The sequence below is a fragment of the Helicobacter apodemus genome, from assembly GCF_000765745.2.
Classification (GTDB): domain Bacteria; phylum Campylobacterota; class Campylobacteria; order Campylobacterales; family Helicobacteraceae; genus Helicobacter_D; species Helicobacter_D apodemus.
In genome coordinates this window covers 1-42312 of the sequence record NZ_JRPC02000022.1, presented here as the reverse complement: position 1 = coordinate 42312, position 42312 = coordinate 1, and the positions used below count along the sequence as shown (strand labels likewise).

50 protein-coding genes, 2 tRNA genes and 1 pseudogene are annotated in these 42312 nt (G+C 32.9%); 39 read left to right on the top strand and 14 right to left on the bottom strand.

The annotated features are described in order from the left end of the window. The 3 genes from LS72_RS10900 to LS72_RS08335 all read left to right on the top strand — a co-directional run. Positions 1-307, top strand: a 307-nt coding sequence (locus LS72_RS10900) for a hypothetical protein (RefSeq protein ID WP_194145582.1), incomplete at its 5' end; no start/stop codon positions are given. A gap of 35 nt (positions 308-342) precedes the next feature. Further along, positions 343-777, top strand: coding sequence for a DUF2972 domain-containing protein (locus LS72_RS08340; protein WP_194145581.1), 435 nt, complete (start codon positions 343-345; stop codon positions 775-777). Continuing rightward, a complete protein-coding gene (locus LS72_RS08335; protein WP_138155259.1) occupies positions 761-1204 on the top strand; it encodes a DUF2972 domain-containing protein in 444 nt (147 codons plus the stop codon). The genes LS72_RS08340 and LS72_RS08335 overlap by 17 nt, the downstream gene beginning before the upstream one ends. Before the next feature lie 16 nt (positions 1205-1220). On the opposite strand, the gene dxr is transcribed toward LS72_RS08335, so the two are convergent. Both dxr and LS72_RS08325 read right to left on the bottom strand, forming a co-directional pair. Then, positions 1221-2348, bottom strand: a complete 1128-nt coding sequence (gene dxr / locus LS72_RS08330; protein ID WP_034554798.1) for a 1-deoxy-D-xylulose-5-phosphate reductoisomerase — start codon at positions 2346-2348, stop codon at positions 1221-1223. Continuing rightward, the gene (locus LS72_RS08325) at positions 2348-3130 is read right to left on the bottom strand and encodes a phosphatidate cytidylyltransferase (protein WP_034554799.1); all 783 of its coding nucleotides are present in this window, start codon (positions 3128-3130) and stop codon (positions 2348-2350) included. Before LS72_RS08325 ends, dxr begins: the two co-directional genes overlap by 1 nt. Positions 3131-3296: 166 nt before the next feature. On the opposite strand from LS72_RS08325, the gene nhaA reads away from it, so the two are divergent. Together nhaA and LS72_RS08315 are read left to right on the top strand one after the other, a co-directional pair. Further along, positions 3297-4757: a Na+/H+ antiporter NhaA gene (gene nhaA, locus LS72_RS08320; RefSeq protein WP_052087357.1), complete on the top strand. Its 1461-nt coding sequence runs from the start codon at positions 3297-3299 to the stop codon at positions 4755-4757. Positions 4758-4785: 28 nt separating this feature from the next. Then, the gene (locus tag LS72_RS08315; protein WP_238700778.1) at positions 4786-5655 is read left to right on the top strand and encodes a DMT family transporter; all 870 of its coding nucleotides are present in this window, start codon (positions 4786-4788) and stop codon (positions 5653-5655) included. Here LS72_RS08315 and LS72_RS08310 read toward each other — a convergent pair. Next, on the bottom strand, positions 5639-6115 hold the full coding sequence (locus LS72_RS08310) for a DUF411 domain-containing protein (RefSeq protein WP_034554801.1): 477 nt from the start codon (positions 6113-6115) through the stop codon (positions 5639-5641). The genes LS72_RS08315 and LS72_RS08310 overlap by 17 nt on opposite strands. 144 nt (positions 6116-6259) lie before the next feature. On the opposite strand from LS72_RS08310, the gene yedE reads away from it, so the two are divergent. Together yedE and yedF are read left to right on the top strand one after the other, a co-directional pair. Next, positions 6260-7462: a selenium metabolism membrane protein YedE/FdhT gene (gene yedE / locus LS72_RS08305; RefSeq protein WP_034554802.1), complete on the top strand. Its 1203-nt coding sequence runs from the start codon at positions 6260-6262 to the stop codon at positions 7460-7462. Further along, a complete protein-coding gene (gene yedF, locus LS72_RS08300; protein WP_202978623.1) occupies positions 7462-7704 on the top strand; it encodes a sulfurtransferase-like selenium metabolism protein YedF in 243 nt (80 codons plus the stop codon). The genes yedE and yedF overlap by 1 nt, the downstream gene beginning before the upstream one ends. A gap of 221 nt (positions 7705-7925) precedes the next feature. Here yedF and LS72_RS08295 read toward each other — a convergent pair. The 3 genes from LS72_RS08295 to rpsT all read right to left on the bottom strand — a co-directional run bounded on the left by LS72_RS08295 (position 7926) and on the right by rpsT (position 9419). Further along, positions 7926-8016 (bottom strand) — tRNA-Ser (locus tag LS72_RS08295). A gap of 46 nt (positions 8017-8062) precedes the next feature. Continuing rightward, the gene (gene prfA / locus LS72_RS08290) at positions 8063-9133 is read right to left on the bottom strand and encodes a peptide chain release factor 1 (protein WP_194145585.1); all 1071 of its coding nucleotides are present in this window, start codon (positions 9131-9133) and stop codon (positions 8063-8065) included. A 10-nt stretch (positions 9134-9143) separates the two neighbouring features. Further along, on the bottom strand, positions 9144-9419 hold the full coding sequence (gene rpsT / locus LS72_RS08285) for a 30S ribosomal protein S20 (RefSeq protein WP_034554953.1): 276 nt from the start codon (positions 9417-9419) through the stop codon (positions 9144-9146). Between the two features lie 97 nt (positions 9420-9516). On the opposite strand from rpsT, the gene glmM reads away from it, so the two are divergent. The 5 genes from glmM (at position 9517) to LS72_RS08260 (ending at position 15084) form a co-directional block, all read left to right on the top strand. Beyond that, complete coding sequence (gene glmM / locus LS72_RS08280) at positions 9517-10857, top strand: phosphoglucosamine mutase (protein WP_034554954.1); 1341 nt, start codon at positions 9517-9519, stop codon at positions 10855-10857. Further along, positions 10854-11312 (top strand): signal peptidase II, encoded by a 459-nt coding sequence (gene lspA, locus LS72_RS08275; RefSeq protein WP_034554956.1) that lies wholly within the window; start codon positions 10854-10856, stop codon positions 11310-11312. Before glmM ends, lspA begins: the two co-directional genes overlap by 4 nt. Before the next feature lie 40 nt (positions 11313-11352). Continuing rightward, positions 11353-11428, top strand: a tRNA-Val gene (locus LS72_RS08270). A gap of 110 nt (positions 11429-11538) precedes the next feature. After that, positions 11539-14097, top strand: a complete 2559-nt coding sequence (gene alaS / locus LS72_RS08265; RefSeq protein ID WP_138155257.1) for an alanine--tRNA ligase — start codon at positions 11539-11541, stop codon at positions 14095-14097. 708 nt (positions 14098-14805) lie between these two features. Next, positions 14806-15084: a type II toxin-antitoxin system HicB family antitoxin gene (locus LS72_RS08260; RefSeq protein ID WP_238700776.1), complete on the top strand. Its 279-nt coding sequence runs from the start codon at positions 14806-14808 to the stop codon at positions 15082-15084. A gap of 474 nt (positions 15085-15558) precedes the next feature. On the opposite strand, the gene lepA is transcribed toward LS72_RS08260, so the two are convergent. The 3 genes and pseudogenes from lepA to LS72_RS08245 all read right to left on the bottom strand — a co-directional run bounded on the left by lepA (position 15559) and on the right by LS72_RS08245 (position 18945). Next, positions 15559-17361, bottom strand: a complete 1803-nt coding sequence (lepA, locus tag LS72_RS08255) for a translation elongation factor 4 (protein WP_034554625.1) — start codon at positions 17359-17361, stop codon at positions 15559-15561. Between the two features lie 384 nt (positions 17362-17745). Next, a pseudogene (locus tag LS72_RS11415) lies at positions 17746-17948 on the bottom strand (YbfB/YjiJ family MFS transporter); the annotation flags it as partial. Positions 17949-18237: 289 nt separating this feature from the next. After that, complete coding sequence (locus LS72_RS08245; RefSeq protein WP_194145580.1) at positions 18238-18945, bottom strand: carbonic anhydrase; 708 nt, start codon at positions 18943-18945, stop codon at positions 18238-18240. Positions 18946-19095: 150 nt separating this feature from the next. Between LS72_RS08245 and sppA the strand changes: the two genes are divergently transcribed. After that, positions 19096-19971 (top strand): signal peptide peptidase SppA, encoded by an 876-nt coding sequence (sppA, locus tag LS72_RS08240; protein WP_034554627.1) that lies wholly within the window; start codon positions 19096-19098, stop codon positions 19969-19971. A 13-nt stretch (positions 19972-19984) separates the two neighbouring features. Here sppA and mog read toward each other — a convergent pair whose 3' ends face one another. The 5 genes from mog to LS72_RS08215 are packed head-to-tail and all read right to left on the bottom strand — an operon-like array spanning position 19985 to position 22073. Then, positions 19985-20515 (bottom strand): molybdopterin adenylyltransferase, encoded by a 531-nt coding sequence (gene mog / locus LS72_RS08235; RefSeq protein ID WP_108910725.1) that lies wholly within the window; start codon positions 20513-20515, stop codon positions 19985-19987. Beyond that, on the bottom strand, positions 20512-21000 hold the full coding sequence (mobB, locus tag LS72_RS08230) for a molybdopterin-guanine dinucleotide biosynthesis protein B (protein ID WP_034553849.1): 489 nt from the start codon (positions 20998-21000) through the stop codon (positions 20512-20514). Before mobB ends, mog begins: the two co-directional genes overlap by 4 nt. Then, positions 20997-21452, bottom strand: coding sequence for a molybdenum cofactor biosynthesis protein MoaE (locus LS72_RS08225; RefSeq protein WP_034553848.1), 456 nt, complete (start codon positions 21450-21452; stop codon positions 20997-20999). Before LS72_RS08225 ends, mobB begins: the two co-directional genes overlap by 4 nt. Continuing rightward, on the bottom strand, positions 21452-21673 hold the full coding sequence (locus LS72_RS08220) for a MoaD/ThiS family protein (protein WP_034553847.1): 222 nt from the start codon (positions 21671-21673) through the stop codon (positions 21452-21454). The genes LS72_RS08225 and LS72_RS08220 overlap by 1 nt, the downstream gene beginning before the upstream one ends. A gap of 22 nt (positions 21674-21695) precedes the next feature. Next, positions 21696-22073, bottom strand: coding sequence for a hypothetical protein (locus tag LS72_RS08215; protein WP_034553846.1), 378 nt, complete (start codon positions 22071-22073; stop codon positions 21696-21698). 86 nt (positions 22074-22159) lie between these two features. Between LS72_RS08215 and LS72_RS08210 the strand changes: the two genes are divergently transcribed. The 26 genes from LS72_RS08210 to folE all read left to right on the top strand — a co-directional run bounded on the left by LS72_RS08210 (position 22160) and on the right by folE (position 42183). After that, positions 22160-22534 carry a RidA family protein gene (locus LS72_RS08210; protein ID WP_034553845.1) on the top strand — a complete coding sequence of 125 codons (375 nt, stop codon included), beginning with the start codon at positions 22160-22162 and terminating at the stop codon, positions 22532-22534. Positions 22535-22711: 177 nt separating this feature from the next. Beyond that, complete coding sequence (gene rplU, locus LS72_RS08205) at positions 22712-23026, top strand: 50S ribosomal protein L21 (RefSeq protein ID WP_194145583.1); 315 nt, start codon at positions 22712-22714, stop codon at positions 23024-23026. Between the two features lie 22 nt (positions 23027-23048). Continuing rightward, entirely contained in the window at positions 23049-23306 is a 258-nt protein-coding gene (rpmA, locus tag LS72_RS08200; RefSeq protein ID WP_034553840.1) for a 50S ribosomal protein L27, read from the top strand. A gap of 56 nt (positions 23307-23362) precedes the next feature. Continuing rightward, the gene (obgE, locus tag LS72_RS08195) at positions 23363-24430 is read left to right on the top strand and encodes a GTPase ObgE (RefSeq protein WP_034553837.1); all 1068 of its coding nucleotides are present in this window, start codon (positions 23363-23365) and stop codon (positions 24428-24430) included. Further along, positions 24430-25215: a glutamate 5-kinase gene (gene proB / locus LS72_RS08190; RefSeq protein ID WP_034553834.1), complete on the top strand. Its 786-nt coding sequence runs from the start codon at positions 24430-24432 to the stop codon at positions 25213-25215. Before obgE ends, proB begins: the two co-directional genes overlap by 1 nt. Before the next feature lie 22 nt (positions 25216-25237). After that, entirely contained in the window at positions 25238-26134 is an 897-nt protein-coding gene (locus LS72_RS08185; RefSeq protein WP_034553832.1) for a methionyl-tRNA formyltransferase, read from the top strand. Then, positions 26134-26766 carry a biotin--[acetyl-CoA-carboxylase] ligase gene (locus tag LS72_RS08180; RefSeq protein WP_034553829.1) on the top strand — a complete coding sequence of 211 codons (633 nt, stop codon included), beginning with the start codon at positions 26134-26136 and terminating at the stop codon, positions 26764-26766. Before LS72_RS08185 ends, LS72_RS08180 begins: the two co-directional genes overlap by 1 nt. 11 nt (positions 26767-26777) lie before the next feature. Further along, on the top strand, positions 26778-27566 hold the full coding sequence (locus LS72_RS08175) for a ParA family protein (RefSeq protein WP_034553827.1): 789 nt from the start codon (positions 26778-26780) through the stop codon (positions 27564-27566). Next, complete coding sequence (locus LS72_RS08170; RefSeq protein ID WP_034553825.1) at positions 27566-28465, top strand: ParB/RepB/Spo0J family partition protein; 900 nt, start codon at positions 27566-27568, stop codon at positions 28463-28465. Before LS72_RS08175 ends, LS72_RS08170 begins: the two co-directional genes overlap by 1 nt. A 64-nt stretch (positions 28466-28529) precedes the next feature. Beyond that, positions 28530-28955, top strand: a complete 426-nt coding sequence (locus tag LS72_RS08165; RefSeq protein ID WP_034553823.1) for a F0F1 ATP synthase subunit B family protein — start codon at positions 28530-28532, stop codon at positions 28953-28955. Between the two features lie 10 nt (positions 28956-28965). After that, the gene (locus tag LS72_RS08160) at positions 28966-29475 is read left to right on the top strand and encodes a F0F1 ATP synthase subunit B (RefSeq protein ID WP_034553822.1); all 510 of its coding nucleotides are present in this window, start codon (positions 28966-28968) and stop codon (positions 29473-29475) included. Between the two features lies 1 nt (position 29476). Then, complete coding sequence (locus LS72_RS08155) at positions 29477-30013, top strand: F0F1 ATP synthase subunit delta (protein ID WP_034553820.1); 537 nt, start codon at positions 29477-29479, stop codon at positions 30011-30013. 21 nt (positions 30014-30034) lie between these two features. Continuing rightward, positions 30035-31549, top strand: coding sequence for a F0F1 ATP synthase subunit alpha (gene atpA, locus LS72_RS08150; protein ID WP_034553819.1), 1515 nt, complete (start codon positions 30035-30037; stop codon positions 31547-31549). A 22-nt stretch (positions 31550-31571) separates the two neighbouring features. Next, positions 31572-32459: an ATP synthase F1 subunit gamma gene (atpG, locus tag LS72_RS08145; protein WP_034553817.1), complete on the top strand. Its 888-nt coding sequence runs from the start codon at positions 31572-31574 to the stop codon at positions 32457-32459. 24 nt (positions 32460-32483) lie between these two features. Further along, positions 32484-33887: a F0F1 ATP synthase subunit beta gene (gene atpD / locus LS72_RS08140; RefSeq protein WP_034553853.1), complete on the top strand. Its 1404-nt coding sequence runs from the start codon at positions 32484-32486 to the stop codon at positions 33885-33887. 12 nt (positions 33888-33899) lie between these two features. Continuing rightward, positions 33900-34292, top strand: a complete 393-nt coding sequence (gene atpC, locus LS72_RS08135) for an ATP synthase F1 subunit epsilon (RefSeq protein WP_034553816.1) — start codon at positions 33900-33902, stop codon at positions 34290-34292. Continuing rightward, positions 34289-34852, top strand: coding sequence for a MotA/TolQ/ExbB proton channel family protein (locus tag LS72_RS08130; RefSeq protein WP_138155256.1), 564 nt, complete (start codon positions 34289-34291; stop codon positions 34850-34852). Before atpC ends, LS72_RS08130 begins: the two co-directional genes overlap by 4 nt. 13 nt (positions 34853-34865) lie before the next feature. Beyond that, entirely contained in the window at positions 34866-35264 is a 399-nt protein-coding gene (locus tag LS72_RS08125; RefSeq protein WP_138155255.1) for a biopolymer transporter ExbD, read from the top strand. Beyond that, a complete protein-coding gene (locus tag LS72_RS08120) occupies positions 35257-36000 on the top strand; it encodes a TonB C-terminal domain-containing protein (protein ID WP_034554616.1) in 744 nt (247 codons plus the stop codon). Before LS72_RS08125 ends, LS72_RS08120 begins: the two co-directional genes overlap by 8 nt. A gap of 3 nt (positions 36001-36003) precedes the next feature. Beyond that, the gene (gene tolB, locus LS72_RS08115; RefSeq protein WP_034554617.1) at positions 36004-37284 is read left to right on the top strand and encodes a Tol-Pal system protein TolB; all 1281 of its coding nucleotides are present in this window, start codon (positions 36004-36006) and stop codon (positions 37282-37284) included. A 76-nt stretch (positions 37285-37360) separates the two neighbouring features. Next, positions 37361-37885 carry an OmpA family protein gene (locus LS72_RS08110; RefSeq protein ID WP_034554618.1) on the top strand — a complete coding sequence of 175 codons (525 nt, stop codon included), beginning with the start codon at positions 37361-37363 and terminating at the stop codon, positions 37883-37885. 11 nt (positions 37886-37896) lie between these two features. Continuing rightward, the gene (locus LS72_RS08105; RefSeq protein ID WP_052087340.1) at positions 37897-39027 is read left to right on the top strand and encodes a tetratricopeptide repeat protein; all 1131 of its coding nucleotides are present in this window, start codon (positions 37897-37899) and stop codon (positions 39025-39027) included. A gap of 9 nt (positions 39028-39036) precedes the next feature. After that, positions 39037-39549, top strand: a complete 513-nt coding sequence (locus LS72_RS08100) for an FKBP-type peptidyl-prolyl cis-trans isomerase (RefSeq protein WP_034554619.1) — start codon at positions 39037-39039, stop codon at positions 39547-39549. A gap of 25 nt (positions 39550-39574) precedes the next feature. Continuing rightward, a complete protein-coding gene (gene truD, locus LS72_RS08095; RefSeq protein ID WP_034554620.1) occupies positions 39575-40702 on the top strand; it encodes a tRNA pseudouridine(13) synthase TruD in 1128 nt (375 codons plus the stop codon). An 8-nt stretch (positions 40703-40710) separates the two neighbouring features. Next, positions 40711-41634 carry a zinc metalloprotease HtpX gene (gene htpX, locus LS72_RS08090; protein ID WP_034554621.1) on the top strand — a complete coding sequence of 308 codons (924 nt, stop codon included), beginning with the start codon at positions 40711-40713 and terminating at the stop codon, positions 41632-41634. A 9-nt stretch (positions 41635-41643) separates the two neighbouring features. Beyond that, on the top strand, positions 41644-42183 hold the full coding sequence (folE, locus tag LS72_RS08085; RefSeq protein ID WP_034554622.1) for a GTP cyclohydrolase I FolE: 540 nt from the start codon (positions 41644-41646) through the stop codon (positions 42181-42183). Positions 42184-42312: the final 129 nt, after the last annotated feature.

The following is a 42312-nucleotide window of genomic DNA, read 5'->3' as shown; positions in this document are numbered from 1 at the left end:
AAATGTAGAATCTAAGAATGAAGAATCCTTACAACCTTATGCTAATTTAAGTTATGAGAGTATTCCTGCTTCCCTTGCTTGGGATTTGAATTTGCCATTGCCTCTATATTATAAGTTTGTGTGGTTGGTTACTTGGGGTAGTGGTTGGAGTTCTATGAGGTCTTATTTGAGCAATTATGGAGTGCAGTTTAGTCATCTTATGGCTTGTGCTGATAAGAATAGTTATCGCTCAATGTTTGATAGAATTTTACAAAATAGCGGAATCTTATGTTTAATAAATCGCTTCCATTTTAGTAATGAGAGATAAAATTTATTTATCTTGTTTGCAACAATATCCCATTATTGGTTGTTTTTAGAGACCCTATAAGTATGGCAAAAACCTATGCAAACCATTTAGGTTATTGCAGAAGTAGAATGGCTAATTTTACTCTTGCTTGTGATTGTGATGATGTTTTGGATTATTTTGATTATAGCGGTGGGTCATCTCCTAGTTTGGAATGTTGTTGTAATATTGCGACTTGGGGTAAAATGGAATGGGAAATTTTAAATGAGATTCCAAATGCAAAGATTATTGGTTTAGATACGCAAGAGATAATGCCTAATGTAGCCTTTGATACAATGAATAGAGTTACTAAAGAGTTAGGAATCTTTAAAGAGACAGAAAAGATACGATTTGCCGATAGAATAAATAGGGGAGATTTATATGGAGTGCTTCCATTTACCCTCTATGCAAACACTCAAGATATAGGCAAGGTAACATATAAAGGAAAATTATGATTTATCAAGCCTTAAATTAGATGAGAGCATTAAAATTTTTATTACTACTTACCAAATACATAATAATATCAATTGTGTAGATATTACAAATGAAATGTTAAATTATAAAACAAAATATCAATATTTAGCTATTTTTGTAGAAGAGTCGCAGATTAAAAATTTGCGAGATAATCAAGGGCTTTATAATGCCACAAGGGAGTATTTAAATAAATTTGTTGTTGCAATGGAAAAAAGGATTGAAATTGAAAAAACTAAGCAATTTAATGAAAATGATATTTTAAAATATCTAAGGGAGCATAAAGAAATGAGGATGAGGCTCAAAAAGGTATTTGATAAAAATTTAACTTTTGTTAAAGAATATTATCCTGATATTCTAAAGTCTTGGAAATATTATCAAGAGTTTCTTAGGATTTGTGAGGAGGGATAAGAGTATTATAAATGTGCTAATTGATAAGCTTTTCAGTAAAATCCCTAATTTCTTTGTCAAATTCTAAGAGTTCTTGAGGAGTAGAGTATCTAACTTTTAAAAAATTTTTTAAAGATGTTTTAACCATAGCTTCTATTCCCCCAAAAGTGATTTTATTATTTAAAAAGGCTTCCACTGCTATTTCATTAGCCGCATTGAAAATCACCCCTAATTTTGGGTTTTCTAATAATAAATCCTTAAAGCCCCATAAGGGATAGCGGTTAGTATCAATGGGTTGCAAACAATAAGGTGTTGAATGGATTTTTAAAGGCGTAATGAGGGGTTTAGTAGAAAAATTGTTTAAAAATTCCTCCCCTAATTTAAGCCCAAAACATAGAGCGTAGGCAATAGGTAATTGCATATTACAATTTGCAAAATGTGCAACAATGCTTCCATCCCAAAACTCCACAAGTGCGTGAATATGAGAGTTTTTTTCGATAAAGGCGTCAATATTTTTACTTTTAAAGAGCCAAAAAGCCTCTAAGACTTCAAAAAGTTTATTTGCCATTGTGCTAGAATCAATAGTGATTTTTTTACCCATCTGCCAATTAGGGTGTTGTAGGGCTAATTGTGCATCTTGCTTTTTAAGTAGATGTAAGGGAGTATCTCTTAATGCCCCGCCACTTGCAGTAATATAGAGATTCTTAAAAGGACGCATTGTAGGATTGAAATTCATAAGGTAATTTAAAGCAAAATGTTCGCTATCAATAGGAATAATCTTAGAAGTATCGATAAATTCTCCCCCTACAACTAAACTTTCCTTGTTCGCTAAAGCCACGATTTTGTTAGATTTAATCGCATACAAAGTAGGGGATAATCCTAAAAATCCTACGAGTGCGTTGATAACAAGATTGCTTTTTGAATCCTTAATAGCCTCTAAAATTCCCCCCTCACCGCAATAAATCTTGCCTTTAAAAGATGATGTTATTTTTGCAGTATCTGCTTCTGAAGCAATAATAATATTTTTTGGATTAAATTCTAAAATTTGTTGATTAAGTAGAGCAATATTATACCCAACGCCTAAAGTTTCTACTTCTAAATGAAACTTTCTTGCTATCTCTAAAGTATTGATACCAATAGAGCCACTAGAGCCTAAAAGTATCATTAAGACAAATTCCCTTTAGAGATTTCTAGCATTACATATAAAATAATGCCCCCAAAGAAGTATCCATCTAATCTATCAAGCATTCCGCCATGTCCAGGGAGTAAATTGCCACTATCTTTAACCCCTGCTTGACGTTTTAAAAAGCTCTCATAAAGATCACCAAACACACTTGAAATACTAGTTATTAAGCTTAAAAGTAACGAAGTAGAGAAATTACAAATTCCAAGCCCTACAAAGGTAGAAATTACCACAGAGATACTAATACCTATCAAAACGCCTTCTTTAGTTTTATTAGGTGAGATATGGCAGAGGCGACTATTACTAAAAAACGTTCCTCCAAATAATTTTCCCCCAAAATATGCAAAACTATCTGTTAAACCTACAATAAATAAAAGCCAAATTATGGCGTTAATGGAATAATCTAAATATAGAAGATATAAAAACGTAAAAGGAATGGTGGGATAAATAAAAGGCATCGCATAAGCAATATTACCCTTTTGTGTATAGGCTTTATAAGAAGCAAGGATTATTAAAATTACAAAGATAATATGCAAAGTTTCTAGCCAATAAAGGCTAATCCAAAATAGGACAAGCAATCCTGTAAAAAGAGGATTTGGTTTAGCTTTTGTATAAAGCTGATAAGATTCATAAAAGCTTATAATACAAGCAATCCCTAAGATGCTCCATAATAAAAAAGGACTATGAAAAAGCACGATTAAAATTATGGCAATTAGCATAACAATAGCTGTATATAAACGTTTTGATTCGATGTTTTTAAGCATTGTTCCTCCTTGAGAAATTCCATAATTATAACAAATCCTTTTTTAAACGCATTTTATTGAAGAAAGCTTTGTTGGTGTGGGAAGTTTTAATAATATTTAAAAAAGTGTTTTTATCGATAAAATTTTTGTTAAAATAGCTCAAGATTTTGTTTTTAAAGGATAAGGAATGTTTTTTCTACCAAAGAAAGTTATGAGCCCTTTTAAAAATACTATTCGTGCCACAAGCTATGTAAAAGATAGATTGCAAGAGGGATTACACACTTTTATCCATCACGAATCTTTTGGGGGAGTTTTATTATTTTTCTGTGTGGTTTTAGCAGTGCTTATTGCAAATTCTCAATATAGTAATTGGTATTTTGAGTTTTTAGAAATAGAATTTGGTGTGTTTATTCAAGGATGGTCTTTTGGCATTAGTGTCTTGCATTTTACAAATGATGTCCTTATGGCTTTATTTTTCTTAATGGTTGGTTTAGAGATGAAGCGGGAAGTGCTTTATGGGGAATTGGTAGGATTTAAAAAGATAAATTTTTCACTCTTAGGGGCTTTAGGGGGGATGATTATTCCTATTATCATTTATATGTATTTTAACTATGATACGGATTCTATCTATGGCTTTGGTGTAGCGATGAGCACAGATACTGCCTTTGCTTTAGGACTTTTATTGTTATTTGGTAAAAGAATCCCTTCTACATTAAAGATTTTTCTTGTAACCTTAGCAGTCTTTGATGATTTGGGTGCTATTTTAGTGATTGCTATCCTCTATACAAATACCTTAGATTTATTTTGGCTATATGCCGCTATTGTTATTACTTGCATTTTAATCGCTATTAACTACTATGATGTGAAATATACTTCTGCTTATATATTCCTTGGTGCTTTATTATGGATTACGATTTATAATAGTGGAATACACGCTACTATTGCTGGAGTGATTTTAGCTTTTAGTATCCCCGGTCGCTCTAACATTCGTAGAAAATATTTCGTGCAGATTTTAGATATTTTAGAGGAATGGAATAAATTTGCAAACTCTAATAAGAGAAGCTCATTTCCTATCCAAGAATCCCAACAAGGCTTTTTAAAGACTATTGTTAATAACCTTACTTCTGTCTTTCTCCCTAACAAAGAAAAAAGAATTGATATGAAAGAAGCCAATAAACGTGTGCAAATTCTTGATAAGCTTGCAAAATATTCTCATTACGCACAAAACCCGCTAGTAAAAATAGAAACTTTCTTACAGCCTATTTGTGCTTATTTCATCGTTCCTTTATTTGCGTTTTTGAATGCAGGAGTGAAGTTAGATTCTGGTGTTAATTTTAATACTGATGGGCTATTTATGGGGACCTTACTAGGGCTTATAGTCGGCAAACCTTTAGGGGTTTTGATTTTTGCTTGTTTAGGGGAGAGGTTACATATTGCTATAAAGCCTACCGGGCTTCATTATGGACATATTTCAGCCATAGGCATTATTGCTGGTATTGGATTTACGATTTCTATGTTTGTCGCTAATCTTGCCTATACCACTAGTGAGCAAATTGTATTAGCAAAAATCTCTATTTTGATTGCCTCTTTGATTGCTATTATTTTAGGGGCGATAGCCCTATTTTTTGCGACAAAATCTAAAGTCTAAAATGTCAAAAGCTTCCTTTTATTTCCTTATGGTGATGGCTATGATATTTTGGGGAAGCTCTTGGCCTAGTAGTAAGATTATGGTTGAATATACGAGTGCCGAAGTGGTTACCTTTTGGAGGTTTTTCTTTGCATTTCTTGCTTCTATACCTCTTATTCTTATATTAAAGATTCCTTTACGCTTTAATTTTCAAATTTTTAAACTCCTTTTTCTAGCAGCTTTATTAAATAGTGTGTATTCAATTTTATTTTTTGTGGGATTAGATTATGGAAGTGCAGGAAAAGGAGGTGTAATTGTTACGACCCTTACGCCTATATTTGCTTATATGCTAGCTTATATATTTTATAGGGCAAATTCACAAAAGATAATTAAAACTAATGAAATTTTAGGTTTAGGATTTGGGATTATTGCAGGAATTTGCCTTTTAGATTTGCAAAATTTCAAAGAATTATGTTTAAATGGATTTTTTATATTATGTGCGATAGATTGGGCGGTTTTAACATTAGTTTGCCAAAGGATTAAAATCCACCCTTTAGCGATTAATTTTTATATGACTTTTTTGAGCATTCTGCTTTGGTCTCCATTATTTTTATGGAATGGGGGAATGATGAATGTTTTTAGTTTTGATGCTAGGTTTTGGTTAATGATGTTTATCGTATCAACCCTCTCAACTGCTATTGGGACAAGTATTTATTATATTGGTATTTCCTATATTGGTGCTACCAAAGCTGCTTCCTTTACTCTGCTTGTCCCAGCAATAGCTTTAATAACTAGCTATTGGCTTTTAGGAGAGATTCCTGCTCTATCAACGCTACTTGGAGGGAGTTTCGCAATTTTTGCTACTTATTTAATTAATTTTTATAAACCCTCCCATTTTAGATTTAAAAGAGAGTTTTAGGGTTCTTTTGTATGAGATTATGTCCCCTATAAATTCCATAAATCTTAAAATCTCCATTTTTATATATTACAATTACAGGATAATCCTCTACCATATCACCCATTTCCATTCCTGGACTTCCTATTGGCATACCCGGCACAGAGATACCTATTACATCTTTAGGTTTATTCTCTAATAGCCATCTTACAGCATCCTCTGGGACGTGCCCTTCAATAACATAACCCTCAATGATACCCGTATGGCAACTTTGGAGTTTTGGCTGAATTTGATATTTTTGTTTAATCTCTCCAATATTCTCTACATAAGTGCTATGAATCTGATAGCCCTTTTTTTCCATATATTCCTCCCATGCTTTACAACAACCACAAAAAGGAGTATTATAAAGTTCAATATTATTAGCACCAAAAAGACTTAGAGGGAGTAATCCTAATCCTAAAATTTTGATAATTTTATTTTTCATCACTATCCTTAAATTTAGTAATATATTCAAATTATAACATTATTTTATAAAATAATGTTATAATACATTAAGGCTCTAGGGTAGAGCATACAGATATTTCTTCTTTTCTTCATCTGTTATTTTGATTTATTTTTGAGGGTTAAAATGTTTCAGACTTTTAAACAAAATTATTTAATAAAATTTTGGTCTCCTATGCCCGCTATTATTGCATTAGGTGTAATGGCAGCTTATTATTTTGGTTTAACAGGGACTTATTGGGCAGTAACGGGAGAATTTACGCGTTGGGGTGGGCATATCCTAAATCTTGTCGGGATTGATACTAGCACTTGGGGGTATTTTAAGATTATTGGCTTAAAAGGCACGCCTTTAGATAGGATTGATGGAGTGATGATTATTGGAATGTTCGCAGGAGCTCTTGGGGCATCTTTAATGGCTAATAATATGAAATTGCGTTTTCCACAAAGTAAAATAAGAATATTTCAAGCCCTAATTGGCGGAATCATAGCAGGATTTGGGGCTAGATTGGGTATGGGTTGCAATTTAGCAAGTTTTTTTACAGGAATTCCACAATTTAGTTTGCACGCGTGGTTTTTTACGATAATGAGTCTTATAGGCGTATGGGTAGGTACAAAGATTATTGTTTTACCTATTTTTCGTTCCCCTATAAAATTACAAAAAGTAACTTCACAAAAAGAGTTTCACCAATCCCCTATTAGAGAAAAACTATTTTTTCTACTAGGTGTTCTAGTCTTTTTAGGAATCTTTATTTGGATTGCGTATTTAATGGCTATTCCTACCTTAGGTATTGCTATGCTTTTTGGCGTAGGGTTTGGGACTATTATTTCCCGCGCGCAAATATGTTTTACTTCCGCCTTTAGGGATTTATTTATCACAGGGAGAGGTTATATGGCAAAGGCGGTTATTATAGGTATGATGGTTTCTACCATTGGTGTTTTTAGCTATGTAATGTTAGGGTTACCTCCTAAGATTATGTGGGCTGCTCCTAATGCGATTATTGGAGGATTCTTATTTGGGGTTGGGATTGTTATTGCCGGAGGTTGTGAATGTGGTTGGATGTATCGAGCAGTTGAAGGGCAGGTTCATTATTGGATTGTAGGGATAGGTAATGTTATCGGTTCTACACTTCTTGCTGCAACTTGGGATTATTATGCCACTCCTTTAGCAACAAGTTTTCCACGCATTAATCTTTTAGAGGTTTTTGGAGATTATGGCGGTTTGATGGTAAATTATGCAGGATTATTACTTTTTTTAGCCCTTATACTGCTTATTGAACGAAATTACTTCAAAAAAACTAGGCGATTTGAAGTCATAAAGGAGAGGAGATGATGGAGCCAAATTATCGATTAGATTTGCAAGGAGAGCCTTGCCCTTATCCTGTAATGAGGACATTAGAGGTATTACCAATGCTAAAAAATGGCGAAATTTTAGAAGTGCTAAGTGATTGCCCACAAAGTATTAATAACATCCCCCTTGATGCGAAAAATCACGGCTATGTAGTATTAAAAGTCGAGCAGCTTGGTGCAACCATTCGTTATTTTATACAAAAGCCTTCTGAAGTTATGCTGTAATAGCTAGCATTAAATAGAGCTTTATTTGCCCCCCCCCCCCCTAATATTTATTAGTGGATTTTAAGCATATTTTGTATTAAGTTTGTTATAAGTTGTTTTAAAAATTCTCCTGTAGTATAAAATCTAAATTTTATTTAGATAAGAAATTTCATTCATTGCTTAAAAGAGTATATAAGGTTGGTTAATCAAGATGTATAGGGATGTTGTGAAAAGCATAAGAGTGGCGGACAGAGAGAGATTCGAACTCTCGGTAATCTTGCGACTACGCATCCTTAGCAGGGATGTGGTTTAAGCCAACTCACCCATCTGTCCTAAAAAAGAGCAATTATAACGATAATAATGTAAAATAATACTTAAGTTAGTCGTTGATTTGTAAAGCTTGTGCTTGAAAATAGGCAAGAATTGGGTCAATAATTGAATCGAGACTCCCATTTAACATAATTTCTTCTAGGGTATAGAGTGTTAGTCCTATTCTATGATCGCTTAGGCGGTTTTGTGGGTAGTTATAGGTGCGGATTCTCTCACTTCTATCTCCGCTTCCTACTTGCAGTTTCCTTGCGTGTGCGTTTTGTTCCATTTGGTTTTGTAGCTCTGCTTCATAAATCCTAGCTTTGAGGATTTTTAACGCTTTGTCTTTGTTTTTGTGTTGGGATTTCTCATCTTGCATAGAAACGCTAATACCTGTTGGGATATGGGTTATACGCACTGCGGAATCGGTGGTATTAACACTTTGTCCCCCATGTCCTCCTGCTCTAAAGACTTCAACTTTTAAATCATTAGGATTGATAGTAACTTCTACATCATCGACTTCTGGCATAATCGCTACGGTGATGGCTGAAGTATGAATCCTGCCTTGTGATTCTGTCTCGGGGACTCTTTGGACTCTGTGTGTACCACCCTCGAATTTAAATTTAGAGTAAGCACCCTTTCCTTTAATGAGGGCGATAATTTCTTTATAGCCCCCAACATTATTTTCGCTAGAGCTTACAATCTCGACTTTCCACCCCTTTAAATCCGCATAACGCACATAGGTTTTAAATAAATCCCCAACAAAAATGCCCGCTTCATCACCTCCTGTCCCTGCTCGAAGCTCAAGATAGATATTTTTATCATCATTAGGGTCTTTAGGGAGAAGTAGGATTTTAATTTCTTGCTCTAAGGTTTGGTTTTGTGCTTGTGCTTCTTTGATTTCTTCTTTAGCTAATTCGCTTAATTCTTTATCTTCTAAAAGGATTTTATTATCTTTTATGGTTTGGGTATTTTTTAAATATTGTTTTGCTTTTTGGACCAATTCTTCTAGGTTACTTTGTTCTTTGCTTAATTCAGTGATTTTTTGGATATTGTTAAGAATTTCTGGCTGTAGTAATAGGCTGTTAATTTCATTGTAACGGTCAATAAAGGGTTGTAATTTTTTGGCTAACATTAGCAGTTACCTAGAATTAGGCGTTTGCTAAAGCGGATTTTTTTACTAAGGAATTAAGGCGACTAACTTTTCTTGCAGCAGTATTTTTGGTTAAGATTCCTTTGCTAACATAGCTATGAAATGATTGATTGATTTGTTTCAAGAGTTCTTGAGCTTTAGAAATATCTTTTGCTTCTAGTGTTTCGTGTAAGTTTCTTGTCATATTTTTGATTCTTGTTTTATAGTATCGGTTTCTTTCGGTTCTTTTTTTGGTCTGTCGGATACGCTTTTGTGCTGATTTGTGATTTGCCATAAGATGTTAATCCTTTTGTTAAAAATTTAAGCTAGAATTCTATTTGAAAATTTATTAAAAGCAAATAAAATAAAAGTATTGTTAAAGAGGTGTAGTAATGGATCTTTTTGGGACAGATGGTGTAAGGGGTGTGGCTGGGGCTAAATTAAATGTTTTTTGTGCGTTGAAATTAGGCATTGCCGCTGGAATTTATTATAGAAAGCATTCTAAGACTAATAAAATCTTGGTAGGAAAGGATACTAGACGCAGTGGCTATATGCTCGAGAATGCCCTTGTTAGTGGGCTTACTTCGGTGGGGTATGAAGTGATACAAATAGGTCCTATGCCAACCCCTGCTATTGCGTATTTAACGGAAGATATGCGTTGTGATGGTGGGATTATGGTAAGTGCTAGTCATAATCTTTATGCGGATAATGGGATTAAGTTTTTTGGTAAAAGTGGCTATAAGCTTGATGAAAAAGATGAAAAAAATATTGAAAAGATTTATGCTGATGAGGACTTGCTTGAAAGCTCTCAAAAGAGGGGTAAAGAGATAGGTTCTTCTAAGAGGATTGATGATGTGGTAGGACGTTATATCGTGCATATTAAAAACTCTTTTCCTAAGGATTTATCTTTGCACGGTGTTCGAATCGTTATTGATTGTGCTAATGGGGCTGCTTATAAGGTAGCTCCAACAATTTTTAATGAGCTAGGTGCAGAAGTATTTGTGATTAATGATACGCCTAATGGTTTTAATATTAATGAGAGCTGTGGGGCTACGCAACCTTTGAGTTTGCAAGAGGAGGTGCGGAAAGTTAGGGCTGATATTGGATTTGCACTTGATGGTGATGCTGATAGGCTTGTAGTCGTGGATGAAAAGGGTAATGTCGTAAATGGGGATAAACTTATTGGTGTTCTAGCCCTTGCAGTTAAAGAAAATCAAACCCTAAAGCATAATACTATTGTCGCGACTATTATGAGTAATTACGCATTAGAGGAGTTTTTAGGAGAGCATAATATTAAACTCATACGTTCTAATGTTGGTGATAAATATGTGCTTGAGAGTATGTTAGAGCATCATTTAAACTTCGGTGCAGAGCAGAGTGGGCATATTATTTTTAGTGATTTTGCAAAAACGGGGGATGGGCTAGTGAGTGCTTTGCAAACAATGGCGTATATTTTAAGATTTAATAAACCTGCATCCGAGATTTTGGATTGTTTTGAGCTTTATCCCCAAATTCTAAAAAACTTGCCCATTGACTCTAAACCAAACTTAGAGGGTTTAGAGGGGTATGGAACTTTTTTGAAAGGGATTGCTTCTAAAAAGATTCGGCATTTAATCCGTTATAGCGGGACAGAGAATAAACTTAGGATTTTGTTAGAGGGCAAGGATTTAAAACTTTTGGAAAATACTATGCAAGAGTGTGAAGCATATTTTAAGGGAAAAATTTATTCGTGAGAAAGTCTTATTTGTTCTTCGTTATTGCTTTGATCGTTATTTTTGTCTTGGATCAATGTATTAAATGGTTTTTTGTGTTAAGTGGTTTTGGTTATGAGGGGAGTATTATTTCTTTAGTGCTTGTTTATAATAAAGGCGTTGCCTTTTCTATGTTTGCATTTTTGCAAGGGTGGTTAAAATATCTACAAATACTTTTGCTTTTAGGAATCTTTTTTTATTTATATAACAATAAAGAGTTTTTGAGGGAATATAGTATCCCTTTGGGTGTGATATTTGGTGCAGGAATTTCTAATGTTTTTGATAGATTTATCCATTTAGGGGTGGTGGATTATATCTTTTGGCATTATCTTTTTGAGTTTGCAATTTTTAACTTTGCAGATGTAATGATTAATTGTGGGGTAGCTTGGATATTCTTGCAAAGTTTTTTAAGAAAACCTAAAAGAGGAAATTGCTAGAATTAGCCCCTCTTTTATTTTGCTTCAGTTGTCTTTGTAGGGTCGCGTAGCTCAGTTGGTAGAGCACTACCTTGACATGGTAGTGGTCGCTGGTTCAAGTCCAGTCGTGGCCACCACTAAATAATCTTCATTTTTATATTCTTTGGATTCTAGTTTTTGGTTAATAAAGCCATTTTTTAATAGAAAGTTAGTAAAATCTTTGCATTTTGATTTAGAGGTTTTTTGTATGAAAAAAGATGTTCGTGCCTTGTATTTAGAATTTTTTAAAAATAAGGGGCATAAGGTTTATCAATCTATGCCTTTAGTGCCTGATGATGCAAGTTTGCTCTTTACAAATGCTGGAATGGTGCAGTTTAAAGATGTTTTTACCGGAAAAGTCCCAATCCCTATGCCCAATATCGCTACAAGCTCACAATTATGTATCCGTGCTGGTGGGAAACATAATGATTTAGAAAATGTGGGTTATACTTCAAGGCATCATACGCTTTTTGAAATGCTTGGAAATTTTAGCTTTGGTGGGTATTTCAAAAAAGAAGCAATTGCCTATGCGTGGGAGTTTGTTACAGAGGTTTTGGGGTTTGATAAAGAGGTCTTGTATGTAACGATTCATAAAAGTGATGATGAAGCCTATGAGCTGTGGTGTTCGCATATTAGCCCTCATCGTATTAAGAGAATGGGGGATAAGGATAATTTTTGGCAAATGGGAGATACTGGTCCTTGTGGTCCTTGTAGCGAAATTTTTGTTGATCAAGGCGAGGAGTATTTTAAGGGAGAAGAGGATTATTTTGGAGGGGATGGGGATAGATTTTTAGAGATTTGGAATCTTGTTTTTATGCAGTACGAGAGAGATAAAGAGGGGAATTTAAAACCTCTTCCTAAGCCAAGTATTGATACAGGAATGGGTTTAGAGCGGGTTATGGCACTTTTGGAGGGCAAAAGGAGTAATTTTGATTCTTCGCTTTTTATGCCTTTAATTGCTAAAGTAGAGGAAATTGCTAAGAAAAAATATATTTATAAGAGTGGGGCAAGTTTTAGGGTGATTGCTGACCATTCAAGGGCGATAGCCTTTCTTTTAGCACAAGGGGTGAATTTCGATAAAGAGGGTAGGGGTTATGTTTTGCGTAGAATCTTGCGTAGAGCGGTTAGGCACGGGTATTTATTAGGCATTAAGGAAGCTTTTTTGTATAAAGTCTTAGAGGTCGTTTGTGTGTGTATGGGGGAGCATTATGCTTATCTAAAAGAGAAGCAAGAGGTATTGCAATCTCAATGTAAAGCTGAGGAGGAGAGGTTTTTTGAAACGCTTGAAAATGGGATGAGTCTTTTTGGCAAAGAATTAAAGAAAATCAAAAATGAAAAAACTCATCAACTCTTTAGTGGAGAAGTTGCCTTTAGGCTTTATGATACCTATGGGTTTCCTTTGGATTTAACACAGGATATGTTAAGGGAGGAGGGATTAGGTGTAGATATGGATGGCTTTGAAGCTTGCATGCAAAAGCAAAAGGAGCAAGCAAAGGCTCATTGGAAGGGAAGTGGGGATAGTTTAAAAGAGGGTGATTTTAAGAAACTTTTAGAATCCTTTGGGAAAAATACTTTTATAGGCTATGAAACTTCAAAATCTGAAGGGAAGATTCTTGCCTTGCTTGATGAGGAATTTAAAGAAGTTAGGTGTTTAGAAAATAGAGGCTATGTAATGTTTGATAAAACTCCACTTTATCCAGAGAGTGGGGGAGCAATTGGAGATAGGGGGGAGATTTTTAAGTTTGATAATAAGCTCGTAGCAAAGGTGCTAGATACAAAAAAATATTTTGGTTTAAATATCTCACAAATAGAAGTTTTAGAGACTCTAAGGGTTGGGGATAGGGTAATAATAAAAGTAAATGATTCAAGGGTAGAGATTGTGAAGCATCATAGTGCAACCCATTTATTACATAAGGCTTTGAGGGATGTTTTAGGGACACATATCGCACAAGCAGGGAGTTTGGTAGAACCTAATCGCTTACGTTTTGATTTCTCTCATCCTAAACCTTTAAACTCTAAAGAATTAGAACAAATTGAATTGATGGTAAATCAAAAAATCTTAGAATCTAATCCGCAAGTTATTGAGGAAATGACTCTTGATGAGGCTAAGAATAAGGGAGCTATGGCGTTATTTGGTGAGAAATATGGGGAGAGAGTTAGGGTGATTACTTTTGGAGATTCTATTGAACTTTGTGGGGGGATTCATGTAGAAAATACTGCAAATATAGGGAGTTTTTATATCACAAAAGAGAGTGGAGTAAGTAGTGGAGTAAGACGGATTGAAGCGGTATGTGGAAGGGCTGCTTATGATTATGGAAAAAGTGCCTTAGAGCAGGTATGCCAAGCAAAAGAAGCTTTAAAAACACAAGATTTGTTAATGGGGATTGAAAAGCTAAAAGAGCAGATAAAATTATTAAAAAACACGCAACAAAAATCTCAGAGTTTGCACTCTTTTAAGGTAGAGAATCTAAAAGGGGTATCTCTTATCATCGCTAGGGTGGATTTAGAGGACATTAAAGTCGCTATTGATGAGGCTAAGAACAAATATGATAAGGTGGTGATTTTGCTTATTAATAAGCAGGGTAAAATTGCTGCAGGTGTTAAAAATGCTCCCATTAAGGCTGGGGAGTGGGTTAAAAAGGTTGCCAATGTAATGGGCGGTAATGGTGGAGGTAGGGATGATTTTGCTACCGCTGGAGGAAAAAATTTAGAAAAAATTGAAGAATCCTTGATAGAGGCAAGGGATTTTGTGCAAGGGATTTTGTAGGCGGAGTTATTTGTAAGAAAGTCTTTTGTGGCGAGTTTTTATTGATGGCTTTGCATTAAAGTCTATAAAATTTTTATGCAAAGAGGCGATTTAGGGGATCGCATTTAGATATAAAGATGTTATGGGCAATTATAAGCTGTCTTTAGGAAAATACATAAACCATCCAAAAGAAGTCATAGCATAATAAAAGATTTTTTAAGGTTAATTCATTAAATTTTGTAAGTAGCAGGTATATTCTACCTACTTGATAGGTTAAATTTAGTGCAATGTTTATAGGTTAAATATGGTTAGGTCTTTTTATTGGCTTTGTGGACTGAAGCTTAAAGAAGTTCAATTAAGAATCTTTAAAGTTTTTCTACTTAATGTGTGTATCTTAATAATACCTGATGTAGAATAGTTAATGGCAGAGGTAAAAGAATAACAACAAACACACAGAGTAGAGGCAAATGCAACTAGCTCTTAAAGAAGCAGAAGTTAAGATAAAAAGCTAGGAGGAAAAGCTAAGAAGTACACCGCACAAGGGGAGTTAGCTTAAGAATTAGCACAAGAGAGGAAGCAACTACAAGAGGGAGAAATAGACTTTAGTAAATACAAAGGTAGGGGATAGCACACAAACAAACCAAGTTAATAAAGTGATACAAAAGGAATGGATTTAAGGTGGGTTAAGCTTATTTATATCAAAACGCTCTTAGTCTTAAAAGAGGAATAATGCAAAAAGATTTAGAATATTATTTAAACTTGCCCTATGAGATTATTTTAAGAAAATTAAAGCCTCAAGAAAGAGGCGGTTATTTTGCTTATTATAGAGACTATCCTTATATTATGGGGGATGGAGAGAATGAAATAGAAGCCTTAAGGGATGTTAAAGACGCCTTTAAGGGAGCAATTGCAGTAATGCTAGAAAAAAAGGATTATATCAAAGAGCCAGAGGATAAAAGGGTGAGGATTAATATAGCTCCCTCCCCAAAGTCTCTTAAAAGAGATTGACAAAGCCGCACAAAACCGATCCGAGTTTTTAAGTAATTGTGTCTTAAAAGCCCTCTTTCTAAGATAATCTCTTTAATCCTTTAATCCAAAACTAAAATGGCTTAATATTATAAAAACCATTAAAGGATGAATATGGCAGGTTATGAAAGTTTTGAATTGATTACAAAAGGAAATGCAGAGATATATCGGAGATTATGAAAAATTATCGTATCGTTCAAGGGCTTATACTTAATTCTAATTCTGTTCTCATACAAGGCTTATGAATAATGCTAGTAATGCTTTTAGTTCCTTTTTGGGAAGTTTAACTTAGGGATTCTTGCCTCTCCTAATGTGTTAGCAGGGATTAGGGCAGGAATATTTGCATTCCAAGTCAAGTTATACATAAATGTTTGAATCTAAAGAATAGCTTAAAGAAGTAGTGATTGGCTAAAAGATTTCTTGCTACCTTTAAGGAATTATTAAAGTTTGCTAGGATTAATCAATTTTAAGCACTGCTAGAAATGCCTCTTGTGGAAGGGCTACCTTTCCAATAGCTTTCATTCTTTTTTTGCCTTCTTTTTGCTTTTCTAATAATTTTCTTTTTCTTGTAATATCCCCCCCATAACATTTTGCTGTTACATTTTTCCCTACAGATTTAATCGTCTCTCTTGCGATAATTTTATTCCCTATACTTGCTTGAATGGCTACTTCAAAAAGCTGTCTAGGGATAATTTCTTTCATTGCTTCTATAAGCTCCTTGCCCTTTTCATAAGCTTTGCTTTTGGGGACAATAATACTTAAAGCGTCAATAATTTCATTGGCTACCCTAATATCAAGTTTGACTAAATTACCCTCTTGGTAATGGATAGGTTCATAATCAAAGCTTGCATAACCTTTCGTGCAAGATTTGAGCTTATCATAAAAATCCATAACAATTTCATTGGTAGGAATCCAATATTCTAATAATACCCTTGTTTCTTGCAGGTATTCCATTTTTTTTTGAATGCCCCTTCTTTTGTTGAGTAAGGTTATGATATTTCCTAAAAATTCGCTAGGAACTATGATGGTAGATTTTACATAGGGTTCTTTTATTTTAGCGATTTTTTGTTCAGGGGGTAATTGGCTGGGGTTTTGGATTTTAAGAATAGTGCCATCAGTTTGGATAATTTCATACACTACAGTGGGTGCAGTGGCGATTAAATCTAATCCAAATTCTCTCTCTAGTCTTTCTTTAACAACTTCCATATGTAAAAGCCCTAAGAATCCTATGCGGAATCCAAATCCTAAGGCTACAGAGGTTTCAGGTTCATAAGTGAGGCTTGAATCATTAAGTTTGAGTTTATCAAGTGCATCACGCAAATCTTCAAATTTATTGGTATCAATAGGATAAATTCCAGCAAAAACAAAAGGTTTTGCGGGTTCAAAACCTGCAATGGCTTCTTTAGTTTTGTTCTTAAAGTCTGTGATGGTATCTCCAACAGCAATGTCTGTTACATTTTTTAATCCTAAAACTACAATGCCAATCTCTCCAGTTTTTATTTCTTTGGTTTTTTGTCCTTTTATGGGGTGGGGATAGAGTAAATCTAAGACTTCGTGGTTTTTTTTGCTTCCCATAATATAAATATTCTGCCCCTTTTTAATGCTACCATCTATTACGCGTATAAGGGCTAAAGCCCCCAAGTAATTATCAAACCACGAATCATAAATGAGGGCTTTAGTGGGGGCATTGGTATCCCCTTGAGGTGGTGGAATAAGCTTGATAATAGCCGCTAATAAGTCTTTAATGCCAATATTTGCTTTAGCACTAACCTCTAAAGCATTAGAACAATCTAACCCAATAGTTTGTTCAATTTCTGACTTTACGCGTTCTGGTGCTGCTGCTGGGAGGTCGATTTTATTTAAAACAGGGATAATTTCAAGATTATTATCTAAGGCTATATAGACATTAGCGATAGTTTGGGCTTCTACACCTTGACTAGCATCAACGACTAATAAAGCCCCCTCACAAGAAGCAAGTGAACGTGAAACTTCATAGCTAAAATCCACATGTCCTGGGGTGTCAATAAGGTTTAGGATATAAGATTGTCCTTCATAGTTATAGATTAACCTTACACTTTGTGCTTTTATGGTGATTCCTCTTTCTTTTTCAATATCCATAGTATCCATTATTTGGGAACTCATTTCGCGCTCTGTTATTGCTCCACAAGCTTGTATAAGACAATCTGCCAAGGTAGATTTTCCGTGGTCAATATGAGCAATAATTGAAAAATTTCGTATGTGGTTTAAAGGAATATCCATACCAAACCTTGAAATAGAGATAGGGTATTTTATCAAAATATTGACAAAATTAACAAACCCTATGGCTATGGATTAGGTATGCTTATTGTTGATAATAAATTATAGAAAAATTGTTAAAGAAATTGGAGAGAACAAGAACATACATACTACAATATAAAGAAATTAAAATCAAGGATAGCCCTTTGTTAATATTAGAATTACAAAAGAAAAAGGCGAATCCACACCAAACAAAAGCAAGAATGAATAGAAAGTGTTAGCGTATGAGGTAAATACCTTATGGCGTTAAGAATATATGAAGTAATGAGAAGCCATAATTTATAAGGGATTTTAAATTTATTATCTTTATGTATTGTTTGTTTAGGCTTTTTGAGTGTTCTAAGCAAAAAAACTTAAAGACATTATTAAAAAACTTAGCTTTGTAATATTTTCAAGGTTCATAAATTTCCTTAAAAAAATAATAAAAAACCACCAAAATATATCCCAATAAAATTGCAATACTCAATTGAATGCTTTGATTTATTTAATTTGTTTGAGAGTATCATAATAGGGATTAAAACAACATAGCCAAATCTTGCTAAGCCATAAATGTTGTAGCCAAATTATTTAAGACATTTATAATAAACATCACAAGCTGATTTAATTGGACTTGTTAAATTACCTATTCCATTTCTTTAATAATAAGTGGCGAGATTTGTTTTTCAAGATTAAGTTTTTAAATTCTTTTTCAATTTTTTAATAGCTATGCTGTTAAGAAATATAGGTTGATATTGTTCTTTAGTCTTCTTTTGAGTAATTACTTGCCATAAGTAGTAAATTAGATCTAGAGAATACAAAAATTTTGGCTCTTTACCTGAATGGATTATAAATTAGTTGAGATTACTTTGTGAAAGTAATCTCTCTATTATTAGAATCTTGTAAAGTTCGTGCATTGTTATTATGAAAAAGCTCCCTTAATTTTTTGATTTGTTCTGCAGAGGCTGTTGCTGGATTATCAAGAATAATCCATTGCACATTTTCAGTGCAAGGAGGGGTTGTTAAACTTCCTTTGAGAGAATAGAAACGATATTTTGTAGGTAAAAGCATTTTTGCATTTAATTTTTCCAAAGGCATTTGATTATTAATCTCTGTAGAATAGTTTGCTAACATACTTTTAATGATGGGATTTTGCTTACCTTTTTTGAAAAATACCCCAATAACCAATAAATCTCCATTTTCATTTTGATGAACTAAATGCCCTTCTAAAGGATAAATCACTCCATCTAAATGATGCTCTGATGGCGTATGAAAATGTGCTTGTAATAAATTATATTTTGTATCATTGAAAGTAATGTAGCTCATATTATCAAAATTTAATTGCAAAGTGTGTCCATTATTGACAACATTTTTAGAATCAGATTCATATCTCAATATTAAGCTATTAATTTTATCAATGGCTCTCAAAGAAGATATATTAATGGGGGATTGTTCTTTTCCTAAAAAGCAAGTTTCCCATTCTGGATGTAAAGAATGCCAACGACTAGGACCTTTATTTGTATAATTCCATTCCGCAGTATATTCTGCAGCATAAAGAGAAGCTGAAAGCATTAATATTGAAGCAAATTTTTTGTAATTAATCATATATATCCTTTAAATAAAATTATTGTTTAATAGCATAGGAATTATAGCATTCAGTTTTATTAAACCAATATAAACCTAGTATAATTCTATATATCAAAATTATTTTAAAGGATATTTGTGAAGTTTTTTAGAGTTTTGCTTATGCCGCTTGATTTTATTATGAAGTATTTTAAGGCTTTAGTGTTTTTATTGATTGTGTTTTTAATATTCTCTGCAGGTGGTGAAGGGGAGAATAACAATGCTAATGTAGCAAGGATTGACTTGATAGGTCCCATTATGCAAAGTGAGAGTTTTTTAGAAAATTTCTATGAATTAGAGCAAAATCCAAATATTAAAGGTATTTTGCTTGTTATTAATTCTCCAGGTGGTGCAATAGCCCCTAGTATAGAGATTTCTGAAGCGATTAAGAGGGTGAGTAAAATTAAGCCTATTGTTGCTTACGCACAAGGTTCTATGGCAAGTGGCAGTTATTTAGCAGGAATGTGGGCAAATTCTATCATTGCTAATAAAGGTGCTTTATTGGGATCTATTGGAGTAATTTTAAATGGTGTAGATATTAGCGAGTTAGCACAGAAATTAGGTGTAAAATCTCAAAGTTTAAAAGCAGGAGATTATAAAGAGGCTGGAACTTTTATGCGTCCTTGGAATGCTTTAGAAAAAGAGATGTTAGAGGGATTAATTCAAGAGCAGTATAAAATGTTTGTTAATGATGTGGTGCAAGCTAGAGGATTAGATATAAACAATCAAGGATATTTTGCACAAGGTAGAATCTTAAGTGCTGCTAATGCTTTAGAGTTTGGGTTAATTGATGAGATAGGAAGTATTTATGAAGCACAAAATAAGCTTTATACTCTTGCAGGGATTAAAGAGGTGCATTGGTTGCAAAAGGATAAATTTGATTTATATTTACAAAAATTGCTTGGGGATAATATCGCTTTGGGTATTGAAAAAGCCACTTATAGAATCTTTAATCTTATTTCTAGGTTGTATTAAAGCCTTTTTGCTCTTAGCTTTTGGGGCGGAAAGCTTTGATAATAGATTCATTAGTTTGTAGATAACTTGCACCTATTAAATCTAAACAATAAGGGATTGCAGGAAATACAGCATTTAAGCATTCCCTAATAGATTTTGGTTTTCCCGGTAGGTTAAGGATAAGGGTTTTATTCCTAATTCCCGCAGTTTGTCTTGAAAGAATTGCGGTTGGAACATATTGCAAGCTACTCTGTCGCATAAGCTCGCCAAAGCCCGGAAGCATTTTTTGGCATACGGCTTCTGTAGCCTCTGGTGTTACATCCCTTTTTGCCGGTCCTGTTCCACCTGTAGTAATGATTAAATCGCATACTTCCTTATCCGCAAACTCTATAAGGTATTTTTCAATTTCTTTTTGTTCATCGGCTATGACTTTATAAATGCTACTCCAAGGTGAGATGAGGTATTCTTGTAAGGTTGCAATAATAGCATTTCCTGAAATATCCTCATAGATTCCCGCACTAGCTCTATCAGATAGTGTTAAAATTCCAATTTTTGCTTCTTTCATAGTGTATCCTTTATGTGTGTGTTAATCCAATGGAGTATTTCTTGGGTATTATTTAAGTTTAAAATATCAATGTTTTTAGGAATTTTGGAATAATCTTTTATGCTATTGTCGATAGCTAAAGCATTGCTAAAAGCAAAGAAACGTTCATCTAAATTTTCTCTAGCGATTGTTATTTTAGGGAATGGAAGTTCTTTAAGCCCTTCGATAAAAAGATAATCGCAATCTTTAAAATACTTAATAATTTCTGTAATGTTTAAAGAGGTATGAAAACGTAAGGTTGTCTGTGTAGGGCTTAAAATAGCTATATTGGCTCCACTTTCATAAAATCTATAAGAATCTTTTCCCTTTGTATCAAAGATGGCTTTGTCTTTTGGGTCGTGTTTAATGATACTAATCTTTTTATTGGGTTGTAAGGCAAGGGAGAGTTTTTCAATAAGCGTAGTTTTGCCACTATTAGAATTCCCGCTAAATACCACAATTCTCACGATAGTATTCCACTAAATGGGAGCTTATGGCTTCTTTCTTTAGCATAAAATCTTTGGTTGTTTTTAATATCATATTTCCAAATAGGGGCCTTGTGTTTAAAATCTTCAATAAAGCTTTCAAAAATATCCAAACAAGCCCGCCGTTTTTGACTAAAAACTCCTGCTATATAAGAGCTTTGATGATTTAAGACATCCCCTTTAGAATGTGCCATTTTCAAAAAAACTCCTTTTTCTAAGGCATTTTTGCTCCATCCTAAAAACCATTCTTCTAAAAGGGGTTCATAAATATCAAAACTTAAGCCCTCATATCCATTTTCAGCACGGACAATCCCTGTAAATACACTATTAGCACCAAGATTATTATTAGCCGCAAAGTCATACCAATTTGCATAAATGGTTCTAGTATCTAAAGCCCCATCAAAAAGTTCTAATCCTATTATTTTTGTTTGCATTATCCACCGCATACTGGAGGTAAGAGTAGAACCCTATCTCCAGATTTTAAAGGAGTATCTAAAGAAGTAATTATTTCATTATTAAGTGCAATTGCACAATCTTTAAGCCAAATTCGTATTTCTGGAATTTGTTGTAATTCTTCTTTAAGATTATAGAAGTCTTTTGCATTGCTTTGTAAAACTTTATTTCCTAGTGGTCCTAAAAATTCAATTTCTATCATTATAAATCCTTAAGTTTAAAAATTATCGTAAAAGGTCAATTTTCTCTTCTTGCATCTGGTAGGGTATATTATGCGGAGCTAGTTTTTGAAGTTTTTTTGTTTTTGGGGTAGTATTTACTTTTTGTGGGGAAGTTCTTGATATTTCTTGTGTTGTTGGAAGTTTGGGGGGATTATTGGTGGCAATAATTTTTTCTGTTTTCCCATCAATGAAAAATGCAGTATTTTTAGGGTATTTATGCAACTCTTCTAAAAAGTCTTTGTCGTTTTGTGTAAGTATTAAGGCTAGGGTTGGATCGGGTTTGTTAGAGGGAATTTCTAAAAAATTTTCTGCATTTAATGAAGTAGAGGTAATAAAGAGAGGAAAAATGCTTACTTTAATAATTTTAAAGATGAGTTTCATAGATTTTCCTTATGCTTAGAATTAGAAAAAGTTTATAATATTGGTATAATTCTATACTATTTATAGAATAAAGTAAAGGAGAGAAAATGCTAAAAATTGTTTTTACAGGAGATGCTCCACAGGCTATAGGTCCTTATTCACAAGCAATTTGTGTTAATGGAATGGTTTTTACTTCAGGACAAATTGGTCTTACACCAAAGGGAGATTTAGTAGTAGGTATTGAAAACCAAACAAGGCAGGTTTTAAATAATTTGCAAGTTGTCTTAAAGGAAGCAAATAGTGGTTTAAGTAAGGTTATTAAAACAACAATATTCTTAAGTGATATGGAATATTTTGCTAGAGTTAATCAGATTTATGCGGAATTTTTTGGCGAACATAAACCTGCAAGAAGCACAGTTGCGGTTAAAACATTGCCTAAGGATGCTTTGGTTGAAATTGAGTGTATTGCTTTGGTGGAATAAAAAACTTAAAATTGAAGTATAACTTTAAGTATTTAGAATTTTGAAATAGAGTTTTAGGGTAAAAGTGTTATTAATCCTAAGTAGCTTAAATATTCTTTAAAAAAGATTAGAGTATAATCGAAAGTTTTATTGTCTTAAAATAATGAAACTTCAGAATTTCAAATTATAAGGAATTGTATAATGTATGCAATCATTCAGAATGGAGGCAAACAATACAAGGTGAGTGAAGGTGATGTTGTATTACTTGATTGTTTAAACCTTGAGCCAAAGTCAAAAGTTGAAGTGAAAGAAGTCTTAGCTCTTTGTGAAGAAAATAATATAAATATTGGGAATCCTTATGTTGAAGGTGCTCTAGTAGAACTTGAAGTTATTAATGAGGGTAGAGGCAAGAAAGTTATCGCTTTTAAGAAACGTCGTAGAAAAGATAGTAAAACCAAAAGAGGTTTTAGGAGAGATTTTACGCGCGTTCGTGTTATTAAAATCACTGCATAGATTCTTACAATAAGGAGTTATAATGGCACATAAGAAAGGTCAAGGAAGTACCCAAAATAATCGTGATTCAGCTGGACGCCGGTTAGGTGTTAAGAAGTTTGGTGGAGAGTTTGTTCGGGCAGGAAATATTATCATACGTCAAAGAGGGACAAAAGTGCATCCTGGTAATAATGTCGGAATCGGAAAAGATCATACTATTTTTGCTTTAATTGATGGTATTGTTTCTTTTGAAAGAAAAGATAGGAATCGTAAAAAAGTTTCTATCTATCCTACTTCTTAAGCTTCTCTAAGCCCTTTGATGGGCTTTCTTCTTAAATAAATCTTTCTAGGATTTTTATGTTTATTGATAGTGTTGAGATTCTTGTATCTTCTGGAAAAGGTGGAGCTGGTGCTATTTCTTTTCGCAAAGAAAAATTCGTTATTAATGGCGGTCCTGATGGGGGAGATGGTGGAAAGGGTGGTGATGTTTATTTTAAAATTGATAGAAATACTAATACCCTTTCACATTTTAGAGGACATAAGATTTTTAAAGCACACAATGGTAAGTCTGGAATGGGACGCAATAAATATGGAAAAAAGGGCGATGATTTAGTTATTGTAGTTCCTCCTGGGACTCAAGTTTTTGATTTACAAAATAATGCTTTGTTGTTTGATTTAATAGACGAGGGAGAGTTGGTTTTGTTTTTGCAAGGGGGTAAAGGAGGGCTTGGTAATGTCCATTTTAAAAGCCCTACCAATCAACGTCCAATTTATGCACAACCGGGTTTGCCAGGTATTGAAAAAAAGGTAAGATTGGAGTTGAAGCTAATTGCTGATGTAGGCTTAGTTGGCTTCCCTAATGTGGGTAAATCTACGCTTATTTCAGTGTTATCTAATGCAAAGCCAGAAGTTGCAAATTATGAATTTACCACTTTAATCCCTTCTTTAGGGATTGTGAATATTAATGAATACCAATCTTTTGTTATGGCAGATATTCCCGGAATTATTAGTGGTGCTAGTGCCGGAAAAGGACTTGGAATCAAGTTCTTACAACATATTGAGAGAACAAAATTTCTGCTTTTTGTGCTTGATGTTGCAAATCATTGCCCATTAGTTCAGCAATTTAGAGTTTTAAAAGAGGAGTTAAGAAATTTTAGTGAAGATTTATCTAATAAACCTTATGGAATTATGTTTTCAAAAATAGATATTAATGAAAATACTGAAGCTTTGGAGGGATTTTTAAAGTCTTTTGGATTTGTTTTAAATAAAGAAAAAGCCTTTTGTTGGTTTAGGCAAAAAAAAGCTTTTTCTAGAGAAACTACTAAGGGTGATGAGCCTTTGTTTGTTATTGGTGTTTCTAGTGTGAGTGGCAAAAATGTAGAAATATTAAAGTTTTTTTTATACCAAAGCATAAAGGAGGATTGATGTTAAAAGATAGGATTGTTTTAAAAGTAGGAAGTGCTGTTTTGGTTAAAGAGCAAAAAATTAATTTAACCCAAATACACGCCTTAAGTGAATTAATAGCGACATTAAGAAAATGTTATGAGATTATTTTGGTATCCTCTGGAGCTGTTGCGACAGGCTTTACTTCCTTAAATCTTGATAAAGATATTGTAGAAAATAAACAGGCATTAGCAGCAATTGGTCAGCCCTTATTGATGAAAATTTATGCAGAATCCCTTAAGCAATATCAAATTACTAGTGCACAACTTTTAATTTCTAATTATGAATTTGATTCAAGAAAGCACACGCAAAACGCTAGGAATGTTATTGAAGTATTGCTAAAGAATAAGGTTTTGCCTATTATTAATGAAAATGATGTAACTACTACCGGGGAATTAGCTTTTTTAGGTTTTGGGGGTGATAATGATCAGCTTTCTGCTAAGGTAACACATTATTTTGATGCTTCAATGTTGGTAATTTTAAGTGATGTAGAGGGTTATTATGAGGATAATCCACAAATTAATCCTAATGCAAAAATGCGTAAAATTGTGCATTATATCCCTAAAGAGGATTTAGAATCTAATCCTACTCCTAATGATGCTTTTGCCACAGGCGGAATTGTTACTAAGCTTAAAGCGGCGGATTTTTTGTTAAAAAATAAGCGGAGTATGTTTTTATCAAGTGGTAAAAAACTTGAAGTTTTAAAAGAATTTTTATTAAATCAAAAACATACACAAGGGACGCTTTTTGTTCCAGAAATTGTGTGAGGGCAGAAATTAAGGCAGAAAAATGAATATTATTTTTATGGGGACACCAACTTATGCAGCTGTTATTTTAGAATCTTTGTTAAAAAATCATAATATTAAGGCATTAGTTTGTCAAAGTGACAAAAAATCAGGGAGATCTATGCAGCTTAAAATGCCTCCTACTAAAGCATTAATTCTTAATAAAAAGTTAGATATTCCAATCTTTCAAGACTTGAATGAAGATACCATAAAATCTCTCCAAAATATCCCTTGTGATATGATTATTGTAGCGGCTTTTGGGCGGATTCTTTCAAGAGAAGTTTTAGATATAGCGCCTTGTATTAATCTTCACGCTTCGATTTTACCTAAATTTAGAGGAGCAAGTCCTATTCAAGCAAGTATTTTAGAGAATGAAAAATATTTTGGTGTTAGTGTAATGAAAATGGAAGAAGGCTTAGATTGTGGTGATATTCTAGGGATAAAAGTTATAAAAAATACTCAACAAAATGCTGTAGAATTATTTAAGCAATTATCGCATTTAGCAGCAGAGTTAATTTTAGAGTTTTTAGAAAGAATAGATTGCGTTATGCCTTTAAAGCAAAGGGAGTGTGAGAGTAGCTTTTGTAAAAAGATTAAAAAAGAATTTGGAGAGGTTGTATTAGATAATGCCCAAGAGATTGTTGTAAAATCCCTTGCTTATGAGAGTTGGCCAGGAATATTTTTAAAAAATGGTTTAAAAATGAGGGGATTGATTTTAGAGGAGATGGAGTCTAAAAATCCAGCTGGTTTAATCCTTAAAGTTACTAAAGAAAAAGTTTTGGTAGGGACTAAAATGGGGAGTATGTGGATTGAGTTTCTACAATCACCCTCTAAGAATATTGTGAGTGCTTATCAATATTTACAAGGAAAGAGGCTTAAGGAGGGAGATATATTAGAATAATGAAAATTTTATTTTTTGAATGTTTAGAATCTACCCATCTTTTTTTAGTGAAAAAATTAAAAGATAATACATTAAAACCTCCTATTATGGTTGTAGCACATCATCAAAATAAAGGTATAGGGAGTAGAGGTAATGTTTGGGAAGCGGCAAAAGAGGGATTGTATTTTTCTTTTGCTCTTTATAAAGATTCATTGCCGCAAGATTTACCCTTAGAATCTACTTCTATTTTTTATGGTTATATTTTTAAAAGCATTTTAGAAGAACATCGCTCTAAGGTATGGCTAAAATGGCCTAATGATTTATACATTCAAGATAAGAAAATTGGTGGCGTTTTATGCACTTTAATAGAAGATAAGATTTTAGTTGGGATTGGTTTAAATTTAAAGGTAGAAAATAAAAATTTTGGGGCTTTGGATATTCAAATTTCAAGAAAAGATATTTTAGAAAAATTTATAGAAAAAACAGAAGTTTTTAAATGGAAGCAAATTTTTAGTAAATATAAGTTAGAATTTCCAAATAATTTTCATTTTAATTTTCACCATAAAGGAAGGATTCTATCTCTTAAGAATGCAAGTCTTTTTGAAGATGGTTCAATATTGCTTGATGGGCAGAGAATTTATAGTTTGCGATAGTGGAGTTAAAGATGTGTGAAGTGATTTGTATTGCCAATCAAAAAGGTGGAGTTGGTAAAACAACAACAGCTGTGAATTTAGCAGCTTCATTAGCGGTAGAGGAAAAAAAAGTTTTGCTTATTGATGCTGATCCACAGGCTAATGCAACTACAAGTTTAGGATTTCATCGTAATAGTATAGAATTTAATATTTATCATGTTTTAATAGGAACCAAACAATTATCCCAGATTATTCAAAAAACCTCTATTTCTACTTTACACCTTGCACCATCAAATATTGGTTTAGTGGGTATTGAAAAAGAATTTTATAATCAAAAAAGAAGTGGTAGAGAGCTAATATTAAAAAAGAAAATTGAAGATATTATTAGTGTCTATGATTACATTATTATTGATTCACCTCCAGCACTTGGTCCCTTAACCATTAATGCTCTTAGTGCTTCACATTCTGTTATTATTCCTATTCAATGTGAATTTTTTGCTTTAGAGGGATTAGCACAACTTTTGAATACTATTAAGCTTTTGCGTAAAGAGATTAATCCAAATTTGGCTATTAAAGGTTTGTTGCCTACAATGTATAGTTCTCAAAACAATCTTTCAAGACAGGTTTTTGCAGATTTGTTACAGCATTTTGATGAGCAACTTATTAAGATTAATGATGCTCAAAATACGATAGTTATTCCTAGAAACATTAAATTAGCTGAATCTCCTAGTTTTGGAAAACCTGTAATATTATATGATGTTCGCTCACAGGGTAATATAGCTTATCAAAACCTTGCAAAAGCCATTTTAAAGAGGGCTTAATGGCTAAAAAGTCTGTTGGATTGGGACGAGGATTAAGTGCAATTTTAGGTGAAGTGGAAGAAGCTTATCAAAAAGATTTAAATGATAATTCTGGTTTGGTGATTGAAATTAATATTGATAGTATTAAGCCTAATCCCTTACAGCCGCGAAAAGTTTTTGATAATAAAAGCTTGCAAGAATTAGCAGATTCTATTAGTGAGCATGGATTATTGCAACCTGTTTTGGTCTATGAGAATACCAAAGAAGCCGATTCTTATTATTTAATTGCGGGGGAAAGGCGTCTTAAGGCTAGTAAAATTGCAGGAAAGAGCAGCATTAAAGCAATTATTGTTGAAGTTCAAGAGGAGAAATTAAGAGAACTTGCTTTAATCGAAAATATTCAAAGAGAGGATTTAAATCCTATTGACTTGGCACATTCTTATAAGGAACTGATTGAGGATTGTGGAATTACACACGAAGAAGTTGCTAAACGTATCTCAAAATCAAGGACGCAAATTACGAATACTTTAAGGCTTTTAGAGCTTGATAAAGAAGTTCAGCAATGCATTTTAGAAAATAAGATTTCACAAGGGCACGCTAAGATTCTCGTAACTTTACCTCCAAAACAGCAAATAATGGTTACTCATTCTATTATCGGACAAAAATTAAGTGTCCATGAAACAGAGAAAATTGTTAAAAATATAAAAGATAGTAAAAGTCATCATATTGCAAAAAATAATATCTTACAGCCTAAAAATAAAGGGAATAAAGCATTAATGAAGCAGCTAAAGAATATTTGTGCAATTTTGCATTCGAATAAAATTTCGGCAAATTTTGTTAAAAATAAATTAATTGTAGAATTTAGTAACGATGAGGAGATAAAAAGGTTTAAGAATATTTTACTCAATGAAAGTTTTTAAGAAAAACTTAGAAATATTCGTGATACAATAAAGCATAATTTTAAAATTGTAGAAAGGAGTTCAAATGACTATTATCCCAACTCTGTGGGTAATGGCACTGGTGTTCGTTACTTTTCTTGTCTTGGTATATTTGTTAAATAATATCTTGTATAAGCCATTACTTCATTTTATGGATACTAGAGAGGATTCAATTAAGAGAGATAGTGAGGGTATCCAAGAGAATATAACAGATATTAAAGCTTTGAGAGATGAAATGGAAGAGATATTAAAGAATGCCAAAAAAGAAGCTGCTATTATTAAGAATAAAGCTCATGAAAATGCCAAGAGAAATGTAGAGATAAAAATTGCACAAAAGAAAGAAGAATTAGAGCGAAAATATAATGATTTTGTTGCAAACTTACGGAGTGAAAGAGATGTTTTGAAAACTTCACTATCATTGCAAATACCAATTTTTAAGCAAAATTTACAGGCTAAACTTGAGAAGTTGTAAGGAGAAATAGGTGAAAAGAATCATTGTTTTATTGGTCGTTGCTCCTTATATACTTTTAGCAGCTAATGGGAGTGGAGAGGTAGATATTATCGAGAGAACTATTAATTTTGTAATCTTTTTTGCTTTAATTTATTATTTTGCTGCAGATAAAATTAAAGCAATTTTTGTAAATAGAAGAGAAGAGATAGCAGGTTCTTTAGCAAGAATTCAAGAAAAACTTCAAGCATCTAAAAAAGAAAAGCAACAAGCCCTTAAGGATTTAGAAGAAGCAAAAAGGATTGCAAGTGAGATTGTAGAAACCGCTCATAAGGAAACCTATGTGATTACTCAAAAAATCGAAGAAAATGCAAGAATAGAACTTGAAAATTTAGTAAAGCAATTCAATGAAAGTATGGCTTTTGAACGGAGAAAAATTGAAAAATCAGTTATTAATGAAATTTTAGATGAAGTGCTTCATCAAGATTCTATTTCTTTAAACAAAGAAGTATTGACTCAATCTTTACTAAAAAAGGCAATATAAGATGAAAGAGTTAATTGCAAAACGTTATGTTAAAGCATTTTCTAGGGTTGCAACACAGGAAGAATTAAATGTGGCCATGAATATATTTGCAAGACTTAGTAATGTCTATGATATTGTTAAGTTTCAGGAAATTATGGAATCTCCTTACATTGCTATAGAAAAAAAAGTTGATTTTATTATTCAAGATATTTTAGAAAATAAAATCGATAGTAAGATGATAAATTTTATTAAAATTTTAGCAGAACATAATCGGTTAGATTTGTTTCCAGAGCTGTATAAGGAGGTATCTTCTTATGTTTCTTCTTTAAAAAAAGAATATGTTGCTTTTCTTATAGTCAATGAAGATTATGGTGAAGTTAAAGTAAAAGATTTTGAAAGTAAGTTTAGTAAGAAACTCGGAGTTAATTTACTTCTAGAACAAAAAATTGTTCAAGAAAATGGTATTAAATTGGTTGTTGAAGATTTAGGAATTGAAATTTCTTTTTCTCAAGATAAGTTTATTAATGATTTGAAAAATCATATATTAAGAGCATTTTAATTTTATTATTAAGGAGTAGTAGTGGTAGCAAAGTTACAAGCCGATGAGATTAGTTCAATTATTAAAGAAAGAATAGATAATTTTGAATTAAATTTAGATATTGCAGAAGTAGGTAAAGTAGTCGCTTATGCAGATGGAGTTGCTAAAGTTTATGGACTTAAGAATGCAATGTCTTATGAAATGGTTGAGTTTGATACAGGTGATAAAGGTTTAGCTTCAAGTTTAGAGGAAGGAAGTGTAGGTGTTGTTGTTTTAGGAGCTGGTAAAGAAATTAAAGAAGGCACTTCGGTTAAAAGACTTAATAAGCTTTTGCGTGTTCCTGTTGGCGATGGATTGATGGGACGTGTTTTAAATGCTTTAGGTGATCCTATAGATGGAAAAGGTGCTATTGAAGTTAAAGAATATCGTTTTATGGAAGAAAAAGCCCCTGGTATTATGGCTAGAAAATCAGTGCATGAACCTTTACAAACAGGTTTAAAGGCTATTGACGCACTCGTTCCTATTGGTAGAGGACAAAGAGAATTAATAATTGGTGATAGGCAAACAGGGAAAACAACTGTCGCTATTGATACCATTATTAATCAAAAAGGTCAAGATGTCGTTTGTATTTATGTTGCAATTGGACAAAAGGAATCCACCGTAGCACAAGTTGTAAGAAAATTAGAAGAGCATGGTGCTATGGAATATACTATTATTGTTAATGCCCCTGCTTCTGATTCTGCTGCTATGCAATATTTGGCTCCTTATGCAGGTGTAACTATGGGTGAATATTTTAGGGATAATAGTAGGCATGCTTTAATTGTTTATGATGATCTAAGTAAGCACGCTGTAGCTTATCGTGAAATGTCTTTAATTCTTAGACGCCCTCCTGGTCGAGAAGCATTTCCAGGAGATGTTTTTTATCTTCATTCTAGATTATTAGAACGTGCTGCAAAACTTAATGACGAATTGGGTGCTGGATCATTGACAGCTTTACCTATTATTGAAACACAAGCAGGAGATGTTGCTGCTTATATCCCAACGAATGTTATTTCTATCACAGATGGTCAGATTTTCCTTGAAACAGACCTTTTTAACTCTGGGATACGTCCTGCTATTAATGTTGGTTTATCAGTTTCACGTGTTGGAGGTGCAGCACAAATTAAGGCTACAAAACAAGTTTCTGGGACTTTGAGATTAGATTTAGCTCAATTTAGAGAACTTCAGGCTTTTGCACAATTTGCTTCAGACCTTGATGAATCAAGTCGCAAACAGCTTGATAGAGGGCAAAGAATGGTTGAAGTATTAAAGCAGCCTCCTTATTCACCATTACCTATTGAGCGTCAAGTTGTTGTTATTTTTGCAGGTGCTAGAGGTTATATGGATGATGTTGCTGTTTCAAACATTACAAAATTTGAAGCGGATTTATATCCATTTCTAGAAGCCAAATATCCACAAATTTTTGAAGATATACGTTCTAAAAAAATGCTTGATAAAGACATTGAAGAAACACTTTGTAAAGCTTTAGAAGAATTTAAAGCTAGTTTTACAGCATAATGGCAATAGCATAGGAGCCTATATGGGAAATAATCTAAAAGATATTAGAAAACAGATTTCAAGCGTTCTTAATACACAGAAAACTACACGTGCTATGAAGCTTGTATCTACTTCTAAGCTTAAAAAAGCTGATGAGATGGCTAGACGTTCGAAAACATATGCTAATAAAATTGTAGAAGTCCTTGCAGAAATTAAAGCTAGAGTATCTAATGGGAATAATGCGGTTGATAATCCTTATTTTTTTCTTGAAAATAGTAATTTAAATCTTGTAGATATTGTTCTTGTTACTGCAGATAAAGGGTTGTGTGGAGGATTTAATATTAATACTATTAAAGAAGTGAATCGACTTATAACAGAGCATAAACTTAAAGATATGAAAGTCCGCTTACGTGTGATTGGTAAAAAAGCTGTTGAATATTATAGATTTAATGAAATTGAAGTGCTAGATAGTGTAGTGGGTTTAAGTACCTCTCCAGATTATTCACAAGCGGCTGATTTTATCAATAAGGCTGTTGAGGATTATTTAAATGGTGTTACTTCAAAAATAATTTTAGTGCATAATGGATTTAAAAATATGATTTCTCAAGAAATGAAAGTTTCACAATTATTGCCTATTAAAACTATTGAATTACCTGAAGTATGTAGTTCAATTTTAGAGGTTGAACCCAATGAGCAAGAAAATGAAATATTAAATCAATTAGCCAATAAATATGTCGAATTTAGTATGTATTTTGCGTTAGTGGATTCCTTAGCTGCTGAACATAGTGCGAGAATGCAAGCAATGGATGCGGCAACTAGTAATGCAGGTGAATTGGCAAAAAGTTTAACGATTGCTTATAATAAAGCAAGACAAGAAGCAATTACAACAGAGTTGGTGGAAATTAATACCGGCGTTGAATCGATGAAATAAGGAGTGTAATAAATGTCAGAAAATATGTTAGGAAAAATAATTCAAGTTATGGGACCTGTTGTAGATGTAGATTTTGAATCTTATCTTCCAGCAATTAATGAAGCACTAGAGATTAATTTTGATATAGATGGTCAAAGCCATAAATTGGTTTTAGAGGTAGCAGCACATATAGGAGATAATAGAATTCGTGCAATTGCTATGGATATGACAGAGGGTTTGACAAGAGGCGAGAGAGTGATTGCTAAGGGAAACCCTATTTCTGTTCCTGTTGGAGAGCAAGTTTTAGGTAGAATCTTTAATGTAATTGGAGATGTTATTGATGGTGGAGAGGACTTAAAAGATCCTGAAAAGTGGTCTATTCATAGGAGTGCCCCAAGTTTTGAAAACCAAAGCACAAAAACAGAAATGTTTGAAACGGGGATTAAAGTAGTGGATTTACTAGCTCCTTATTCAAAAGGTGGTAAAGTTGGTTTATTTGGTGGTGCAGGTGTTGGTAAAACCGTTGTTATTATGGAGCTTATCCATAATGTTGCCTTTAAGCATAGCGGTTATTCAGTGTTTGCTGGTGTTGGTGAGAGAACGCGTGAAGGGAATGATTTGTATCACGAAATGAAAGAGTCTGGAGTGTTAGATAAAGTTGCTTTATGTTATGGACAGATGAATGAGCCACCAGGAGCAAGAAATAGAATAGCATTTACTGGTTTGACAATGGCTGAATATTTTCGAGATGAGAAAGGCTTGGATGTTTTGATGTTTATTGATAATATCTTTAGATATGCTCAATCTGGTGCTGAAATGTCTGCATTGCTAGGAAGGATTCCATCAGCAGTTGGTTATCAGCCTACCTTGGCAAGTGAGATGGGAAAATTACAAGAGAGAATCACTTCTACTAAAAAAGGTTCTATTACTTCTGTGCAGGCGGTTTATGTTCCAGCAGATGATTTAACAGACCCAGCACCTGCTTCTGTTTTTGCTCATCTTGATGCTACTACGGTTTTAAATAGAAAGATTGCTGAAAAGGGTATTTATCCAGCTGTGGATCCCCTTGATTCGACTTCAAGGATCTTAGATCCTCAAGTAGTAGGTGAAGAGCATTATAGGGTAGCAACAAGTGTGCAACAAGTTTTACAAAAATATAAAGACTTGCAAGATATTATTGCTATTTTGGGTATGGATGAGCTTTCAGAGGAGGATAAAAAAGTTGTTGAAAGAGCAAGAAAAATAGAAAAATTTCTTTCACAACCATTTTTCGTCGCAGAAGTTTTTACTGGCAGTCCTGGTAAATATGTAACTTTACAAGAAACCCTAGAGGGTTTTAGGGGGATTTTAGAGGGTAAATACGATAATATTCCAGAAAATGCTTTTTATATGGTAGGAAATATTAATGAGGTTCTTGAAAAAGCAGAAAAAATGAAGGTAAATTTCTAAAGGAGCCTTTAAATGGAAACCTTAAAATTAGATATTGTTACTCCAGAGGGAAAGATTTTTTCTAATAATGTAAAATCTGTTACTCTTCCAGGAAGTGAGGGAGAATTTGGTGTTCTTCCAGGACATGTTGGCATAGTTACAACATTAAGGGCAGGTGTTGTAGAAGTGCAAAGATTGGATGATAAAAAAGAGATGGTTGCTATTAATTGGGGCTATGTAAGGGTTGATGAACGAAGTGTTGATGTGCTTGTAGATGGTGCAGTAGATATTAATGGAGGCAATGAAAGTGAAATGGCTAAAGCTATTTCTGATGCTAAAAAGCTTCTTGAAGAATCTACGGACAATCAACTAGCCCTTTCAATGGTTTTTTCACATATCGAAAACAATGCTAAGAGTGCATTATGATATTTTCATTTTTGCAAAACTATGGTGTTGTAACTATAGTGGTGCTTGCTTGGCTTTCTATTTATTTAATATTGGTAATTTGGATATTTTTCTATCGTTATATTTCTTTACATTTGACTCTTGCAAATGAGCAGCAGTGTTTAGAGGGTTTATTAAATGGTAAAAATGCGTTATCTAGAAGCTCTTTACTTTATTCTAATTTAAATAATATTGATAAGAAAATAACAGCAACTATTTTACAATATTCTCTTGATAAAGCTATGAAAGATGCCACTTTGGGTTTAACATTTTTAGCTATTGTTGCTTCTACTGCCCCTTTTATTGGTTTATTTGGGACGGTTATTGAGATTTTAGAAGCTTTTTCAAAGTTAGGGGTTGGTTCTAAAACAACTTTAGATGTGATTGCTCCTATTATTTCAAAAGCATTGGTAGCTACTGCAGCAGGTATTTTGACAGCTATTCCTGCTTATTCTTTTCATCTTTTCTTAAAAAGAAAAGTCTTTGAGCTTAATACTTATTTGCAATTACAAATTAATGTTTTAATCGCATCAAAAGAATAAAAACTTTGGAGTTATTTTGAAAAATTTTAATTGGGAAGAGAATCCAGAGCTTAATATTACCCCTTTAGTAGATATTATGCTTGTGCTTTTGGCGATCTTAATGGTAACTGCACCTGTGATTACCTATCAAGAAGAAATTGTATTACCTCAAGGTTCTAAGGTTTCAAGAGTTGCAGAAGATTCAAAGATTGAAATTCGTATTGATTTAAAAAGAAATATTTATCTTAATAGTGATATTTTTACTTTTGATAGTTTTCCTGATGGCTTTAATGTATTTGCTAATGCTTATGATAAAAATACGCAGGTGTATATTAGAGCGGACAAAAATTTAAAATATGATGATGTTATTTATATTTTAAAAATAGCTAAACAAAGTGGTTTTAGCAGAGTTTCGTTAGTAACTGATGGATAAGTTTCCTTTATTATTTATAAGTGGTGGCATAGCTATTATTGGTTATGTTTGCCTTATTCTTTTTTTTATTGCACATTTTAATAATATTAACAAACCCATAAAAGAATATACAACTTTTAAAGAGACAGCATTCCATATAGATTTTTTTGAAGAACAAAAACCTAAAATACAAGCAAAAGTTAGTGCTAAAAAAGTTGAACCTAAAGTTGAAGAAATCCCTATAAAAGATGAAAGTGCTTCTAAAACTCCTAATGTTGGATTGGGAATTAATGATTTATTCCAACAAGTAGAAATTAAGCAACCTCTTAAAAAAGAAGTGTTGAAACCCCAAAGTCAAGACGATAAAATTGCTAAGAGAAAGCAAGCTCGTGAGAGTGTTCAAAAAGAAGATACTCTTAATAGTGAATTAGAAAAAATAATAGCAGGCTTAGAAGTGAAAAGGACAATGACTTTTACTCCTCCCAAAGGCGAATATGATGAGTTTTATGCAAAAGTTCAAGAAATTTTATATAAAAATTGGAATCCTATATGGAATAGGAATCAATATGAAGCAGAGGTGCAAATTAGTATTAATAGTTTAGGAAAATTTTCTTATTCGATTATGAGGCTTTCTGGAGATTTGGAATTTGATACAGCTTTGAGAGAGTTTTTAGATATAATGCTGATACAAGAATTTCCAAGATATGAAGGTGGAAATCAAACAAATATTATTGTAACTTTTAAAACAGAGGTATAAAATATGAGAATACTATATATTTTTCTTATTTTTTGCAGCCAATTAGTATATGCTAATGTTGATGCAACTTTAGAGGTGGTAAAAAAATTTGGAAGACTTCCTAATATTCTAGTGCAAATTGTAGGAACAGATTATTATCAAAAAGAATATGGTTTAAAAATTTTTAAAATGCTTGTTGCTGATTTAAAGGTTACTGGGCATTTTAGCGTTGAAGAAGAGAAGCAAATTGTTTCAAGTGGAATAGTCGTTAATTTTGATGAATACCGTTCTAAAAAAATTGATTTAATCGCAAAGATTTATACGGAGACATTCAAAAATGGGGGATTAAAAGTTAATTTACAGCTTTATGATATTAATTCTGAAAATCCAGCCTTTAATAAAGAATATAGCACTACAAAATTTGATGCTTATCCTTTTTTAGCACATAAAATAGCAGTGGATATTAACGAATATACGCAAGCCCCAGATGTAAGCTGGTTAGAGAGAATGGTGGTATTAGCTCGTTATACAAAACCCGGAGAGAGTGAGATTTTATTAGCAGATTATACGTTGACGCATAAAACTAAAGTTATTGCTGGAGGCTTAAATGTGTTTCCAAAATGGGCTAATGAGGAACAAAATGCTTTTTATTATACGAAGTATTTGGATAGACCTACACTTTTTAAATATGATTTAAAAACTGGAGAGAATACTAAGATTTTAACAAGTGAGGGTATGTTGGTAGCTTCTGATGTGAGTAAAGACTCTCAAAAAATACTTTTAACAATGGCTCCTAATGAGCAAGCAGATATTTTTTTATACGATATTCCATCGGCACAATTAAAGAAATTGTCAAATTATAAAGGTATTGATGTAAGTGCAAATTTTATTGAAGAAGAAAGCAAGATTATGTTTATTTCTGATAGATTAGGGTATCCTAATGTATTTGCTATGCCAATTTTAGGAGAAGAATCGGGGAAAATAGAGCAAATGGTTTTTCACGGCAGAAATAATAATGCTGCTAATGCTTTTGGGGATTATATTGTTTATTCAAGTCGTGAAAGCAATGAAGCTTTTAATCCTAATACCTTTAATCTTTATTTAGTTTCTACTAAAAGTGATTTTATTAGACGTTTAACATCTAATGGGGTAAATCAATTACCACGATTTTCACGAGATGGAGAGACTATTATGTATATTAAACACGAAGCCAATCAAAGTGCCTTAGGAATTATACGTTTAAATTACAATAAAACCTTATTATTTCCTTTGCGAGATAGTGTGATTCAATCTATGGATTGGTAAAAGAAGTTTTATAGCATTTTGTTAAATAATGTGTTATAATCTTTAAATTAAATCAAAAATATCACGGAGAAAGATAATGAAACGACTTTTAGTTTTAAGTTCATTAGTAGCTGTTTTGTTAATAGCTGGTTGTAGTCAAAAAGGGAGTGTGCAATCAAGTTCATCAAGTAATTCTTATGGACAAAGTGCAAATAATGGAAAGGGTTATGTAGCGGGTAAAGATAATTTTGCGAATTTAGAAGAGAGGATAAAGTATGTAGATAGTAATTTACAGAATGTTTTCTTTAACTTTGACCAATTTACTATTCGCCCAGATATGCAAAGAGTGGTAGATAATAATGCAAATGTTTTACTATCTCCTGCAATTGGGACATTATCAGTAAGAATTGAAGGTAATACCGATGAGTGGGGAACTGATGAGTATAACTATGCTTTAGGTTTAAAAAGAGCGGTAGCTGTTAGAGAATCTCTTGTAGCAAAGGGTGTTGATCAAAATAAAACTATCCTTGTAAGTTATGGAGAGAGTAAGCCAACTTGCACTTCAAAGACTAGAGAATGTTGGGCTGAAAATAGAAAAGTAACCTTTAAAATACTGCCATAAGGTTAGATGAATTGCGAAAAATTTTTTTTATAGGTATGATTTTTACTATAGCTTTTTCACAAGAGCCATCAGCCTTTAACTCTGGCGGCTCTCTTGATGCAAAGAATGAAGCGAAATTGATGAATGAAAAACTTTTTAATCTTTCTACGAAGATAGACACCCTTGATGAATCACAAGAAGGCTTAAAAAGTGTTTTTGAAGGACAGATACAGAGGATACAAGAAGTTACTAATAAAATCCATACGATGCAAAGTGAAAATAATGCGGCTATGGCAAATATACGCAATCATGTTGATTCAAATTTCGCTTTACAAAATGAAAATATAGAAAATCTTAAAAAAAGTATTACTGCATTAAGTGAAATATTGGCAAAAAATAACACACAACTTAAAGAAGAGATTCAAAGTTTAAAAGATGAAATATATGATTTAATCCCACAACAAACGGCTAAACAAAAACAATTATTAGCTACAAAGAATAATCAAAAAGACTCTAATCCTATACAAAAAGCAGAAAAACAGGTAATTCAAGAGGATAAACAAAATGAAAATATCGCAAATCTTGATTCTAAAAAAGATTTAAAAAAACAACCGATTTTAGAAGATAAACAAGATAATAATAATAGTAAGCAAGATGATAATGGTGAGAATGTAAATACCGATAAAGAACGTAAAGCAGAAAATGAATTAGTAGCAAAGAATGAGCAAGAAACCCCTAAAGAGGAAAATAAAGAAACACAAGATACTCAAAAGGCAAAAGCTTTAGAGGAACTCAAAAATAAAGAACTTGCATTAGTATTTAAAGAAGCTGAAGAGTATTTAAACGCTAAGGATTATGAATTAGCGAATGAATATTTGCAATTTGCAGTTAAAGGGCATTATAAACCCGCAAGGGGTAATTATTTATTAGGAGAGATTGCATTTACTCAAAAGCGTTATCAAGACGCTATTTACTATTATAAAGTGAGTGCAACGCGTTATGATAAAGCAGATTATATACCAAATTTAATGCTAAATAGTGCAAAATCTTTTATTGAAATTAAAGAAAAAGACAATGCAAAACGTTTTTTAGATACATTAATAGAGCTTTATCCAGAAACCAAAGAAGCAGAAGAATCTAAAAAGATTCTATTAAATTTATAGGAGAAATTTATGATTAATAATAACCAAGTTGTAAGCATTGAATACCAAGTAAAAGAAGATGGCACAGAAAATATTTTAGATTCTAATATAGGGGGGAAACCTTTAGAATTTATTATGGGTAGCGGTGCAGTTATTAAGGGGCTAGAAAATGCAGTTGCTAAAATGTCTGTTGGTGATAAGCAAGAAATAGTTATCGCCCCTAATGATGCTTATGGTGAATACATTTCAGATTATGTGCAAGAAGTTCCAAGAGAACAATTTGTAGGGATTGATTTACAAGCTGGAATGACTCTCTTTGGGCAAGGAGATAATGGGCAAACCGTTCAAGTGATTGTTAAAGACTTTAATGATGATATAGTTATTGTGGATTATAACCACCCTTTAGCGGGCAAAACTTTGAGTTTTGCAGTAACTTTATTAGATGTTAGAGAAGCGACAGAACAAGAGTTAAGTCAAGGATTGTACGCTCATAATCACGGCGGTGGAGGATGTTGTGGTGGCGGAGGATGTGGCTGTCATTAATCTTTAGTCAAAGTTAAGTAAGAAAATGAATTTTTCTTTTTCTTATGCCTATACCCACTCTCCTATTGATTTTTATTTTAAGCAAACCCCAAGAGATTTCGTTGTAGAAGAGATTCCCCTTTATACTTTTAGCGGTAGCGGTTCGCATTTAATCATTAAGTTGCGTAAAAAAAATATTACAACTTTTGAAATGTTAAAAGCTTTTTCTTCTTATTTAGGTGTTAAAGAAAATGAGATAGGCTATGCCGGGCTTAAAGATAAGGATTCCTTAGCTATTCAGCACATTAGCCTACCAAGCCTTTATGAAAAGAAGTTAGAGTCTTTTTTTCACGAACGTATCAAAATTTTAGAAACAACCAAACACCAAAATAAAATCAAAATCGGACACCTTAAAGGCAATAGATTTTTTATCCGCGTAAAAAAACTAAATCCACTCAATAGTGTAAAAATTTTTCAAATTATCTCCCAAATAAAATCCTATGGAATTCCTAATTATTTTGGCTACCAACGTTTTGGTAAAAATTTAGATAATTATTTATTAGGAGAATCTATTATTAAAGGGGAGAAAAAACTACGCAACAAAAAACTAAGAGATTTTTTGATAGGGGCTTACCAAAGCCTCCTTTTTAATCAATGGCTTTCTTTGAGGATTGATATATCCCATTTACTCAAACTTGATGAAAACTTTAAAGAAGTATTAACCACCTATCTCCACACTCAAGATATTCCTGAATGTTTTAGTGATAAGCAATATTGCAAAGGTATAAAAAACCAACCCCACTTTTTTAAGCTTTTTAGCGGAGATATGATGTGCCATTATCCTTTTGGTAGAAATTTTATGATAAGCAATGAGAGCCTTTATGAGGACTCTCATCGTTTTTTAAACAAAAGTATTTCTGTTATGGGGTTATTAGGGGGCAAAAAAATGCAAGTAACGCAAAACTTAGCAGGTTTTTTTGAAAAAAATTTCGTAGATACTAGAATAAAAAGTATCGGGCAAAGAAGATATGCGTGGATTTTTGTAGAAGATTTAGAGTTTTTTTACAAAGAAGAAGAAGCACAAGGTGAATTTAGCTTTTATTTACCAAAGGGTGCTTATGCGACCAATCTTTTACGAGAAATTGCACATAATGAAGTTATGCAAATAGAGTAGGAGCAAGTGTGTTTGCAAGAATAATCGCAGAAAATCGTTTGAAAACCCAATGTGTTATCGCCATATATATCGCTATTTTTGTTTTTATCGGGCTACTTGTAGATATTATTCGTATTAATGCCCTCTCACTTAGTGTTGGCTTCTATGCCCTAATAACTTTTCAGCAATTTCCAGTAGTTACCTTTTGTCTTTTGTTAGTAGCTAGTGGAATCGTTTTATTAGTTATTAGTAACTTTAAAGGGATTTTGCTAAGTGGGAATGAATACAAAGAGATTAAATATGGTTATGAGTTAAGCATTCAAGAGCGAGAATTAAGCACAATCTTAGAGGAGTTAGTTAAAGAAGCAGGATTGGATTATAGACCCAAACTCTATTTAATGGAAGCCCCATTTATGAATGCTTTTGCCAGTGGTTGGAGAGAGGATAATTCTTTAATAGCTCTCACCACAACACTTGTGAAGAATCTACAAAGAGAGGAATTAAAGGCAGTAATGGCACACGAGTTAAGCCATATCCGCCACGGAGATATTCGGCTTACTCTAATGGTAGGGGTTTTAAGCAATATTATGCTTTTAGTGGTGAATTATGGTGTTTATATGTTTTTGGGGGGTTCAAGACAAAGAGGGGCGAATCTTGCTAGAGGATTATTGATAGCCTTGCAATTTATTCTACCCCTTTTTACTTTGGTTTTGCAGATGTTTTTAAGCAGGAGTAGAGAATATATGGCAGATTCAGGTGCGGCTTATTTAATGGGTGATAGTAAGCCTATGATTAAAGCTTTGCAAAAGATTAGCAATCATTACGCACAATCAGATTTTAGCACAAGCGATCAGAACCCAACTAGAGCAGCACTTTATATTTTTGGCATTAAAGAGATATTTAGCACACACCCTAGTATTGAAAATCGCATTAGGGCTTTAATGAATCGATAAAGGTAAGATATGGAAGAAAGTATTAAAAAGTTTTTTGATTATATTGGAGAAGACAGGGAGCGAGAGGGATTATTAGATACCCCTAATCGAGTTATTGAAAGTTGGAAGCATTTATATAGTGGGTATAAAAGCAATCCTAGAGAGATTTTGGATGCAGTTTTTAGTGATGGAGCCTGTAATGAAATGGTGATTTTAAAAGCAATAGAGTTTTATTCAGTATGTGAGCATCATTTATTACCTTTTTTTGGCAAAATCTCCATCGGTTATATTCCAGATTCAAAAGTAGTAGGAATCTCAAAATTAGCACGATTAGTGGAAGTCTATTCCAGACGCTTGCAAATCCAAGAAAAGATGACAACCCAAATTGCAGATACTTTAATGGAAGTGTTACAGCCCAAAGGAGTTATGGTAGTAGCAGAAGCACAGCATATGTGTATGATAATGCGTGGAGTGGAAAAACAAAATAGCATAATGATAACAAGTGCTATTAGAGGACTTTTTAAAAGTGATATTAAAACAAGAGAAGAGTTTATGGGGCATATTCGTTAAAGAGTAGAATTAACCATATTTTTAGAATAATTTAGCTATAAATTCCCTAATAGCTACATAAATAACTACATACAAAAAAAGAGGTTGCAATATTATGCAAAATATTCTATTAAATAACAAGCATTATAC

Excerpts from the sequence above, each read along its gene's own strand:
- dxr (WP_034554798.1), bottom strand. The coding sequence starts at position 2,348 with ATGATACTTTTAGGCTCTAGTGGCTCTATTGGTATCAATACTTTAGAG.
- LS72_RS08325 (WP_034554799.1), bottom strand. The coding sequence starts at position 3,130 with ATGCTTAAAAACATCGAATCAAAACGTTTATATACAGCTATTGTTATG.
- nhaA (WP_052087357.1), top strand. The coding sequence starts at position 3,297 with ATGTTTTTTCTACCAAAGAAAGTTATGAGCCCTTTTAAAAATACTATT.
- LS72_RS08315 (WP_238700778.1), top strand. The coding sequence starts at position 4,786 with ATGGTGATGGCTATGATATTTTGGGGAAGCTCTTGGCCTAGTAGTAAG.
- LS72_RS08310 (WP_034554801.1), bottom strand. The coding sequence starts at position 6,115 with ATGAAAAATAAAATTATCAAAATTTTAGGATTAGGATTACTCCCTCTA.
- yedE (WP_034554802.1), top strand. The coding sequence starts at position 6,260 with ATGTTTCAGACTTTTAAACAAAATTATTTAATAAAATTTTGGTCTCCT.
- yedF (WP_202978623.1), top strand. The coding sequence starts at position 7,462 with ATGGAGCCAAATTATCGATTAGATTTGCAAGGAGAGCCTTGCCCTTAT.
- rpsT (WP_034554953.1), bottom strand. The coding sequence starts at position 9,419 with ATGGCAAATCACAAATCAGCACAAAAGCGTATCCGACAGACCAAAAAA.
- glmM (WP_034554954.1), top strand. The coding sequence starts at position 9,517 with ATGGATCTTTTTGGGACAGATGGTGTAAGGGGTGTGGCTGGGGCTAAA.
- alaS (WP_138155257.1), top strand. The coding sequence starts at position 11,539 with ATGAAAAAAGATGTTCGTGCCTTGTATTTAGAATTTTTTAAAAATAAG.
- LS72_RS08260 (WP_238700776.1), top strand. The coding sequence starts at position 14,806 with ATGCAAAAAGATTTAGAATATTATTTAAACTTGCCCTATGAGATTATT.
- lepA (WP_034554625.1), bottom strand. The coding sequence starts at position 17,361 with ATGGATATTCCTTTAAACCACATACGAAATTTTTCAATTATTGCTCAT.
- LS72_RS08245 (WP_194145580.1), bottom strand. The coding sequence starts at position 18,945 with ATGCTTTCAGCTTCTCTTTATGCTGCAGAATATACTGCGGAATGGAAT.
- mog (WP_108910725.1), bottom strand. The coding sequence starts at position 20,515 with ATGAAAGAAGCAAAAATTGGAATTTTAACACTATCTGATAGAGCTAGT.
- LS72_RS08225 (WP_034553848.1), bottom strand. The coding sequence starts at position 21,452 with ATGCAAACAAAAATAATAGGATTAGAACTTTTTGATGGGGCTTTAGAT.
- LS72_RS08220 (WP_034553847.1), bottom strand. The coding sequence starts at position 21,673 with ATGATAGAAATTGAATTTTTAGGACCACTAGGAAATAAAGTTTTACAA.
- LS72_RS08215 (WP_034553846.1), bottom strand. The coding sequence starts at position 22,073 with ATGAAACTCATCTTTAAAATTATTAAAGTAAGCATTTTTCCTCTCTTT.
- LS72_RS08210 (WP_034553845.1), top strand. The coding sequence starts at position 22,160 with ATGCTAAAAATTGTTTTTACAGGAGATGCTCCACAGGCTATAGGTCCT.
- rpmA (WP_034553840.1), top strand. The coding sequence starts at position 23,049 with ATGGCACATAAGAAAGGTCAAGGAAGTACCCAAAATAATCGTGATTCA.
- obgE (WP_034553837.1), top strand. The coding sequence starts at position 23,363 with ATGTTTATTGATAGTGTTGAGATTCTTGTATCTTCTGGAAAAGGTGGA.
- proB (WP_034553834.1), top strand. The coding sequence starts at position 24,430 with ATGTTAAAAGATAGGATTGTTTTAAAAGTAGGAAGTGCTGTTTTGGTT.
- LS72_RS08185 (WP_034553832.1), top strand. The coding sequence starts at position 25,238 with ATGAATATTATTTTTATGGGGACACCAACTTATGCAGCTGTTATTTTA.
- LS72_RS08180 (WP_034553829.1), top strand. The coding sequence starts at position 26,134 with ATGAAAATTTTATTTTTTGAATGTTTAGAATCTACCCATCTTTTTTTA.
- LS72_RS08175 (WP_034553827.1), top strand. The coding sequence starts at position 26,778 with ATGTGTGAAGTGATTTGTATTGCCAATCAAAAAGGTGGAGTTGGTAAA.
- LS72_RS08170 (WP_034553825.1), top strand. The coding sequence starts at position 27,566 with ATGGCTAAAAAGTCTGTTGGATTGGGACGAGGATTAAGTGCAATTTTA.
- LS72_RS08165 (WP_034553823.1), top strand. The coding sequence starts at position 28,530 with ATGACTATTATCCCAACTCTGTGGGTAATGGCACTGGTGTTCGTTACT.
- LS72_RS08155 (WP_034553820.1), top strand. The coding sequence starts at position 29,477 with ATGAAAGAGTTAATTGCAAAACGTTATGTTAAAGCATTTTCTAGGGTT.
- atpG (WP_034553817.1), top strand. The coding sequence starts at position 31,572 with ATGGGAAATAATCTAAAAGATATTAGAAAACAGATTTCAAGCGTTCTT.
- atpD (WP_034553853.1), top strand. The coding sequence starts at position 32,484 with ATGTTAGGAAAAATAATTCAAGTTATGGGACCTGTTGTAGATGTAGAT.
- atpC (WP_034553816.1), top strand. The coding sequence starts at position 33,900 with ATGGAAACCTTAAAATTAGATATTGTTACTCCAGAGGGAAAGATTTTT.
- LS72_RS08130 (WP_138155256.1), top strand. The coding sequence starts at position 34,289 with ATGATATTTTCATTTTTGCAAAACTATGGTGTTGTAACTATAGTGGTG.
- LS72_RS08120 (WP_034554616.1), top strand. The coding sequence starts at position 35,257 with ATGGATAAGTTTCCTTTATTATTTATAAGTGGTGGCATAGCTATTATT.
- tolB (WP_034554617.1), top strand. The coding sequence starts at position 36,004 with ATGAGAATACTATATATTTTTCTTATTTTTTGCAGCCAATTAGTATAT.
- LS72_RS08110 (WP_034554618.1), top strand. The coding sequence starts at position 37,361 with ATGAAACGACTTTTAGTTTTAAGTTCATTAGTAGCTGTTTTGTTAATA.
- LS72_RS08100 (WP_034554619.1), top strand. The coding sequence starts at position 39,037 with ATGATTAATAATAACCAAGTTGTAAGCATTGAATACCAAGTAAAAGAA.
- truD (WP_034554620.1), top strand. The coding sequence starts at position 39,575 with ATGAATTTTTCTTTTTCTTATGCCTATACCCACTCTCCTATTGATTTT.
- folE (WP_034554622.1), top strand. The coding sequence starts at position 41,644 with ATGGAAGAAAGTATTAAAAAGTTTTTTGATTATATTGGAGAAGACAGG.